General features: G+C 56.0%; 37 protein-coding genes, 5 tRNA genes and 1 pseudogene. 12 read left to right on the top strand and 31 right to left on the bottom strand.

Annotation, left to right across the window (positions count from 1 at the left end):
- Window positions 1–127: 127 nt before the first annotated feature.
- The 13 genes from ACYQ11_RS17150 to tssJ all read right to left on the bottom strand — a co-directional run bounded on the left by ACYQ11_RS17150 (window position 128) and on the right by tssJ (window position 14,989).
- Window positions 128–499: a GxxExxY protein gene (locus tag ACYQ11_RS17150; RefSeq protein ID WP_459925041.1), complete on the bottom strand. Its 372-nt coding sequence runs from the start codon at window positions 497–499 to the stop codon at window positions 128–130.
- Between the two features lie 50 nt (window positions 500–549).
- Window positions 550–1,560 (bottom strand): type VI secretion system baseplate subunit TssG, encoded by a 1,011-nt coding sequence (gene tssG / locus ACYQ11_RS17155; RefSeq protein WP_459925042.1) that lies wholly within the window; start codon window positions 1,558–1,560, stop codon window positions 550–552.
- Entirely contained in the window at window positions 1,524–3,254 is a 1,731-nt protein-coding gene (gene tssF, locus ACYQ11_RS17160; RefSeq protein ID WP_459925043.1) for a type VI secretion system baseplate subunit TssF, read from the bottom strand. Before tssF ends, tssG begins: the two co-directional genes overlap by 37 nt.
- 125 nt (window positions 3,255–3,379) lie before the next feature.
- Window positions 3,380–3,790, bottom strand: coding sequence for a type VI secretion system baseplate subunit TssE (gene tssE / locus ACYQ11_RS17165; protein ID WP_459925044.1), 411 nt, complete (start codon window positions 3,788–3,790; stop codon window positions 3,380–3,382).
- Window positions 3,791–3,813: 23 nt separating this feature from the next.
- Window positions 3,814–4,299 carry an Hcp family type VI secretion system effector gene (locus tag ACYQ11_RS17170; RefSeq protein WP_459925045.1) on the bottom strand — a complete coding sequence of 162 codons (486 nt, stop codon included), beginning with the start codon at window positions 4,297–4,299 and terminating at the stop codon, window positions 3,814–3,816.
- 56 nt (window positions 4,300–4,355) lie between these two features.
- Window positions 4,356–5,846: a type VI secretion system contractile sheath large subunit gene (gene tssC / locus ACYQ11_RS17175; protein ID WP_459925046.1), complete on the bottom strand. Its 1,491-nt coding sequence runs from the start codon at window positions 5,844–5,846 to the stop codon at window positions 4,356–4,358.
- A gap of 18 nt (window positions 5,847–5,864) precedes the next feature.
- Complete coding sequence (tssB, locus tag ACYQ11_RS17180) at window positions 5,865–6,353, bottom strand: type VI secretion system contractile sheath small subunit (RefSeq protein ID WP_459925047.1); 489 nt, start codon at window positions 6,351–6,353, stop codon at window positions 5,865–5,867.
- A 315-nt stretch (window positions 6,354–6,668) separates the two neighbouring features.
- A complete protein-coding gene (gene tssA / locus ACYQ11_RS17185; protein ID WP_459925048.1) occupies window positions 6,669–8,195 on the bottom strand; it encodes a type VI secretion system protein TssA in 1,527 nt (508 codons plus the stop codon).
- The gene (locus ACYQ11_RS17190) at window positions 8,192–8,968 is read right to left on the bottom strand and encodes a TagF domain-containing protein (RefSeq protein ID WP_459925049.1); all 777 of its coding nucleotides are present in this window, start codon (window positions 8,966–8,968) and stop codon (window positions 8,192–8,194) included. The genes tssA and ACYQ11_RS17190 overlap by 4 nt, the downstream gene beginning before the upstream one ends.
- Window positions 8,956–12,399, bottom strand: a complete 3,444-nt coding sequence (locus ACYQ11_RS17195) for a type VI secretion protein IcmF/TssM N-terminal domain-containing protein (RefSeq protein WP_459925050.1) — start codon at window positions 12,397–12,399, stop codon at window positions 8,956–8,958. Before ACYQ11_RS17195 ends, ACYQ11_RS17190 begins: the two co-directional genes overlap by 13 nt.
- Entirely contained in the window at window positions 12,396–13,079 is a 684-nt protein-coding gene (locus tag ACYQ11_RS17200; protein ID WP_459925051.1) for a DotU family type IV/VI secretion system protein, read from the bottom strand. Before ACYQ11_RS17200 ends, ACYQ11_RS17195 begins: the two co-directional genes overlap by 4 nt.
- 1 nt (window position 13,080) lies before the next feature.
- Window positions 13,081–14,451: a type VI secretion system baseplate subunit TssK gene (gene tssK, locus ACYQ11_RS17205; protein WP_459925052.1), complete on the bottom strand. Its 1,371-nt coding sequence runs from the start codon at window positions 14,449–14,451 to the stop codon at window positions 13,081–13,083.
- Between the two features lies 1 nt (window position 14,452).
- Window positions 14,453–14,989 (bottom strand): type VI secretion system lipoprotein TssJ, encoded by a 537-nt coding sequence (gene tssJ, locus ACYQ11_RS17210; RefSeq protein ID WP_459925053.1) that lies wholly within the window; start codon window positions 14,987–14,989, stop codon window positions 14,453–14,455.
- A gap of 519 nt (window positions 14,990–15,508) precedes the next feature.
- Between tssJ and ACYQ11_RS17215 the strand changes: the two genes are divergently transcribed.
- A complete protein-coding gene (locus ACYQ11_RS17215; protein ID WP_459925054.1) occupies window positions 15,509–16,003 on the top strand; it encodes a YkgJ family cysteine cluster protein in 495 nt (164 codons plus the stop codon).
- 90 nt (window positions 16,004–16,093) lie between these two features.
- On the opposite strand, the gene ACYQ11_RS17220 is transcribed toward ACYQ11_RS17215, so the two are convergent.
- The gene (locus ACYQ11_RS17220) at window positions 16,094–17,362 is read right to left on the bottom strand and encodes a 4Fe-4S dicluster domain-containing protein (protein WP_459925055.1); all 1,269 of its coding nucleotides are present in this window, start codon (window positions 17,360–17,362) and stop codon (window positions 16,094–16,096) included.
- A 1,000-nt stretch (window positions 17,363–18,362) separates the two neighbouring features.
- On the opposite strand from ACYQ11_RS17220, the gene ACYQ11_RS17225 reads away from it, so the two are divergent.
- Window positions 18,363–19,682, top strand: coding sequence for a DUF362 domain-containing protein (locus tag ACYQ11_RS17225; protein WP_459925056.1), 1,320 nt, complete (start codon window positions 18,363–18,365; stop codon window positions 19,680–19,682).
- A 311-nt stretch (window positions 19,683–19,993) separates the two neighbouring features.
- Window positions 19,994–21,244, top strand: coding sequence for a hemolysin family protein (locus tag ACYQ11_RS17230; RefSeq protein WP_459925057.1), 1,251 nt, complete (start codon window positions 19,994–19,996; stop codon window positions 21,242–21,244).
- Window positions 21,245–21,289: 45 nt separating this feature from the next.
- On the opposite strand, the gene ACYQ11_RS17235 is transcribed toward ACYQ11_RS17230, so the two are convergent.
- Both ACYQ11_RS17235 and ACYQ11_RS17240 read right to left on the bottom strand, forming a co-directional pair.
- Window positions 21,290–22,360, bottom strand: a complete 1,071-nt coding sequence (locus tag ACYQ11_RS17235) for a 4Fe-4S dicluster domain-containing protein (RefSeq protein ID WP_459925058.1) — start codon at window positions 22,358–22,360, stop codon at window positions 21,290–21,292.
- A gap of 64 nt (window positions 22,361–22,424) precedes the next feature.
- On the bottom strand, window positions 22,425–23,066 hold the full coding sequence (locus tag ACYQ11_RS17240; RefSeq protein WP_459925059.1) for a TetR/AcrR family transcriptional regulator: 642 nt from the start codon (window positions 23,064–23,066) through the stop codon (window positions 22,425–22,427).
- Between the two features lie 148 nt (window positions 23,067–23,214).
- Between ACYQ11_RS17240 and ACYQ11_RS17245 the strand changes: the two genes are divergently transcribed.
- Complete coding sequence (locus ACYQ11_RS17245; RefSeq protein ID WP_459925060.1) at window positions 23,215–23,946, top strand: hypothetical protein; 732 nt, start codon at window positions 23,215–23,217, stop codon at window positions 23,944–23,946.
- 27 nt (window positions 23,947–23,973) lie between these two features.
- On the opposite strand, the gene ACYQ11_RS17250 is transcribed toward ACYQ11_RS17245, so the two are convergent.
- Both ACYQ11_RS17250 and ACYQ11_RS17255 read right to left on the bottom strand, forming a co-directional pair.
- Entirely contained in the window at window positions 23,974–27,123 is a 3,150-nt protein-coding gene (locus ACYQ11_RS17250; RefSeq protein ID WP_459925061.1) for an Ig domain-containing protein, read from the bottom strand.
- Window positions 27,120–28,781 carry a tetratricopeptide repeat protein gene (locus tag ACYQ11_RS17255; RefSeq protein ID WP_459925062.1) on the bottom strand — a complete coding sequence of 554 codons (1,662 nt, stop codon included), beginning with the start codon at window positions 28,779–28,781 and terminating at the stop codon, window positions 27,120–27,122. The genes ACYQ11_RS17250 and ACYQ11_RS17255 overlap by 4 nt, the downstream gene beginning before the upstream one ends.
- Before the next feature lie 225 nt (window positions 28,782–29,006).
- Here ACYQ11_RS17255 and ACYQ11_RS17260 point away from each other — a divergent pair, with 225 nt between their 5' ends.
- Both ACYQ11_RS17260 and ACYQ11_RS17265 read left to right on the top strand, forming a co-directional pair.
- Window positions 29,007–31,391: a response regulator gene (locus ACYQ11_RS17260; protein WP_459925063.1), complete on the top strand. Its 2,385-nt coding sequence runs from the start codon at window positions 29,007–29,009 to the stop codon at window positions 31,389–31,391.
- Between the two features lie 290 nt (window positions 31,392–31,681).
- On the top strand, window positions 31,682–33,565 hold the full coding sequence (locus ACYQ11_RS17265; RefSeq protein WP_459925064.1) for a GGDEF domain-containing protein: 1,884 nt from the start codon (window positions 31,682–31,684) through the stop codon (window positions 33,563–33,565).
- 18 nt (window positions 33,566–33,583) lie between these two features.
- Here the strand turns inward: ACYQ11_RS17265 and ACYQ11_RS17270 are convergent, their stop codons facing one another.
- The 11 genes and pseudogenes from ACYQ11_RS17270 to ACYQ11_RS17320 form a co-directional block, all read right to left on the bottom strand.
- Window positions 33,584–34,837 carry an FAD-dependent oxidoreductase gene (locus ACYQ11_RS17270; RefSeq protein ID WP_459925065.1) on the bottom strand — a complete coding sequence of 418 codons (1,254 nt, stop codon included), beginning with the start codon at window positions 34,835–34,837 and terminating at the stop codon, window positions 33,584–33,586.
- A gap of 20 nt (window positions 34,838–34,857) precedes the next feature.
- Window positions 34,858–35,673 (bottom strand): SDR family NAD(P)-dependent oxidoreductase, encoded by an 816-nt coding sequence (locus ACYQ11_RS17275; protein ID WP_459925066.1) that lies wholly within the window; start codon window positions 35,671–35,673, stop codon window positions 34,858–34,860.
- A gap of 8 nt (window positions 35,674–35,681) precedes the next feature.
- A complete protein-coding gene (locus ACYQ11_RS17280; RefSeq protein ID WP_459925067.1) occupies window positions 35,682–36,929 on the bottom strand; it encodes a thiolase family protein in 1,248 nt (415 codons plus the stop codon).
- 27 nt (window positions 36,930–36,956) lie between these two features.
- A complete protein-coding gene (locus ACYQ11_RS17285; protein ID WP_459925068.1) occupies window positions 36,957–37,286 on the bottom strand; it encodes an ATP-binding protein in 330 nt (109 codons plus the stop codon).
- A 14-nt stretch (window positions 37,287–37,300) separates the two neighbouring features.
- Window positions 37,301–38,032 carry a nitroreductase family protein gene (locus ACYQ11_RS17290; RefSeq protein WP_459925069.1) on the bottom strand — a complete coding sequence of 244 codons (732 nt, stop codon included), beginning with the start codon at window positions 38,030–38,032 and terminating at the stop codon, window positions 37,301–37,303.
- Window positions 38,033–38,068: 36 nt separating this feature from the next.
- Complete coding sequence (locus tag ACYQ11_RS17295; RefSeq protein WP_459925070.1) at window positions 38,069–39,787, bottom strand: AMP-binding protein; 1,719 nt, start codon at window positions 39,785–39,787, stop codon at window positions 38,069–38,071.
- A gap of 561 nt (window positions 39,788–40,348) precedes the next feature.
- Window positions 40,349–41,374, bottom strand: coding sequence for a helix-turn-helix domain-containing protein (locus tag ACYQ11_RS17300; RefSeq protein WP_459925071.1), 1,026 nt, complete (start codon window positions 41,372–41,374; stop codon window positions 40,349–40,351).
- A gap of 435 nt (window positions 41,375–41,809) precedes the next feature.
- The gene (locus tag ACYQ11_RS17305) at window positions 41,810–43,012 is read right to left on the bottom strand and encodes a phosphorylase family protein (protein WP_459925072.1); all 1,203 of its coding nucleotides are present in this window, start codon (window positions 43,010–43,012) and stop codon (window positions 41,810–41,812) included.
- Window positions 42,981–43,460, bottom strand: coding sequence for a response regulator (locus tag ACYQ11_RS17310; RefSeq protein ID WP_459925073.1), 480 nt, complete (start codon window positions 43,458–43,460; stop codon window positions 42,981–42,983). The genes ACYQ11_RS17305 and ACYQ11_RS17310 overlap by 32 nt, the downstream gene beginning before the upstream one ends.
- Window positions 43,429–46,965 carry a hypothetical protein gene (locus ACYQ11_RS17315; RefSeq protein ID WP_459925074.1) on the bottom strand — a complete coding sequence of 1,179 codons (3,537 nt, stop codon included), beginning with the start codon at window positions 46,963–46,965 and terminating at the stop codon, window positions 43,429–43,431. The genes ACYQ11_RS17310 and ACYQ11_RS17315 overlap by 32 nt, the downstream gene beginning before the upstream one ends.
- A gap of 214 nt (window positions 46,966–47,179) precedes the next feature.
- Window positions 47,180–48,309 (bottom strand): annotated as a pseudogene (locus ACYQ11_RS17320) (IS3 family transposase).
- 334 nt (window positions 48,310–48,643) lie between these two features.
- Between ACYQ11_RS17320 and ACYQ11_RS17325 the strand changes: the two are divergent.
- Together ACYQ11_RS17325 and ACYQ11_RS17330 are read left to right on the top strand one after the other, a co-directional pair.
- Entirely contained in the window at window positions 48,644–49,168 is a 525-nt protein-coding gene (locus tag ACYQ11_RS17325) for a hypothetical protein (RefSeq protein WP_459925075.1), read from the top strand.
- 191 nt (window positions 49,169–49,359) lie between these two features.
- Window positions 49,360–50,016 (top strand): hypothetical protein, encoded by a 657-nt coding sequence (locus ACYQ11_RS17330; RefSeq protein WP_459925076.1) that lies wholly within the window; start codon window positions 49,360–49,362, stop codon window positions 50,014–50,016.
- An 80-nt stretch (window positions 50,017–50,096) separates the two neighbouring features.
- Here the strand turns inward: ACYQ11_RS17330 and ACYQ11_RS17335 are convergent.
- Both ACYQ11_RS17335 and ACYQ11_RS17340 read right to left on the bottom strand, forming a co-directional pair.
- Window positions 50,097–50,172: transfer RNA gene (locus ACYQ11_RS17335), tRNA-Arg, on the bottom strand.
- Between the two features lie 13 nt (window positions 50,173–50,185).
- Window positions 50,186–51,955, bottom strand: a complete 1,770-nt coding sequence (locus ACYQ11_RS17340) for a lytic transglycosylase domain-containing protein (RefSeq protein ID WP_459925077.1) — start codon at window positions 51,953–51,955, stop codon at window positions 50,186–50,188.
- Window positions 51,956–52,359: 404 nt separating this feature from the next.
- Between ACYQ11_RS17340 and ACYQ11_RS17345 the strand changes: the two genes are divergently transcribed.
- The 4 genes from ACYQ11_RS17345 (at window position 52,360) to ACYQ11_RS17360 (ending at window position 52,857) form a co-directional block, all read left to right on the top strand.
- Window positions 52,360–52,435, top strand: a tRNA-Thr gene (locus tag ACYQ11_RS17345).
- Between the two features lie 10 nt (window positions 52,436–52,445).
- Window positions 52,446–52,530 (top strand) — tRNA-Tyr (locus ACYQ11_RS17350).
- Window positions 52,531–52,648: 118 nt separating this feature from the next.
- Window positions 52,649–52,724, top strand: a tRNA-Gly gene (locus ACYQ11_RS17355).
- A 56-nt stretch (window positions 52,725–52,780) separates the two neighbouring features.
- A tRNA-Thr gene (locus ACYQ11_RS17360) sits at window positions 52,781–52,857 on the top strand.
- Window positions 52,858–53,013 lie beyond the last annotated feature (156 nt).

The following is a 53,013-nucleotide window of genomic DNA, read 5'->3' on the forward strand; positions in this document are numbered from 1 at the left end:
AGATGCCTTACCAGCCATGGTTTTAATTTTGCGGTAATGCACCGTGTTTATTTGACCACCCGTTCGCTACGCTCACTGAAGAGCGCGAAGGGTCACGAAGAAAAAAACAATGTTTTTTCCCTTCGTTTCATAAAACCATTCGTTTGATTCCGTCTCTAATTCTCAATACGTTGAAATTGATCAGCAAACCGACTTTCGCTTTGGCTAATTTCATGTAAGTCAATAATTGGGCCTGGTGGATTTTTTGCAGTTTGTCCACGCTTTTCAACTCAATGATAAGAGAATCGTTAACCATCACATCGACCCTGTAGCCACAGTCAAGATGGATATCCTTGTAAGATACTGGCATTGGATGCTGACGTTTGAAATTGAAGCCTTTCACAGATAATTCGTAAGTAAGGCATTGTTCGTAAGCAGACTCCAGTAATCCAGGGCCTAAAACGCGGTGCACATCAATCGCACATCCGATAACAATATTTGATAAAAGGTCAAATTTCATAATGTTACTTTTTCGTGGTCTCCGTGGTGAATATTAGCATCACGCTTCATTTACGCCGCCTTTCCGGTTGGGGTGAAGCGGGTGCGGAATTCGTCGGGGCCGGTTTCGGAGAAGAGCCAGGTGTCCAGGCCCAGACGGGAGCAGGTGTCGCCGCCCAGACAGAGGGTCGTGGGGGCGGAGACGGCGTTCCGGATCAGTTCCAGGTCCCAGGAGAGGGGCTGGTTCAGATAGAGGGTGATCAGGGCCGAGAGAATATCGTGGTCCGTGCCGCCTGGGATCAGGCGGTGGTAGTCCCGGTCGGACAGGGGGCCGAGCTCGATGCGGATCGCTCCGTTCCGGCTGGTGACGGTGCGGCCCAGGGTCGAGGTCCGGCCGAGTTTCAGGGTTTCCCCTAAGCGGGCCAGCTGGTCGTCGGGAATCCGGCCCTCCTGCTCGATCCCCTGGATGACCCGGACGGGGATGCCGCCGAGGGCGTCTCCGATCAGGGCTTCCAGGCCTGCGGCCGATCGGGTTTTCATGGCCAGCAGGCCCGTGTACCGCAGCAGTGCCTCCGGCTGGGGAAAGACGGCGCCAAGGGTTTCCGGGGTCATGCCGATCAGGCTGAAAAACCGGTCCATGGCCGAGCGGTCCCGGTTTTCGATGAGGGTCAGCATGCTGCGGTATTTGGTCCAGGCGTCGAACAGAAGTTCGTAGATCCGGTGGTTGATCACATCGAACAGGTCCCGGAGGGTGCGGCCGCCGTCTGAGGCCTCGTCGAGCAGGTCTTCGCTGTAGAAGGTGGGCAGGGGAGAGGCGCTGCCGTAGAGGCCCATCAGGTTGGGGCTGACCGTGAAACACCCCGGCTCCGATTCGGTGATCGAGGCAATGCCGGCGGCGGGAAAACCCAGGGACAGATGGGGCCGTATCCGCACATGGTCGGCGCGAAGGCCCGGGACTTCTCCGTCATCGTCGGCGGTTAGCCGTCTCAGCAGGCGCAGCGCCTGGAAAAAGGAAAAGGAGGGCCCCCGTTCCAGAAGTTCGGTTTTCAGATCAGGGGCTGGTCGCCCATACGTTCCGGCCATGTAAAGGCTTCTCCGGTGTCATTGTCGGTTACGGTCAGTCGGGTGAAGGTGTTGATCGGGGCGTACATGCCGAAAAAACGATCGAGCAGGGTTCCGAACAGCCAGACGTCGCCCAGTCCGGCGAAGTGACTGAGGCTGACGGTCAGGCGGATGTCGACGCCCCGGAACATGGCCCCTCGGATCAGGCGTTCTCCCGGTGTGGCGGTCAGGCCCCGGATCCCGTCGATGCGCCGCTGGTTGATGCGGCGGCTGGTCCGGTCCCGCCTTCCTTCGGCGACGAACAGCCGGAGCAGGGCCTTGAGATGATCCGGATGACCCAGGCTCAGATGATTGAGGGTCAGAAGGGAGGTCAGCGTCCACAGGCTCTCGTTGCCCAGGGCCGGAAGGGCGGCTGTCGTGGGCTTTCGGATGTTTCGGGCGGTGACGAACTCCGGGGTGCTTGGAGAGGGGGCGCAGATGTCCCCGTCGCCCAGGGCTTCGGGAAGGGTGCCGTTGGTGCAGAGGATGTCAAAGGACAGGCTTTTCAGGCGGCTGAGGTCCAGGTCCGGGGCATAGGCCAGGGTCACGGACACGTCCATGGCGTCCCGCACCGGATTCTTTTTCAGGTTTTCGTGATACACACAGGCCCCGTTTCCGGCCGAAAAGCTGTGAAAGGGCGTGAAGGTGACGGGCTTTGCCGTGCCGTGCATGGCCCCGGACACCGATTCGATGCTGAACACCTGATAATGCCCGGACGGTTCGCCGCTGGGCCGGACCGGATAGTCGCTTTTTCTGTGATCGGCCAGAACGGGGTCCGCATGCCGGGCAAAGAGATTGACGGCCGGAACCACCCCCAGCACAAAACTGCCCGGATCCGACGGAATAAAGGCGCCGTCCGGTTTGTCGATCACGAATTCCAGATGGAAATCCCCACCGGTCTGGGATGTGGTCCAGGCGTCCCAGCCGGTGATGTCCACGCACAGGAATTTTTCGGGCATCAGAAAAAATTCCTGAATCAGGCGGTAGCCGTCAAAGGCGTTCGACGGCCGGGGCAAAAGGGCCTCGCGTGGGGAAAACCCGCCGGGTGTCAGGCATTCGGGCCCCAGGACGCAGGCCGCAGTATCGCCCTTGGCCCGGAGGCGGATATGGTTGAGGTTCCGGGTCAGCAGGCGATAAAGGTCGGCGGCTTCGGCGTAGCGGCCGCCTAAGTGAAGGCGAAGCCGTGACGGCCGGAACCGGGACACGGGCCGGTTGTGGAGCCGGAAGGAAATCCGGATCAGGGGCCGTCCGCCCGGCGGATCTTCGGCGGTGACCATCCGGATGCTTAAGGGGTGGAGATCCAGGGCCTGGCAGGTTCGAAAGGGGCAGGCCGTTCCCGAGACAGGCAGGGAGTTGATCTGGATGCCCGCCTCGATCCGGCAGGTCTCACTGAGCTGTTTTTCCGGGCTGAAGGCGATGAGGGTGGCCGAAGGCAGGGGTCTCAGGGCCTGGGGCCAGACCTGGCGCAGCAGGTCGTGGATGACTTCGGGAATCTCGTCATCGAGCTTCTGGCGGATGGCGCCGGTCAGAAAGGCCACCCCTTCGAGAAGCCGCTCCACGTCCGGGTCGGACGAGGGCTCTTCGAGCATGGGGGCGATGGCCGGGTTCTCCTTTGAAAAGGCCCGGGCAATGTCCCGGAGGTGCCGGAGTTCCTGGAGATAATAGGGGTTTAGCATCGTCGTTTCCTTTCCATGTTCATGGTCCGATCCGTCGGGCCGGACCATGAAGATGAAAAGAGAATATGTGCGCCAACACATATTCTCTTGGACAGCCCTGCGGTTGTGCAGGTCTGAGGTACAGCTCAGTGGCGGACAATCATGCGTCCGCTGGGGGAAAGAGCGCTTTCCAGATGGATGGGCCGTGACGTCCCGTCGGACCGGAGCAGGGCGCGGATGTGAAAGTACAGGGTCATCCGTTCGTCCTGTTCGATGAAGCGGACCTCCACCCGGGCCAGTCTGGGTTCGTACTGTTCGATGGTCAGCGACAGGGTGCGTTCGATGTCCCGGACCGAATCCGGAAAGGTGGCCCGAAGATCGGTGATGTCGGGCATGCCGAAGCCCGGGTCCATCAGGGTGGTCCCCTGTCTGGCGTTCAAGAGCTTCTTCAGGTGATCGATCACCGAGGCGATGCGGTCACCGGTGCGTTCGGCATCGTGTTTCCCAGGGCCGATGCTGCCGGTCCGGAGCCGTTCGAACAGACGTTTTTCTCTCATCCCTCAATCCCCCGGGCTCGGCATCAGGCCGGAATCTTCCATGAATCTTCGGACTCCTTGCTGTCCACCTCGTGTTTCCACTTGATTTTGGAATAGGTGAACGACACCTTTTCCATGTGGCGGTAAGGTTCGTTTTCAGACAGGAAGGCCAGGGGCATGTAGGGGGACACTTCCACGATGATGGCGTCTTCGAGGGTGATGGTGAAGTAGTGTTCCTCGGCGCCGGTGGGGTCGATCCGGTACTGCTTGATGGTCACGTCGCTCAGCTGCTCACCGGTGCACAACGCCTGATACAGCATGGGGGAGGCCTTGTCGATTTCCTTGTCGATGGTCAGGGGGCCGTGGATGCGCTTGCCGCTGGGCAGACCGGACTGGGGATCACGGGGGATATGGATCTTGTGGTCGAGGGCATAGACGAGGATGGTGTTTTCCCGTCCGTCCATGTCGCAGGACCCGTCGATCTTGCCCTGGTTCTTGCCGGTGATTTCCATGTGTGAGGTCATTGGCATGGTGACTGTTTCTCCTTTTCGGTTAAATGGTTGTTCTTTGATGTCTTACGAAGCCGTCATTCTTTATCGAGCTTGCCGACCAGTGAGAGCGTGAAGGATGCTCCCATGTATTTGAAGTGGGGCTGAACCTTCAGGCCCACTCTATACCAACCGGGTTCGCCGGGCACGTCGTCCACGGTCACGTCCGCCTTGCGCAGGGGACGTCTGCTCCGGACGCCGGGAAGGGGGTTGTCCATGTCCACCACGTACTGGCGGATCCATTCGGAAAGTTCGCGCTGGAGATCCACTTTTTCCTTCCAGGTGCCGATGTTTTCGCGCTGAATCACCTTCAGGTAATGGGCCAGGCGGTTGATGACGAACATGTAGGGCAGCTGGGTGCCCAGCCGGTAATTGGTTTCCGCCTGTTTCCCCTCCTCGGTGGCGGGGAAGACCTTGGGTTTCTGGATGGAGTTGGCCGAGAAAAAGGCGGCGTTGTCGCTGCCTTTGCGCATGGTCAGGCCGATGAACCCCTCTTCGGCCAGTTCGTATTCCTTGCGTTCGGAGAGAAGCACTTCCGTGGGGATCTTGCTCTGGATGGCGCCCATGTCCTCGAATCGGTGCAGGGGCAGGTCCTCGACGGCGCCGCCGCCCCGGGGGCCGATGATGTTGCTGCACCAGCGGTAGTTGGCGAAACTCTCGTAGATATTGGCCGCGAAGGCGAAGCTGACATTGCCCCAGAGGTAGTGGGCGCTGTCCGTGCCGACATCCTCGGTGTAGTCGAAGGCCTTGACCGGTTCCGTGTCTTTGCCGTAGGGCAGCCGGAGCAGGAAGCGGGGCAGGGTGAGGCCGATGTAGCGTGCGTCTTCCGATTCCCGCAAGGATCGCCATTTGGCGTACTGGGGCCCTTCGAAAATGGATTTCAGATCCTTGAGCCGGGCAAGGCCCTCATAGGAGTCCAGGCCGAACATGGACGGGGCCGCCGCGCCGATAAACGGGGCGTGGGCCATGGAGGCCACGCTGCCCAGGTAGCCCAGAAGTTTGATGTCCCGGGGGGAGGCGCCGAAGGCGTAGTTGCCGACGATGGCGCCGTAGGGTTCCCCGCCGAACTGGCCGAATTCCTTGGTGTACACCAGTTTGTACAAACCGGATTTGGTCACGTCGGGGGCGTCTTCGAAATCGTCCAGCAGATCGTCCTTGCTGACGTTTAAGATTTCGAGCCGGTTGTTTTCCCGGAAGTCGGTGCGGTCCACGAGAAATTTCAGGCTGCGCCACAACGATTCCACGGCCTGCACGTCGGGGTGGTGGAGGATGACGTCGAGCTGGCGGCTGATCTGGCGGTCGATTTCGGCGATCATGCCGTCGACCACGGCCTTGGTGACTTTCTCTCCCGCGGCGTCGCTGGACGCCATCTGGGAAATCAGGGCCTCAAGACCCTTTCGGGTCAGGTGGTAGGCATCGTCTTCGGGCGTCATCTGGGTGGATTCGATGATCTCATCCAGAAGTGGCGAGGGCGCGAAGACCGTGTCCGGCCGGTCCGGAGCGAGGGCTGTTTCCTGTACGTCAGACATAATGGATTCTCCTTGGGATTACTTGGTTGACAGACCCAGCTCCGACAGGAGTTTTTCCCGCTGGGCGACGTCGTCGATGAGGGTCTGGATTTTCTTTCGGAATTCGGGGATGTTGCTCAAGGGGCCCTTGAGGGCCATCAGGGCCTCCCGGAGCTGGAGGATTTTTTTCAGCTCGGGAACGCTTTGGGCCACCGCTTCGGGGCCGAAGTCGCTCATGGCGCTGAAATTCAGCGACAGCTTCAGTTCGGCCCCGTCCTCGCCGGACAGGGTGTCGGGCACGGTCACGTCGACCCGGACCTTCTGGGCCTTGAGAACCTCGTTGAAATTGTCCTTGTCGATGCTGACGGTGCTGCGGTTTTCAAGGGGTGTTGTTTCCTCCCGGTTGGAAAAATTGCCTAGAACAAGCTGCTTGAGCGGGAGCTCTACCGATTCCTCGGTGTTTCCGGAAGCCGGTCGGTAGACGATGTTCACTCTTTCCTTTGGTGCGACGGAAGCGTCTTTGGCCATGATGGTCCCTTTCCTGTGGTGTGCATGATGATGGTTCTCGTCAGTCGAACCCCATCATGGGGTTATTGGTCACGTCGAAACGTGTGAATCCGAATGGGTCATTGGTTTAGAGACAATGACGGAGGTCGTGTCTGGAACACGGTGAGAGGATGCCGGCAAGCCGCCTGGAACGGCATGAGATGGAAACAAAGCGGGTTCCTCTGTAACACACTTTTAGAAAAAGATGCTTATAATTCGATTCAGTTTTGAGGTCAATCTTTTTCTTTTATTTTTTTAACGTGTCAAGGCTGATCAGTCGATTGGTGTACTGAACGGTTACAGGGCCAGAATCCGGCCGGGGTCGAGGGCGGCGATGCGCACCAGGACATCGGCGGCTTTGTCCCGGTAGCGGGTCTCGGGAAGACGCCGGAATACCTTGGCCGAAAGGGTCAGAATCGCCAGGGACAGGGCCGGATCCCAGGCGGAAAGGCCGTGCCGGTCCAGGTCGTCCATCATCGATTCCAGCAGGGCCGCAGCGGTGAGGTCCTGCTTTTCCGACGCCAGCAGGCGGGCCAGCTCCAGCCTTACGGGCAGGGCGTCCTTTTTAGCCGGACACCGGCCTGCCAGCGCCTGGAAGGCGGCGACGGCCCGGGGAAGATCCCGATGATCGTTCACGTGTTCCCGAATGGTCTTTATTTCATCTCTCAATGCGTCCACTGTCGTGTCAGATGAAGCATCAGATAGATTGTCCGACTGGTTCAACGAGTAATCAACGGTTTTCAGCCATTCTGATGTTTTCTCGTTGATCAGAGGTGTTCCGTCTGAAAACAGCAATTGCTCCAGGCCTTTCAGGCGCTCGATGAACAGGGCGGTGTCCGTCAGGACCGTCCGGGCCGCAGCCTGATGGGAGGGGCCCAGGCCATCGAGCGCCTGAAAGGTGAACAGGTTCAGTTCCAGGAAAAAAAGGTTTTTGGGATTGGCCAGGGCCGATTCGGCGGCCTGGATCAGGGCCGGGTAGTCCCGCTGGTCGGCCAGATGGTTCAGCCGGCTGACGGTCTGGCTCTGGGGCGGCGGTATGCGCGTGATGGTGTTGGTCGACGGCGGCAGGGCCCGCAGGGGTTCCCAGATCGCGAAACGGAGCCAGTGATAGGCCTGGGGGTTCCGGTCGTTTTCCAGCCGAAGCAGTTTGGCGGTCTGCTTGATATTCTGGAACAGGGGAATCAGTTGTTTGACGGCCTCCTCGGGCTGGTCGGCCATGGGGACGACGGACGGGGCGGCGGGCACCGGCGGCGGGGGAGGCGACGGCGCGTTGGGGCCCGGCGTTTTGGTTTCCGCGCCGATGCGGCCTTCGATGGCCCGGATCAGCGGCCCAAGACCGGGGGCTCCGGGCAAATGCTCTGCAAGGAAACGGTCCGCGTCGCCGAGACGGTGGGTGACGGCCCGGATCCGATCCTCGGGAAGCCGTATGTCCGGGTTGGCGGCCAGGGCCTCGCCCGTCCGCTCGGCCCACCAGGAAAGGGCGGCGATGCGGCCCTGCCGTCGTTTGGGGGCCGGATACAGGGTGTCCCAGAAATGCTCGATCAGGTCCGCGATCAGGATCGAGGCCGCCTCGAGCCCCTCGCCGCCCTTCAGGTGCAGCAGGGCCACGGCCAGATACCCGGCCACCAGAAGATCCTTGGCCTGATGTGTGAGAATTTCGGTTGAAAGATCGAGGACCGTCTGCCAGGAAAATCCGTCACGGTCCGTGGGTGAGGTTCGTTTGCTCATTTCCGCATCCAGGGCCAGAAACAGATCGTGGTAGCGGACATCCTCGCCCTGGGGGCAGGCTTCGGAGATGGGCCGTCGGCCCAGATCGATCATCATGACGGGTCCTCCACGGCTCCGGTTTCCCAGAGCCCTTTGAAATCCCGGGGGGTCAGGGACCGTTTCATGACCGTCAGGCGACGGTCCCCCGGCCGTTCCCCGATGAACACCGTGGCAGGCTCGATTTTCGAGCGGGTTTTGAGCAGCGTAAGGAGTTTAATGACCGGGATCAGCACGTCCCCTTGCCCTCCCACGTCGATGCGGACGCTGAAATGGGACCGTCGCGAAAGGCCGTCGATATTGTTCATCTTGTTCATGAAATCCGAACGCGGTGCCGGACGGTTTACGGACATGCCCTGCCCGCGGGTCGCCTCCCACGTGTTGCGATAGGTTTCCCAGCGGGGCGCCGGCCCGTCGATGGACAGCAGCCGCCGCGTCAGATGGACGATGGACGGGCTTTCTTCCTCGCCGAGGGTCGAAAGGGCCTGCCAGGTGGACTCACAGGCGACGGGCATCAGATCCCAGTCCCTGCCCGTGTCCGGAAGGCGGCCTTCACCGGCCATCATCAGGGGGTAGGCCCTGCCGTGGCAGTCCCGGCTGGTTTTCACAATGCCGCAGATCAGCTTGCCGTTGGGCCCCTTGGCCCAGAACCGCCAGCAGCCCTGGCCTTTTCGGGCCTCGGGTCGGACCGTCTCGTAGCCCGCGTCCATCCATGCGGAAAATCCCTTGAGCAGGGGGGTCACCCGGCCCAGGGACAGATAGTCCCCGGCGACGGGGTGTTTACCGAAGATGGCCAGGCTCCATTCGGGGGGCTTGCCGATCAGTTTGAACACGAGACGATTTCTCCGGGCGGCTTTCCCGCTTCCATGTTCAGCAGCGTCATGACCGGCCCCCCGCCGGAGATTCTGTATTTGACCTTGATGAACTTGATGTTCATCCGTTTGAGTTCCGGCCCCTGATCCGGAAAATCCATGCGGTAGAAGGTGTGCCCGCCCTTGTCGAAATCCTTGAGAAATCGGGCGAAGGGCCGGAAACCCGTGTAGGTTTTTTTGAGGGAAAGGGGCCCGATGAGAATGGACAGGCTCACATCCCCGCATTCGTCGGGCGACCATTCGAAGGTATGGCTGACCGGGTAGTTGTAGTTGTCCAGGCTCTGGGCGCCTGTGGCGCATTGCAGTTCCAGTTTGGTCACATGGGGCATCATCGCCGCGTCGGCGTTGGCGTCCGTGGGCAGGCCGTCGATCTTGACCTTGTAGAGGCTCTGCGCGGAACGGGCCGACCAGGCCCCCCGGGTCAGGAAGGACAGAAACTCCGGGCGGAAGGGCATGGTTTCTCCGTCGACTTTTTTCGCGAAATACCCCCGGCGGCTGTCCCGGCCGATGAAGGACGCACCGGGGCCTGCGGTGAAGGCTTTGACCAGGCCGTCCTTGCCCAGAAGCATGTCGGCCGTCTGTTTGGGATCATGGACGCCCTGGATCTCGGCCAGCACCGTTTCGTCCCAGATGGCCTGGATGCGGCAGGCGGCCCCGCGCACGGAACGGCTCCACAGATAGTCGACGGGGCCGTCGAGCAGGCGAACGAACACGCCCCGCTCGTCCTGATGGGCGGACAGGGCCGCCTTGAGATCCTCGGACGCCCGCCGTGCGGCAAAATGGCTGGACTGCCCGCCTGTCGGGTCTTCTGCGAACACCTGGGACGCCAGATGAAAGGCTGAGGCATCGGACCCGCAGGCCCGGGCCATGGCGGCCATGGCGTCACGGTAGCGTTTGAAGGGCTCGGCGTGAACCATCAGGTCCGGTGCGGGGGCGGATGCCGTCGCCAGACGTCCGGCCCGGCCCAGCAGGCGCGCCCCCTTTTTGGCCAGGGTGGCGGCCGCGCCCGATGACTCTGCCTCACCTTCCCGTGCTTCGTAATGGCGGATGCCTGTGAGGGACAGGGCCAGATCCACCCAGGACGGCGGGGGTTCCCCGTCGGTCAGGCCGGGACTGATTTCGTCGGAAAGACGATCGAGAAAGACGAAATAGGGGTTGGACGGACCGGCCATGGCCCGGACGGCTGCCTGGTGCTGCTCCCGGCCGGTCAGGGTGAAGGCCCCTTCGGGAAACTGCCGGGCGAACCGCCCCCAGGTGTCCAGGTAGTTCCGGCGGTAGGTGTCCAGAAAGGCCGTTTTCCGGGTTTCCAGCAGAAGGGGTTGGTCAAGGGCCCCCTCGAGTTCGTCCAGAAATCCGGCGACGGCCCCAAAGCCGTCCACGGTGTAAGCCGGAGGAATGGTCCGTTCGTCCTTGAGCCTATTGCCGCCCTTCCAGAAATCCTCAAGGGTGATGGACGCGCCCCTGGTGTTGGCCCAGGTGACGAGAAAATCAAGGGGCAGGTTCCGGTCGATCAGAAGATGCTTGAACCGGTCTTTCATGGCCGCCAGGGCCCTGCGTCGGTTGTCGGGCGTTTCCCAGGCCAGGGCGTGGCGGTACTGGCGGTCCAGAAGAGTAAGAACCTCGGGAATCACGGCGGCGTTGGGGTCAAACGAAAGGGGGCGGAAATCCGGTCCGGGAAGTTCCGCCGCTTCGTCTATGGAGTGGCCGGCCTCAAACCCTTCCATCAGACCGATGCGCCGGGCATACAGGGACAGGGCCGTGCCGATGCGATCACCCGGCGTTTTCGCGTCAAACGAAAGTACGGTCTGGTTCCAGTCACGATCCCGGGGGCCCAGAAAATCCGTGAAAAAGCTGCGGCAGTAAAGGGCTTTCATGTCCTTTTCCGCGGCATCCCCGTGCCGGAGTCCGAAGCGGGGCAGCCACCGGGAGCGGTTTCTTCTTTCGATGGTCAAAACCATCTGCCGCATGGTTTCAAGGGTGTTGAGGTCGACGATCACATCGCCGGAAAGGGTCGGGGGACCGGCAAAATCCCGGTGGACCTGCTTGACCGTGGACAGGGTCAGGGCGAAGGAAAAACTCAGAAGGCCGCAGAGCAAGGCCACACAGAGGGCAAACGCCGCAAGGCCCGTGATTCGGGTTTTCCGGCGCACGTCCTTCGTTCGCTGGGTGGGCCGGCCCAGGGATCGGTCCCCGGGCAGAACCAGGCTGAAAAAATCGTGAAGGAAATAGCTTTTGTCCGACGGGGTTAGGTCGCTGTCCCGGGGGGACAGGTTCAAGGATTGCATGAAATGGGACAGGGGCTTGCCGGACTGGCGGCCGCTGGTGAAATACATGCCCCGGAGCAGAGGCGCCTCCTGAAAGGTGCTTTGGCCGAAGGCCGCCGCGACAAAGGGGGTGAGGCCCTCTTTCAGACGATGAAACTCCTCGGGAAACAGGAGCAGATCCGGGTTGACCTTCTCCCTGCCCGGGGCGTGGGCCAGGCGAAGCCGGATACGGCGGATGCGTTTGCCCAGCGCGTCAAAGGCCCGATCGAGAAAACCGTTCCGGTCCTGATCCGGCAGGAGATCCAGAAATCCGAAGGCCTGATCATGGGCCGGGGCTGGCAGGACATCGCAGAATTCGCGCATGCCGTGGATCAGATCGCATTTGGTCATAAGGAGGTAAACGGGAAAGGAGGCGCCCAGGCACTGCATCAGTTCCTGGATGCGCAGGCGGATTTTTTGCCCTTCCTCCGCAAGGTCGAAGGCGGCAGCGGTCAGAATGCGGTCGGCGGACACGGTGACCACCAGGCCGTTTAGGGGCTCTTTTTTCCGGTAGCGGGCCAGCTGGGACAAAAACAGGCGCCATTCGGCGCTGTCAGAGGTTTCATCGGGCTGGACGGCGTAGCGGCCGGCGGTGTCGATGATGATGGCCTGGTCGAAAAACCACCAGTCGCAGTTTTTGGTGCCCGACACGCCGGCGGCCCTGGGCAGGGTGGTGTATCCGGCCGAAAGCCTCGAATTTGTGATGGCCGTGGTTTTTCCCGACCCGCTTTCGCCGATCAGCATGAACCAGGGCAGCACGTACAGGGGATTGCCCCGGCTTTTGAGCCGCGATGTTTTCAGCTCGCCGACCACCTGTTTAAAGCGCCGGGCAAGTTCATTGGACAGCTGTTTGTCTGAGCCGCTTCGGCCTGGGTCCGGATGCTCCAGGATGCCGTCGATGAATTTTTTTTCCCGGTGTCTCAACCAGAGCGCCCGGAAAAAAAGAACCATGAGGGTCAGACTGACGATGCCCAGGGAAACCAGGAGGCCCGGAAAGGGGCCCCGGTCGAGCCGGACGGACAGGAGGATGGGGATGATCAGAACGATCAGAGTCATCAGCAGGAAAAAAAGACGCAAAAGCATGTTCATGATCCGTTCACCAGGTTGACCGCCGTTTCATTGTCCAGGATGAAGCGGTACAACGCGAAAAGAAAAACAAAGACGCCGACGGGAATAAGGGCCAGGCCGATGAGGGGCAGACGGCGTCGTCGGGACGGTTTGGCCGGGCCGTCGGGCATCTCCCCGGCGCCGTAGGCTTCGGGGAAAAGCCGTTCCCCGAGGTCGTCGCCGGTCAGGCCGTCCGATGATCCGGTCAGCCTTCGAAGGTGCCGAAGCCTCAGGGTGTCGCGGGTCAGCCGGTCCTGCTCCCGGTGGCCGTAGCGTCCGCAGTAGCCCAGGGCCAGACAGAGCAGGAAGACCTCTCGGACGGGGTCCTGGTCGGCGGTCAGGTTGTCCAGGGTGCTGTAAAAAACGAACCCCCCGTCGGTGGTTTTGCAGTAGGTCCGCTGGAGCAGGTGCCGGGGCCAGGCGGCTTTATCGGGATAGGCGGAGGTCATGATGGTTTCATCGATCCAGACCACCACGGCAAGCCGGGCCGGGTCGAAATCCTCCCGGGAAAAACCGCCGTCGATTCGCCTGTCCTCACAGCGGTCGATCAGGGTGCCGAATCGTTGTGCCAGATCCGCAGCGGAGGCGGGAAGGCGTTCGGGTGTCCGGACGCCGTAGGACGCATAGGCGATCAGGTCCGCAAAACAGTCGCTGAGCCGCATGTCATTTTCTCCTGACGATCAAAAGTTCCATGGTCATGTCGCCGGGGGGGCTGTTCCAGTGGACCCCCAGGGACCGGTCCTTTTCGATCCGGGACCAGGGATCGCCGTGCTGATCGATGAGGAAATAGGAGGCATTCCGGTGCCGGGGCAGTTCCTGGGGCGGTACGGGCAGGTGCTCGAGCCGCGCGCCGGGAAGGGCCCTTTCGATGTGCAGGGGCAGAACTTTGAGCGAGCAGACCTTGACGTCGATGTCCACCGCGTCCAGAACCTCGCCGATGTCCGATTCGGTGCGGACCACCAGGTAAAAGCGGTTGTCGCCCGAAAGATGGTCGCCGGACAGGGTGCAGGAAAAGCGGTGGTCCTCGCAGGTAAGGGGCAGGATGTGTTCGGGCCCGGCGGTGATCTGGTCAAGCAGGGCGGAGGCCAGCACCCCCGCCCTGGAAAAGCAGGCCCAGAGGTTCCGGTGGTCGTAGGCGGGCATGCCCCCCTTTCCGTTGTCGTCCCGGCCCAGCACGTCCAGGGTGTCGGAAAAAGACGACAGCTCGCCGATCATCTGCCGAATCAGGGTGTAAAGATCGTAGGGGTGGACCGTCGTGTCCTCGTTCAGCCTTTGAAACCAGGGGATGTACCGGTTGAAGGACCGGAGGGCCAGAAGGTAGACCATGTCCCGGGGGCCGAATTCGGCGTTGTGGATGCCGCGCTTCTTTTTGTGGGACTCCAGTTCCCGTCCCCGGAAGGCCAGTTTCTCGGCGATATCCCGGACCAGGCCGGCCAGAACCGGGGAGGCGGTGACCGCCACGCAGGGCGGCACATACTCCCGATCCAGGCGGACCTCGTCGCCCTGTCGGACGATCCGGGCCACGGGGATCAGGTCGTAGGCGCCCAGGCGGTCGATTTCCGTTTCGAAGAAAAGGTGAAGGGCGTAGTCCAGGCGTTTGACCGGGGCCGTGTGGCCACCCTGGTGGAGATCCGGAATGTGTTCCGGATTCGGGCTGCCCGAATAACGGGTCGGCCGGCTCGGGTCGGCCTCGCTGACGTTGACGCCTCTGGGATCGTTTTTACGAAGTCCCAGGTAGACGGTCAGGGGTTTGTCCCCGTCCTGCCAGTCGTCCTTGAAATAGCGGGGCTCGATCACGGCGTTCTCCCACAGAACCACATAGGTTTTATCCGGAAACCAGAAGGACCCGCCATCGATCTGAAAGGAAAAATTGGACAGGGCCGACTCCCGGATGGACAGGGACGCAACGCCGCTTAGAAAGGGCTTGATCCACTGATGATAGGGGGTGAACAAAGACTGCTGGTGCAGATCGTTGAGCTGCAGATGCTGGGGCTGAAGAAACAGACCCTGGTGCCAGAACAGGGATTTTTCCATCTTATTTTTCTTCCTTGGTATCGTCGATCTGCTGGGGTCCGAGGGTGAGATTGATTTCCAGCTTTGAGGGAACAAGCTTGCGTGATAGGTTCAGGATATTGGTGAATTTAACGTCAACCGGGATGTGGAAAAGACGGGCCATCCGTTCCTTGGCCATGACATGATAGCCGGCCACGATGCCCACGTACATCGCACCTTCGGCCCGGTCCATCCGATAGGTCACGTCGCTCCCGGGATAGAGGATCATACTTTTCACCGAGGCCACGCTTGCGTCGAAGATCCTGCTTTCCAGCAGCCGGGTCAGGCCGTCCTGGTCGTCGATCATCCGGTTGAAGGTGTTGGGGTTGATCAGCTGGTACACGACCACGTACAGGGTGTAGGCCGTGCCCTTGGATTCGTTCAGCCGCCGGTCGGCCTTCAGATTGAGGACGATGCCCTCTTTCTGCATCTGCCAGTCGGGGGGCGCGGCCGGGGGGAGCATGCAGGCGGACAGCAGCATCAGAAGGACCGACAGGGCGATGGGGATGGTTCGTTTCACAAAAAGGCTCCTTGATACAGAATCGTGCAATGATGTGGTGATTGGGGAAACAAATCATCTGAACGATAATCAGAATGACGGTGATGACGAAAAGAGGGTCCAGATGAATATTTACCGTATCAATCACGCCGATAAACACCGGGGTTGCCGCGGAATGACGTTATGCCTTATATAACGAGGGCCGATACCGAGGCTGGGTCATGGGGGTCTATATTATATTTTTTGCCTGTTGACAACACTCTGTGATGATTTTTTTGGAAGCCGAAGACGTTCAAAACTTTACCTTAAAGGTAAGTTTGGGTCTTTTTCGGTTAAAATGATTGAAAATAGTGATGTCTGGAGTATCCTTCATCCGGGCCGGTGGCCACCGGTTTTTTTTGTCCGCCCCATTCGTCCTCTTGATTATTTGAAAGAGCGGGCGTATAGATTGAGATGTTCGGTTCGAACATGCACCCGCCAACGTCTGCATGAGAGAAAAAAATATCCAAATTGCCCCCATATTCAAGGAGTTTGTACGAAATGGTATTCATACCCTGTTGTGAATGCGCAAAGGCTGGAAACGTCTGCTGTGTGAATCGTCAGATCGTTATCACGGACAAGGACATCGACCGGGTGGCCGCCCATGTCGGACACAGGGATTTCTATGTGTTCGAGTATCCCGAGCCCTGGTACCTGGAGCCCTTTTACGATCCGGACTGGGTGCCCCTGGTGCTCCAGCCCGACGGACGGCTGAAAATTTTTAAACGCAAGGAAGACCGCAGCTGCATGTACCTTGGCGACCAGGGCTGCGTCCTGCCCTTTGAGGTCCGGCCCCGACTCTGCCAGCTTCATCCTTACATGTTCACGGCCGAAGGGATCATCGGACTCGATATGACCTGCCTGATCTCCCAGCAGCCCGACGCCTACGCCTGGCTGGCCGAGCATGACATGCCCATGGATAAAGCCGTGGCCTGGCAGCAGGAACTGTACGCCGAGCTGAAGCGCGAAAAAGCACAGGCCGGTCAGGGTCGCTGATCGACGTTATAAAGGATAAAAGACAGGCGGGCGCATCGGACACGGTTCGGTGCGCCCGCCTTTTTTTGTGACGGGTTAGGCCGTCGCCGTCTAAGCCAGGCGGTCGATGAGGGCGTTGACGTAGCGGGACTGGAGCAGATGGGCGGCCAGCGCCCGTTTGACGGGGGGCAGTTTGAGGATCACCCCCAGAACCGCCGCCAGGGCGCGGTGACTCACAAGCACCTGGTTGTCGACGATCAGATGCTGGAGCGTGCCCCGCTCGACGGCCATGATCACGGCTCGGCGGGTGGTGTCCAGAGGGGTCAGTACCCGGTTCGGCCGGCTTTGCATGACGACGGCTTCCGTGGGGCAGTGGCGCACGCAGACTCCGCAGCCCAGGCAGAGGGACGGATCCACATGGGCTTTCCCCGCTCGGCCGCCTGGGGCCGGGGTGAAGGTGACGGCGTCCACGGGACAGGCGGCGGCGCAGCGGCCGCATCCCACGCAGGCGCTGTCGCGGATCTCGGCGATAAAGTTGGAATGAACCGGCCGGACCAGACCGAACCGCCGGATGGCCAGAAGGGCCTCGCAGCAGCAGCCGCAGCAGTTGCAGATGAAATTTACCCGCCGTTTGACGTTTTCGCCGAACTGGACCAGATCGGCCTCCTTGGCCCGGGCCAGAAGGTCCAGGCATTCGGCCGCGTCCGCCTTCCGGGCGTGGCCGTGTTTGACCAGGGAGGCGGCGGAGGTGTTGAAGGTCATGCAGATTTCCTGGGGAGCCCCGCAGGCCCGGCCCAGATGGCTCATCTTGTGGCGGCAGTAGCACAGGCCGATGCCGATGTGGGAGGCGGTGCGGATCACCTCGCTCGCCCGTTCGTGATCCATCACCTGGAGGGACGCGTCTTCGGTCAGGGTTTCTTCCCGGACGAAAATCCGGCCCAGGGGCGTTTCCCCCTCGACGAAAAGCTCCCGGATAAAGTCCTCTTCCATGTTCAGATACTGGTAAAACAGTTCGGAGAGGGCCTTCTGGTCGAGGTCGTTCCTTACCCGCATCAGGGAAAATTCGAAAAACCCGGCCATGGGCGGGGGAAGGCAGTAGCGCAGTTCGCCGCCGTGGGGGATATCCACCAGAATGGCCCGGGACGCCAGCGTGTCCAGAACCTTCCGGGCCTCGCTTACGCCCATGCCCCAGGCCGTTGCGGCATCCTTTGGCGTGAACGGCCGGATGGGCAGTCGGGCCATCAGCCCCGCCTCTTTTTCACTGACCAGCATCTTCAAAATGGCAAACAGCAGCTCGGACGGCGGTGAGCCCTGGGGGAACCGGTTGAGCCGCTCCGCAAGCCGGGCATACACATGGGACGGCCGGGTATGATGGGCCATGGGTCGATCCTCCTGATCACGGGATGATGCGATGGGGCGGGCGTGGTGCTCAGACGCTTATTGACCATCCATACGCCCTTTGATGTCTTCCGTCAACCATGGGCTGTTCCCGGTCCGGTGCAATCGCATGTCTATCCCGCACGACCCGTGGGTCATGCTCTGTGGGGAGCGATTCATGAAATGCCGTGTATCGGGGATTGACACCTCCCATTTCCTTCGCGCTCTTCAGGGCGCGCAGCGACCGGGTGGTTGAATGCTTTGACCATGACGAAAACGAGCCGGGGCTCTTTCCCGTCACGGCATGGGATGCCCACAGGGCCGTTGCCGTGCGACATGCCCCGGCATGTCCGGCGTTCTCTGTGTCTCCGTGACTCTGTGAGAACGATTAAACCGGCATCTCCGAAGGGGACGGTCTAAGTGATTTCTCACGGAGACACAAAGTCACAAAGAGGGTGTCGTGTGCTCACGCGGTGTCTTTCCTGCCGGCACGGATGACGTGTTTAAGTTCACAGGAGTGATCTGAGATCAATCCACTGAGATTCTCACGAAGGTCGTTTTTTACTTTTCTTGAAGGATATGAAACATGCGATTGCTCTGGTTCTCGGTCCGGGGCAATCGCATGTCTGTTCATAAAAACACATGGGCTTCATGGATTCATGCCGTTCACGTTTACTGTCACGAGCACGTTCACGATGGCGGTGGCGGGCTGTGACAAACCATGCTTCCTTCTTGTCCTTCAGGGAGCGCAGCGACCGGGTGATTGAATGGATCGACTCCGGTATTTTCGATTGTCCTCGGCTTCGGATAAAACGTTTTCGCCATATTTGACGGGCGGTTCGTCGCATATGATGAAACCCGCCGTCGGGGACGGGCCAGGGCTCTGATCCTTCGGGGGCTTGTGGGCCGGCATGCATCGTGATACATCGTTGGGGTCGGGCCGCGGGTCCGGCGTGGAGCCGGGTGACGGCCGGACATTCATCCATGCAAACGGGGAGACATCATGAACAAGGTCAGCATCGTCCGATATGAAAAACCGGGAGAATCGGTCGCAAGAGCCATCGAACTTGCCGGGGTCCTCGACCGGTTGAAACCGGGGGACACGGTCTTTATCAAACCCAACATCGTGTTCTGGTCCAGTGTGGTGGATATGCCGCCCTGGGGCGTGATCACCACCACCCGGGTCCTGGAGGACGTGGTCCGGCAGCTGAGGGATCGCGGGGCGGGAAAGATTATCGTGAGTGAAGGCACGGTGACCACCGACCCCAAAGACACCACCACCGGGCGTCACGCCTTCGAAACCCTGGGCTATAACACCCTGGCGAAAAAGTACGATCTGGTGATCAAGGACATCTTCGACGGGCCCTTCCGATCCGTGGACCTGGGAGACGGGGTGGAACTGGGATTTTCCGAGGATCTTCTGAACGCCGATCTGGTGGTGGACCTGCCCGTTCTGAAAACCCACGCCCAGACCAAGGTGTCGCTGGCGCTCAAGAACCTCAAGGGCTGCATCGACAAAAAAAGCCGCAAACGCTGCCATTCGCCAAGCATGATCATGGACCTGGACGCCCATGTGGCCAAGCTGTCCGCGGTGGTGGACAATGTGGTGACCGTCATCGACGGGATCTACACCCTGGAAAAGGGCCCCGGATTCACCGGGAACGCCCGACGAAGCGATATTCTCATCGCCTCGTCGGACATCGTTTCCGCCGACATCGTGGGGGCGGCGGCCCTGGGTTTCGATCCGGCCGAGATCCGTCATCTGGCCATCCGCTGCCGGGAGAGGGGCATGGAACCGTCGGTCTCGTCCGTCGAACTGGTGGGGGAGCCCCTGGAAAACGTGGCAAGCCCCCATGCCTGGGACTATCCCTACAATCCGGAAAACACCCTGCCCGCCAACATGATCAAACGGGGGGTGACGGGCCTTTCCTTTCCCAAATACGACCACAGCCTGTGTACCTACTGTTCGGCCGTCGTGGGCATCCTGCAGGTGGCCATCGGCAGCGCTTACCAGGGCACGCCCTTTGACAAGGTCCAGGTGTTGACCGGCAAGATGATGATGCCCGACCCTGCGATGAATCACACCATCCTCATGGGCAAATGCCAGGTGACCCTGAACCGGAAGAACCCGGACATCAAGGACCCGATCCTGGTCCCCGGCTGTCCGCCGGACATGGACAAGCTGATCGAGGGCGTGAAAAAGGCGGGCATTCCCATCGACGAGAATATGTTCAAGGCCTTCGACTTCGCCCCGGCCCTGTTCATGGCCAAGTACGCGAACAACCCGGCGTTTACCCAGGAGTTCTATCGGGTAGGCGAGTGAGGCTCCGGGCCTGAAAATCCGGGACGGCCGGTGCCATGCTGCGGGGAAGGGTCCAGAGTCATGTGAAATCCCGATCGGAGTCGCGATCGTCTGACGGGCATGAGCCGGTCCCACGGAAGGAGATACGAACATGCGATTGACCTGAAGGATTCCGCGATGGTCGTTTACAAGTGACTCCGGGGATGGTAAGTATGGCCTGTTTCATGGCTCGGGTCGTATGGGATCCGTATGCCCATGGGTCAATCAGGGCGGCGTCCTGCGGACAGGCTGCTTTTTTACGGGACCATCAATCAGGAGAATCAAATCGTTTGATGAACGCATCGTCTCCGAAATCACGTTGGATCATGGGCGCGGCGGCGGTCGGTCTGGCTGCGGCGACCGAGGCCCTGGCCCTTGACGGAACGTCCGGCGGGCCGGGGGACATCCATGTGGTCCTGCTGGTCGCCTACATGCTTCTGGCCCTTTTTTTTTCCTTTCTGTGTTCGGTGGCCGAAGCGGTGCTTCTGAGCGTCACGCCCCTTTACATCGAAGGGGAGATGGACAAGCGGCCCAAACGGGCCCTCCGTTTGAAACAGCTTAAACAGGACAACGTGGACCGGTCCCTGGCCGCCATTTTGACCCTGAACACCATCGCCCACACCGTGGGTGCCATCGGGGCCGGGGCACAGGCCAACCTGGTGTTCGGCAGTGCCTGGTTCGGCCTGTTTTCCGCGGCCATGACCCTGATGATCCTGTTTTTCTCGGAAATCATTCCCAAAACCATCGGCGCGATTTACTGGAACCGGCTGGTGGGCCCCACGGTGTTTTTCGTGCGGATGCTGATCGTGATCCTTTTCCCCATCGTCTGGCTGTCGGAAAAGCTGACCGCCGTCATTTCAAGGGGCCAGGACATCCGGGTGTTCAGCCGGGACGAATTCATGGCCATGGCCCGGGTGGGGGCCGAGACCGGCGACATCAAGGATAACGAATCCCGGATCATCCGGAATCTGATGCAGCTCAGGTCCCTGAGGGTGTCCGATGTGATGACCCCCAGCACCGTGATTTCGGCCCTGTCCGAAGATCTGACCGTCACCGAGGCCCTTCAGCAGATCGCCGTGTCTCCGTTTTCCCGGTTGCCGGTGTACAAGACCGACATCGACGACATCACCGGCTTTGTCCTGCGTGACGATGTGCTTCTGAAAAAAGCCCGGGGCAAAGGCGACGGAACCCTGGGGGCCCTGAAACGCGATATTTTTCTGGTCCCGGAAACGGTTTCCGTTTCCGTTCTTCTCGAACGTTTCCTGAAAAACCGCCAGCACATCGCCCTGGTGGTCGATGACCACGGAGCCACCCGGGGGCTGGTGACCCTGGAGGATCTGATCGAAACCCTGATCGGCGTGGAGATTATCGATGAAATCGACAAGATCGAAGACATGCGGGCCTTTGCCCGGAAGTTGTGGATCGATCGGGCCAAAGCCCTGGGTATCGAAAACGATATCATGGACTGGACCCACGCCGATTCGAATCCGCTGCCGGACGATGACTCGGGCGACGAGACCGTGACCAAATCCCTTCCCGAATGAGGCTTCCGGGGTCACCGGAAGCCTTCTCAACCCTTTCACCCCGATTTAAAAACGGATTCCCCGCCGGCTCGCCAGGGCCATCATCTGCTCGGCACTGGTGGCCGGGGGCACTTTCAGGCGATCGGCCGTTTTGGCCGTCAGGCGGATTGCCTCGGACGGACAGGTGGTCACGCAGAGGCCGCAACCGATACAGCGGTCCAGGTTGACCACGGCCCTGCTGTCCCGGTCCATGGCAAGGGCCGCCATCTGGCAGCGGTCCAGGCAGGCTTCACAGCCTACACAGGCTTCGGCGTCGATGGTCGCGTAGTGATTGGAAAAGACCATCTCGGCGGGTTTGGGCATCAGGTTCAGGGACTTGAGCACGCCGCAGCAGTCGCCGCAGCAGTTGCACATGCCCCCGGGGTTCTGGGCCGTGGCGGGCTGGGTGACCAGACCGGCCTCATGGGACGCGGTGAGGATGCCGACGGCCTCGTCGACGTCGACCTGCCGGCCCATGTCGTGGTCGAGGTAATACTGGGCCATGGACCCGAACATGAAACAGGTCTCAAGGGGTTTTCCGCATCCCGACCCGGTGGTCTCGCGCAGTTTCCGGCAGATGCAGTCGGTGACCACGATCAGCTTCTGGCGTTGCAGGATCTCACAGGCGTCCTCATAGGCCGCCACGTTCTGGCTGACATCGATGGACTGCTGGATGGGAATGGTCCGCAGGAATCCCCCGGCGTTTTCCGCCATGGCTTTGAAAAAATCCTGATCGAAATACGTCTCGACCAGCCGGGCGAAATCCCGGTCCAGCCGCTTGACCTGGAACTCGAACAGACCGTGGACAAAGGGAATGGCGCCGTATTTGACCGAATCGTTTTTTTTCACCCGAAACAAAAGGCCCCGCTGGGACATGTCTTCAAGATGCTCGGCGGTGTCCGCCGGCGATCGGCCGATGCGGGCGGCGACGGCCTCCGGCGTTTCCAGAATCGGGGACAGGCTGAGAAACAGGGCGGCGTCCTCTTCGGAAAACATGGCCTTGAGAATGGTGATTTCGATGCCGGATTCGGTGGCGGGAAAACCCACCGAGTACATGTCCAGGCGTTGTTGAAGCAGGCGGTAGATGTCGTGTGTCATGATCGTTTCCTTATTGATGGTGATGGGGTGAACGGTTGGAACCGGGTGGATGCGAACACATCTTTCATGGTGTGTTTCCTTTTTCAGTGAAAGGTTCACGTCGGGTCCGGGCGGAATGAATCAGGGCGTCGATCCGGCTGAGGGCGGTGAGGATGTATCGGGCCTCTCCGGTCAGCTTGGACAGGAACAGGCCGCCTTCGACCAGGGTGATCACGGTATCCGCCATATCCGCAGGGTCCGTCTTTTCACGAAGTTCCCCGCTGTTTATCCCGGCATGGATCAGGTCAAGGATCTGCTGCCGGATGGTGTCGATGGTCTCGACGGCCTTTCGTCGCAGGGCCTCGTGGGTGTCGTCGGCCTCGGTGGCCGTGTTGAGGATAGGACAGCCGCCGTGGGCAAGGATCCGGGGGTAGAGACGGCGGTAGGCTTCGGGGATGGCCAGAAGTTTGCCGACCGCGGTGGCCTCCCGGTCCACGGCCTTTGTGAGAAACGACGACAGGGCTTTGCAGTGGTACTCGAACACGTGGAGGGCCACATCGTCCTTGTCTTTGAAGTTGCCGTAAATGCTCCCTTTGGTCAGGCCGGTGGCGCAGGTGAGATCGGACAGCGTGGTGCCGGCAAGGCCCTTCCGGTTGAAGACCGGTGCCGCTTTTTCGATGATCAGTGCCCGGGTGCGATCCGTTTTTTTCAGTGTTCTGTCCGTCATGGTCGTAAAATATACTGTTCGGTATATTTTAAGTCAACCCCGTTTTTCCGTTTCAAACGGCGGGACCCCCGGCATGAATCCATTGATTAAAGGACGGCCCGGGGGTATACTGGCAGGACCATTTCAAAGAGAACGGGGAGGGCGTTTCATGAAACAGCGTGCGATTCTTTGGGTGGCGGTCTGTGTCGTGCCGGTGTTGATCTGGGGCGGGGCGGCCGGAGCCGAGCCCATCCGTATCATCACCTTTGCCTATCCCCCCTACATGGTCGGCGACGGAAGCGGGCTCTTCGAAAAGGCCTTCGATCACATGGCTCGGGAAACCGGGACGGCCGTGATCTTTGAGGTCTATCCGAGGAAACGGGCACTGTCGACCTTCGCCATGCCTGAGAACGGCTTGATGTTTCTGGGCGAGCGGGAGTATTTTCCCGATTTGGAACCCGAGATGGCCTTTCTGAAACTGCTCGATATCCACACGGTTTTCGTCTATCTCAAGGATCGTTTCCCGGATATGACCTACCGGGATTACCGGGACCTTTCCGGCAAACGGGTGGGCATTTCCATGGGCAGCATCTATACGTCCGCCTTCAAAGCCGCCGGGCTTGTGGTCGATGAGGCCAAGCTGCCCAACAACCTTCTCAAACTGAAAAATCACCGCATCGATTTCTGGCATACGGTGGATTCCGCCGCCACCCTGTTGATCGCCCGGATGGACCCCGGCTTTGGCCGGCACTATGCCTTTCTTCCCGATCAAACCCACATGGTGGAACTGATGGTCAAGAAAAACAGTCCGGCACGCGGGGATTTCGAGACCCTGGTCCGGGGCTTCCGGATCATCACAGACAACGGCACCTTCCAGACCCTGATTGAGTCGATTCAATAATACCGAAACATCGGTCCGCCCGTTGGGTCAATAGGACAGACAACGGGCCGGGATCTCGTAATGAAACACCATCCGGTTGTTGGTGTGGATGCTGTCCCACACCTCCACCGTCACATCCAGATCACGGGGCGTGTAACGACTGCAGGCCACGGGGCCGGGTTCGGTGAGCGTCAGATCGCCGGTCTTTTCGTCGAAAAAAAACGTGAAACGATCCGTCGGCACCGTGTGGTCGACGATCCGGTAGCGTAAATTGCCCGGCGTTCCTCCGCGAAGGGTTCCGGGAAAGGCGCGGGTGGTGGTTGTTTCGGCGGTCAGGCTGAAGGTGCCGGTCTGGTAGTGGGGAAAGACGAAGCGTGTTTTCCCGGTCAGTTTTTGTCCCATGAAGGCGTCCAGGGTGAAGGTGCCTGTGGTGCGGTTCTCGGCGAACAGGCGGTCTTCGACCCCCAGGGTGACCGTGAAACGGCCCCAGTGGGTGTTGCGGCCCGAGATAAGGCCGGTGGTTTCGTCCAGGGTCAGTCCCGGCGGAAGCGTGCCGCCTGCGATAAAAAAGCGGTAACGGCCGCAGCCGCCCCGGACGTCGAGAGCCTGGCGGTAGGGCCGGTCGCTTTCGGCATGGCTGAGGGACAAGGTGGCCAGGGAAAGGGGCCGGCCGCTGTTGAACACGCTCAGGTCATAGTCGCCGATGCGTTGGTGTCGTTCACGGATTTCCAGATGATAGGCGGCCGGCAGGGCGCAGTCAAAGACCAGGGTCGATCCGGAAGAATCCCCGGATCCGGTTGAAACGACGTTCCGGCCGGTCATAAGGCGCAGGCTGGTCTGTGCGGGGTCGCTCCCCCCGGCGGTTTTGATGATGATCCGGTCCCCGGGGCCCACCGTTTCAAGATCCAGGCGCACCCAGTCGACATCCGCATCGTCATGAAAGCAATGGCGCTGGGCGGGGGACCCCGGCGAGATCGTGTTGGCCGAGTCCGGCCCGTTGTCGTTCAGCGCCTCGAAGGCGTCCGGGAAAAACCGAACCGCCGACAGGTCGAAATGCCGGGTGTCCGTGATGCCCTCGTGGACCAGATCCCGGACCCGCACGGTCAGGGGGTGGAGGCCCGGAGGGAGGGCCAGTGTCCCCCAAAGCCGTCCGTCGTGGTCGAGGGTGAGGCCCTGCGGCAGGGTCTCGCCCTCAAAGACGAACGAACCGCTGCCGAAGGCGGTGGCGATACGGGCGGTGTAAGGCCCCCGGGTCAGGGCATCGGGCAGGCGTTCGGTGACGATGCGTATCCGGGGGCCCATGTCTTCGACCGTAAGGCCGAAGTCTCCGGTCTGACCGTCGGGATGTTCGACCGTCAGGTACAGCGGGGCGGGTCCCTTACTTTCCAGAAAATGATCATGCAGGCCCGGCGGTATCGGGTTTCTGTCCCTGAGGACCGTCTGCCCGTCCTTATCGACGATGGTGAGCCGAATCGGGGTGGGGCGGCTCCGGGGGAGCGTTTGGAATCGAAGCACATGCCCCGAAGGGACCATGGCCGTCTCCAGCCGTGCACAATCCCGGTCGCCGGGCTCGTGGAAGGTGTGCTCGCGGATTTTCCCGTCGGGGACGATGACGGTTTTTGCATTTCGGGGATCAGGGGCGTCGCCCGTTTCATAGGCGTCGGGGAAAAAATCCACCAGGGTCAGGGTGTAAGGCTTCGTGTCGCCCAGATCGGCCCACAGACGATCACGGACACGGACCGTAACCGGATAGACGCCGGCGGGAGCGGTGAGGTTCCCTTCGATGCGGCCGTCTTCGGTTATGTCAAGGCCGGGCGGAAGACCCTCTGCGTCAAAGACGAATGATCCGCTGCCCCCTTTCGTGGCGACGGTCAGGTCAACCGGTCCCGGTGTCTGGAGGTCCGGCAGGGCCGCGGCGGTCAGCCGGACCCTCTGACCCGGCACCGAGATCGAAAGGCCGTAGTCGCCGGTATTCCCGGACGCTTCGGTGAGGGCCGCAAGGAAAAGTCCCGGTGTTTCGCAGACAAACATCCCGTCCGGGTATCCGGCCGGATCGGTCTGTCCGAAGGGCAGGATCAGGCCCGAGGGGTCCATGAGCGTCACGACGGGCCGGGTGGGCCGGGTGCGGGGCAGGGTCCGGATCCGGACCACGGCCAGGGGGGGCAGGTCGGTCAGGTCAAGGATCATCTCATCCCGGTCGCCGGGCTGATGGAAGGTGTGCTCCCGTATGGCCGGGCCGGGGACCACCCGGTTGCCGCCGATCCGGGTTTCCAGACGTTCCTGGTCGTCGGGATAAAAATCGACCAGGGTCAGCGTCAGGGCCTCGTCCGCCTTGGCGTCGACCTGCTGATCCCTTATTTCGACCCGGCCGGGGTATACGCCCCGCGGGGCCCGGGCAACGCCGGACAGCAGGCCGGATACGGGGTCCAGCGTCAGACCCGGGGGCAGATCCCGTACGCTGAATTCATACCGGCCGCTGCCGCCCCGGGCCTCAATGCGAAAGGCAAGGGCCTCGCCGACCCGGATCGGGGGGGGAGACCCCGAGGTCACGGTCAGGGGGCCGTACACGGTGAGGCGGAGGGTTCGGGAGGTCCGGTGGCCGGGGAAGTCCGGATCCTCTACCGTCACCTGAAGCGGCAGGCGAAACGGCCCCGCTTCGGGTGTTCCGGTGATCAGGCCATCGGGGCCGGCGTCCAGTCCGGGCGGCAGGCCGGTGATCCGGACCCGGCGCGCAGAAGAGCCCCCCCGGATTTGGATTTCGTGGCGGTAAGGCGCCCCGGCAACCGCCGGGGAAAGGGGGGTGTCAGGCACGGAAAGGGGCTCATGGACCGTCAGGGTCAAAACGGTTTCGTCGAATCGGTCCGGGTCGTCGGGATCCACGGCGATCAGCCGCACCGGATAATCCCCGGGATGACCGCCGAGTCTGCCGGAGATGACGCCGGATCGGTTCATGGAGAGCCCGTCGGGCAATCCCGCCGCCATGAAGAAAACCCCGTCTTGGTTTTGGCGGATCCGGATCATTGTTGAATACTCGTCACCCCGATAGCCCGACGGCAGGGCGGATGTTGTTATTTCGACAGGTGGTGACGGTTCGGGCCGGGCGGCCTCATCGGCACGGGCCGGCCTGCCGGTGCAGAGTACGGCCACAAGGGTCAACAGGATTGCCGGGCGTCGAAGGGCGAAAACGGTTAATTTCATCGAGGACCTCGGGGTGCGGACTGGTCGGCGATCCATTGCCGCGCGCGGGTGATCTGATCGGGGGTCATCAGGGCTTCCAGGTCGGCCAGATCCTTATCCGCGGAGGCGGCTCCGGACTTTCGGGCCAATGACAGAAAGACGTGGGCCTGGACCAGGTCCGCCTCTACGCCCCGGCCGTTTCGGTAAATGTCTGAAAGACGAAGCTGGGAGCGGACCAGGCCCTGGTCGGCCGCCTTTCGGAACCAGCCCAGGGCGTGAAGAAGATCCGGCTCGGTGCCGAGGCCCGAGGCGTAAAGGTGACCCAGACGATCCTGGGCCTCGGCCAGACCCTGTCCGGCGGCTTTTTCATACCAGAAACGTGCCTTTGCCGGGTCCGGCTCAAGGCCCAGGCCCAGTTCCAGGCAGCGGCCCAGTGCCAGTTGGGCGTCGGCCAGATTCTGATCGGCCGCCTGACGGTAACGGATCGCGGCCTTTGCCGGGTCGCGGGCCAGTCCCCGTCCTTCTTCCAGCAGGCGTCCCAGCTCGAACCGGGCCTGCGGATCACCCTGGTCGGCGGCTTTCTCGAAGGCCCTGGCTGCGGAAGCGGGATCGTTGTGGTCGCTATGAAGGCGGGCCAGATCATACCAGGCCTGGGGATGGCCGTTTTCGGCGGCCATCTTCAGGTAGCGGGCCGCCGCCGTCACATTCCGGTCGCCGCCCCGGCCGTCGACCATCATCCGGGCCAGACGAAAGGCCGCCTCCCGGTGAGTTCCGCCCGCGGCCCGGGTGTACCAGGCTCTTGCCCGGACCGGATCGGACGGCATGTCCGGATGATCCTCATAAAGGGCTCCCAGGTTGAAACAGGCCTCGGTGGAGCCCTTTTCGGCCGCCCGGGCAAAAAACCGGACCGCGATGGCGGCATCTGCCGGGACGCCCCGGCCGTCCCGGTAGATCTGCCCCAGCTGGTCGAGGGCTTCGGCATGATCCTGGTCGGCGGCTTTTTTGAACAGCAGATAGGAAAGGGCCGGGTCGGGCGGGACGCCCTCGCCGCGGGCGTACATCAGGCCCAGGTGGTAACGGGCTCCGGCATGGCCGTTGATATCGGCCAGGCGAAGGACCTTCAGGGCCATGGCGCTGTTTTGGAGAATGCCCTCGCCCTTCCGGTACATGCAGCCCAGCCGGAACTGGGCGTGGACCTTTCCCTGCTCCGCGGCTTTTTTGTACCAGGACGCCGCTTCCATGGGGTCGTCGCTGCGGCCCAGACCCCGTTCACAGATTTGGCCTGCAAGGTCCTGGGCGTCTGCGTTCCCGTCTTCGGCCAGGGGGAACGCCAGGGCGGCGGCCGCATCGATGTTGCCGGCGTTGAACGCCCGGCTCGCCCGTTCGGTGATTTTTGCAAGATAGGCCTCGGCCCCGGGGTAACCGTGTTTTTTGAGCGGCAGGAACACCGAAAGGGCCCGGGCGGTGTCGCCGCGTTCGAACAGTAGGACGCCCTGATCGAACACGCGGTCCACCTGGCGGGCCGCGTCGGGAACCTCGAGAAAGGCCAAGGGCATGAACACGGAAAGGGCATCGGCGTAGCGCCCTTCCTCGAATGCCTCGATGCCTTTCTCCAGGGACGCGTCGGCACGGACGGTCAGAACCAGAGCAAGGATGATGATGAACGTCAGATGTCGCATCGGATACCTTCAGGGTCAATGGGGTCATGCATGGTCATCGGTCATACCATACACGTTTTGTGCCAACAACCCTCAAGACCGGATCTTCGTTGATCCGGCGGTTTGACTTTGTCCTCTGATTCTGGGATACTGGGACACCTTCCGACATGACGGTGTGATGCGCATCGTCCGGTCTCCGCGGCCGGGCTGTTCATATATGATCATTATTCATGGGATCCTTTCCGTATGACGATGAACGTGCTTTCCATTCCTGCGCTGATCATGGCCGGCATCTGCCTGTTCGTGGCCAGTTATCATACTTGGGTCGCCGTCAAGGGGATCAACGCGCCCGTGAATCTGACCTTTGCCGGGACCTGCGTGGGGCTGAGCTTTTACGATGTGTTCAGCGCCATGCTTTACAACGCCCAATCTCTGGAGCAGGGCATGTTCTGGCAGGCCTGTCAGCTTCAGACCTCGATGATCGTGTTTGTTCTGTTCTCCTGGTTCATCTATCATCTCATCCGCCTCCGCATCCGGAAGACCCTGATCGCCCTGACGGTCTTGATGCTTATCGTCTTTGTCCTTGTTCCGGTCTTAGACGAGTCCTGGAGCCTGTCCCCCGACCAGCCGTCGATCAAGTCCTTTTCGGCCTTCGGCCTGTTTCCCATAACGTATTACGAAGCCCGGCTCGGCCCCCTGTTCCGCCTGACGGTTTTTTTCCAGCAGCCGGTTCTGGTTCTGCTGCTGCTGGTTACCCTGCGCTACGCCCTGGCCCACAAACTCAAGGGGACGGCCCTTCTTGGCGCGTCCATGGGCTTTCTCGTTTTGTCGGCCATCAACGACGGATTGATCGCCGCCAATGTGTTCACCTCCGTCTATCTGATGGAATACTCGTATCTGGTGGTGATTCTTTATATGACCTATCTGCTGATCAATCAGTTCGTCACGTCGCACACCAACTTCCGGAACCTGTCGATTGATCTGGATCAGCGGGTCCGCGACCGAACCCGTGAGCTTGAAACCGCCCTGGACGAGGTGCGTCTTCTGGCGGACAAGGCTGAAAGTTCGAGCATTGCCAAAAGCCTTTTCCTGGCCAACATGAGTCACGAGATCCGGACGCCGATGAACGGTCTGATCGGGTTTACCGACCTCCTGGCCTCAACCGGTCTCGACGAACACCAGAAGGACTATGTCAAAATCATCAAGCAGAGCAGCGAATCCCTTCTGGCCCTGCTCAACGATATTCTGGATTTTTCCAAAATCGAGGCCGGGGAACTGACCCTGGAGCAGATCGACTTCGATCTGGAGCTGCTCTGCTACGATGTGTGCGATCTGATCCGGCCCCGGATCGGGTCCAAGCCCGTAACCCTATTGTGCCGCATCGACGAGGCTCTTCCGGCCCGGGTGGTGGGGGACCCCAACCGCCTGCGACAGGTGCTCAACAACCTGATGGGCAATGCGTCCAAATTTACCGAAACCGGTGAAATCGAACTGCACCTGTTCATGGAGAAGGATGAGGGGAACAGCCTTCTGGTCCACGGTTGTGTGCGGGACACGGGGCCGGGGATTCCTCCGGACAAGACGGACCTTATTTTCGAAGCCTTTCACCAGGTCGACGGATCGGATACGCGGCGGTACGGCGGAACAGGTCTGGGGTTGTCCATCTGCCGTCAGATCGTTTCGTTGATGGATGGGCGGCTGTGGGTCGACAGCCGCGTCGATGTCGGCAGCACCTTTCATTTCACAATCCGGCTCGGCAAATCCTCCCGGCCCACGGGCCGGCCCCTGCCGTCCTTGTCCCTTGCAGGAAAAAACGTGCTGGTGCTGGACAGCAACGCGGCAGGCCTCGGTATTCTGACGGCCATGCTGAACCATGCCGGTCTGAATACCGCCGGCCTGGGACGGTACGAGGAGGCGGCGGCGTGTCTGGATCAGGCGGCCCGGGAGGGGAAGCCCTTTGATCTTCTGATTGTCAGCCTTCGCCCGCCGGTGGAACCGGGGCTGGCCCTGGTGTCGCAGATCCGGTCGTCGGAGGGCCCCCTGGTTCCGCTGCCTGTGATCGCCCTGTCCTCCATGGCGGATCTGGAGTCCAAACGCTGTGAAGCCGCCGGGTTCCAGGCCTTTCTCCCTCTGCCGGTCCGGCGGGAGAGGCTGTATCGGGTCCTTTCCCGGCTGCTGCTGCCCGGGACCGAGGACCGGCCTCCGGACCCGGCGCCTGACTCTGAGATAATCACCCGGCATACGATCCGGGAAGACCTGAAGCGGGTGACCATTCTTCTGGCCGAAGACAATCCCGTCAACCGGAAACTGGCCTGCCTTGTCCTCACCCGGGCCGGCTACCATGTGGACGTGGCCGAAAACGGCCGGGAACTCATCGAGAAATACAAGGCCCGGCCCGAGGCCTATCACCTGATCCTGATGGATGTCCACATGCCCGAAATCGACGGACTGAAGGCCACCCGGATCCTGCGCTCCGAAGGGTACACCGACATCCCCATCATCGCCATGACGGCCCACGCCCTCAAAGGGTTTCGTGAAACCTGTCTGGCATCGGGCATGAACGATTACATCAGCAAGCCCATTCAGCGCGAAACGGTGTTTAAAATCATCAGCCAATGGGTTTCCGTCTGATGGGGTCGTTTTTTCGACGCCGCTACGGTTGACTTTTCAGGTGGACCCGCCTATGACAGAGGGGCGCTCCCGGTGGTGGAACGCCTGCCCATGCAAGATTTCAGTCAATTATGACGGCGTCGTAAAACGTCCGATTTTAAGCGTTGCGATTCATCCCCCGTCACTGCGGCGTCCCCAAAGTACGCCCCATTCCTTAAGGATTCGCGACGCCGTATGCTCGAACGTTTTTCTTTGCCGTCATGTGATGAATTTTTACGAGTTCAACAATTTTGATTACAAGGTGGACGTCTGTGTCGCTTCGAGTCTTCATATGCTGCCTGGTCATGCTCACCCTGGCGATGGCCGGGTGTACGGATCGTGCCTCGATTAATGGGCCGCCCGGCTTCAGCGTCGATCTCTCGGGGACCTGGCAGGTCCGGCTGGGCGACAACCCGGCTTGGGCCGGAAGAACGCTGGATGATCCGGCGGAATGGGATAGGCTCGACCTTCCCGGCAGCCTGGCCCGGTATGCCCTCGATCAATCGGGATCGGCCATCGGAACGCTCTGGCTTCGAAAAACGGTGATCGTTCCACCGGAGGCCGGTGACCGGGATACGGGGCTGATCCTGGGCCGGATTTCCCATGCCGACGAGGTGTATGTCAACGGTGTCCTGGTCGGGAAAGGGGGTGCGATGCCGCCCCGCGACATGTCCATGTGGAATATCTCCCGCCATTATAAAGTCCCGGCACACCTGATCCGTCCCGGAGAGGACAATGTGATCGCCGTGAAGGTCTGGTTTCATACCTACGGTGATGTGGCGGGGCGTCTTGCCCTTTCCGATGAGCCGGCCTTCGAGCGCAGCCGGGTCCGGGATCTGTTTGTCCGGGTCATCCTCAATTACGTGTTTATCGCCATGGGCATTCCCCTTTTTCTTCTGTTTCTTCTGTTTTACATTCAGAGACCCTCGTCCACGGAATACCTGTATTACAGCCTGCAACTGCTCTGCGGTTTTTTCATTGTGTTAGACCTGTGCAGCCTCTGGCGTTTTCCCGGCGGTATCGAGGGACGGTTCAAGATCGTGGCTTTTTCATGGGTCGCCATCAATGTGGTCCATCCGATTTTTCTTCACAGGTTTTACGGCCTGGTGCGGAAGAAAATCGAATGGGGGCTGGTCGCCTACCTTCTGCTGGTCCTGCCCTTGCTGTTTTTTGTGGATAAAACACAGTTTCGTGCCTGGGGACTTATCGTGGTGTTTGTTTCGAGCAGCATCGGGTTTTACAATCTATCCTGTCATGTGTCGGCCCTCGTGCTGGACCGGCCCTATTCCCGTCTTTTTTTTCTGTTCGGCTTCATCGTGGTGCTCGGGGCCATCCATGACGGGTTGATTTACGGGTCCAAGCTGGCTTATTTTCCCCTGGCTTTCTGGGGCTACACCTTCGACAACATGCTCTTTCCTTACGGTTCCGCGGCGCTGTACACGGGAACGGCCGCCGTTCTGGTGTACCGCTTCATCGATTTGCTGAAGCAAAACGAGGATCTGAACGAAAACCTGGAAAGCAAGGTGGCCGAGCGAACGCGGGCCCTCATTCTTTTGACCGAAGAGCTGGAGCACAAAAACATCACCCTCGGGGAAATGGCCATCCGGGACAGTCTGACCGGACTGTACAATCATGCGGCATTTTATGAGCGGCTGGACGAGATTTTTATGACATCCCGGGACAACCGGGCGCCCATGGCCGTCGCCATGATTGACGTGGATGATTTCAAGGGGATAAACGACACTTACGGGCATCAGGTGGGGGACCGGGTGCTGCTGGCTATGGCCGATATTCTGAAAACCGGCATCCGGGAATACGATTTTTCGGGGAAATTCCAGGGCCATCGCATGGCCGACAATCGAAACTACGATCTGGTCGGGCGCTGTGGCGGCGATGAATTCTCGATGGTGCTGCCCCAGTGTGACCGGACCAGTGCCACCGCCGTCACCCGGCGCGTCTGCGACCGGATCGATAAGATACGCATTGACAATCATCCCGACCTTCGGGTCAGCGCCAGTTTCGGCGTGGCCGTCCTCGATCCGGACGCCCGCTGCCCCGACAGTGAAACCCTGGTCGCTTTGGCCGATCTGGCCCTTTACAAATCCAAGGCCATGGGCAAGAATCGGATCTGTTGCAAGGTCTACGAACAGCGATGATCCCGGGCCCAACGCGGATCAGGGCCATGCGGCCCCCAGCCGCCGGCTCACGTCGACGGCGGAGGTGACGGCATCTTCGTGGAGGCCGTAGCCGAAGTGTGATCCGCAATAATAGGTGTGGTTCTTTCCGTTGAGAGAGGGCAGGTCTTTGATCGTCAGGGATGATTTTTTGTCGTAGACCGGCGTTCGGAAGACTTTCTTGAACTCGATCTTGGCCGGATCGATGGGGATGTTGGGATGCTGGCAGCCAATGTAGTCGCTGTCGTCGGGCACCCCGTTCTGGAACCGGTAGTGCGCGTTGATGGAGGTGTTGATTCTGCCGTTGTCATCCGTATACAGATAGCTGTACATGGCCCAGAGGTCTTCGGGCGGGTAGTTCGAACGGTCCGTATGAACGATCACGAGCCCGTCGTTGTAGCGCCAGGGCGACAGCAGGCGGATCTCGTCGTCGGTCGGGTCGGCCAGAAGGCCCAGGGCCGTATCGGCCGGGCAGGCGAAGATGACCTTATCGAAGGTCTGCTTTGAACGGTCAGCCATGGTCAGGGTCACGCCCCGGCCGTTTCGGGAAACCGACCGGATCGCGGAACGGGTGATGATCCGGTCCTTGAACGGTGCGGCGAGTTTTTCGACATACACGCGCGTTTTGCAGGGATAAAGACGCCATGAGGCGAATTTGAGGGGGGACCCGATCTGCTTTTCAATTTTTGCCACGGCGAACTCGGACGGAGCGTCCATCAGTTCGTCCCAGAGCATGGAGGTCATGATGCAGATGGGAAAAATGGCCAGCTTAAGCAGGTCGCCCGTCAACGCCGGGCAGGATGTCAGGGCCTGCCGGAGGGTGAGACCGGCAAGCCGTCCCTTTCGGTATTGGCGGACCAGTTTGATGTAGTTCCACAGGACAATGGCCTGGTGCATCGACGATTTGAGATTTTTCCCGCTGAATGTCGATCGCGGCTTGGTCAGATCGCAGCTCAGGTAATAATTCCTCCGGGTGTTCATGTTGCGAAACGACTGGCTGAGTCCTTCCATGGGCCGGGTGCCGAGTCTGATGCCAAGCTTTTTCAATAGTGTGGCGAAATTGGGATAGAGACGCGGCGACCAGAAAAATACGCTGATATCGATGTCCTCACCGGTTTTTGTTCTGAGTGTATAGACGTTGCCCCCCAGCCTGTCTTCCCTTTCAAACAGGGTCACATCGTGAAGGCCGTGAAGCAGGTAGCCCGCGGTGAGACCTGCCACGCCGCCGCCGATAATCGCAATGTTGTCCGCCATCGATCTCTCCTTGTTGAGGGTTATACCCGGGAACTGATCCATCGTATGATCATGCCGTGCCCCACGGGAAACAGCCGGACCAGAAGATCCCCCGAGCGGGCATCCGGTCCGATCAGAACCCGCCGTTTGTTTTTCCTGATGCCCCGGACAATGGCCCTTGCCGTGGATTCCGGGGTGGACATGGAGAATTTTTCAAAAAGGGTGTTGAATTCCTGGTGCGTTTTTTTTTGGGGGGTTGACCCGAAGCGTGCCCGTTTGGCGAAATCCGTTTTCACGCCGCCGGGGTATACGGTCATGACGCGGATCGGCGTGTGGTAAAGTTCATGGGAAAGGGCTTCGGAAAATCCCCGGACGGCGAATTTGGCCGCGTTGTACGACGAGAGATGGGGCATGGGAACCATGCCGAACACGCTCGATATGTTGACGATGAGGGCTTCGGGCGACCGCAGCAGATAGGGAATGAAAAATTTGCTTCCGTAAAGCACTCCCCAGAAGTTGATTCCCATCAGCCATTCATAATCGTCGATGCTGTGGTCTTCGACCGAGGACACGGCCGCCACCCCGGCGTTGTTGATGACGATGTCCACCCCGCCTAAGGCATCGACCACCTCCTCCGGATACGCTTCCATGCGTAATCGATCCGAGACGTCGAGGACGGTGCTGTGGACCTTCGCGCCCCGGTCGGCCACACGGCGTCTTGTTTCGTCAAGGGTTTCGGCGTTGATGTCCGAAATGGCCAGGGCGCAACCTTCGTTTGCCAGGTCCAGGGCCAGGGCCCGGCCGATGCCTCCGCCCGCGCCGGTGATTACGACGGTTTTACTGCACAGTGTTTTCATGCGTCCTCTCAGGAAAAAGGGGTGACCCGTTCAAGGATGTGAATGGCCATGGACGCTTCTCCCATGCCGATAAATCCCCCGCCGTTTTCGGCAAGGGCGAGAAAGGGGTTTTCGACCTGCCTTTTCCCCGCCTCTCCCCGAAGCTGGGTCACCAGTTCATGGATCTGCGCGAGGCCGGATGCGCCGATGGGATGCCCCCGGGAAATCAGCCCGCCGCTGGGGTTCAGGGGCAGGCGGCCGCCCAGGGCCGAGTGCCCCGCCTCTGCAAACACCCCGCCTTCGCCTTCCGGACAGAAGCCCAGCTGCTCCGTCTGATAGACCTCGCCAAACACCGTGGCGTCGTGAATCTCGGCCACGTCGATATCGCCGGGCCCGATTCCGGCTGTTTCATAGGCCTTTTGCGAGGTTCGCCGGGAAATATCGTTTTCGCCGTAAAGCCTGCCGGACTGCATGACCGAGGCCCTGATCCGGACGGCCCGCCGGGTGGGGTGCTTTTTCAAAAAACCCTCGGAGCAGACAATCGTCGCTGCGGCGCCGTCACCGATCGGTGCGCACATGGCCCGCGTGAGGGGGTAGGACACGGGGCGGTCGGCCAGCACCTCGTCGACGGTCATGGGAAAGGTGTACTGGGCCAGGGGGTTCAGGGACGAGTTGGTATGGGATTTGGCGGCCACGGCGGCCAGCTGACGGGGGGTCAGGCCGTATTTTTCCATATGCATCCGCGCACCGGCGGCATAAAGGTCCATGAATGAGGAATGCCCCCCCTTTTTTTTCTGTGACGATGTGTCCGCCTCTTTGTGTTCGGCCTTTTTTTGATCGTTCAGGGCCTTCACGAACGCGTCGATGATCTCGATATCCGCCCCGGAGGCGAAGGCGGACATCACTTTCACCCGGTCCTCGTCGTAGACTTTTTCAGCCCCGATGGCGAGCGCGCACTCCATCACGCCCGCCCGGACGGCCGTCACGGCGCCATGGAGGGCGGTGCTTCCGCCGGCGCAGCCGTTTTCCACATTGATGACGGGAAGGGCATCGAGCCCGTTGGCCGACAGGGCCACCTGGCCGCGAATGCAGTGCTGGCCCGAGAACAGGCCCCACAGGGAATTGGAAAACCAGGCCCCCCCGATGTGGGTTTTTTCGATGGCTCCGTCCCTGAGGGCCAGGTCCAGGGCTTCTCCGGCAAGGCTTTTGATCGAGCGGTCGAGGTACCGGTCAAATTTGATCATTCCGGTTCCGATGATGTACACATTGTCAGACATGCTTTTTCCTTCGTGTAAACGGTACGGTTAAAAACGCCTGGGGGGGCAGGGGGTGTCCCGGTCCAGCCATTTGAAGTAGCGGTAGAACTCGATGAATTCGGAAATTTCGATGGCGCCCTCGGGGCAGATCGCCGTGCAGGCGCCGCAGGAAACGCACAACGATTCAACGCCTTGTATCATCGTCGGGCGCTTGTCGCCTGTTCCGACGATGGCCCCGGTAAAGCAGGCTTTTTCGCAGAGGCCGCAGCCGATACATTTGGATTGGTCAAAAACCACGGCGCCGTGTTTCAGGTGCCTGCCGATCCGGTTGAGCTTTTCCACACAAAAGAACTCACGCCATGTCAACGATTCAGGCATCCGTGCCTCCTTTTTCAGGATTCGATGCGGAATCTGCCGTCCGCACCGAACCAGTCCGTTTTTTTTGTTTCCCGAACCACATACCCGTCGGGCGTTCCCATCGGATGGCCGATGACGATGGACGTGACAAGGCTGTAGGGGTAGCGGATATCCAGCCGCTTTTTCCATTTGCGTCGGTGGGAGCCCCGAAACAGCAGTTTGGAAAAACTGATCCAGCAGGTTCCGAGCCCGTAACTGTGCGCCACCAGATCGATAATCTGTCCGGTGATGCCCACCTCGATGGCCGAATCTCCGGGGGCCCGTTTGTCGGCGAGCATGAGAATTACCGTCGGGGCGCCGTGAAAGATGCCGGCCTTTCCTTCGGCGATCAGGTGCGAGGCGATAAAGGGGATGGGATGGGTGTTGCTCGGGTCCAGTCTCTGAAAGAATCGGGCCGCCAGTGATTTGACGGCGCTGTTGTCGAGCAGATAGTAAAACCATCGTGAAATGGTTCGGCAGGCCTTGAGGATGTCGGCCTCCATTTCCCGGATCATGTCCCGGTCCTGGACGACAATGAACTTCCAGGTCTGGCCGTTCCCTGCCGACGGGGCGAACCGTGCGGCCTCGAGGAGGCGTTTGACAAGATATTCATCCACCTGTTTCTTTTTGTAGGCGCGGACACTGCGCCGACGGTAAACCACCTCTTCCACCGTATTGAACGGCGCGCCGCTCTCGGGGAGGGTGCAGGTCTCATCGGGTGTTTTCATGGGGTCGTTTCCTTTTTTTCGTATCGTTCGTGACGGTCAGGATGCCGACAGGGTATCGACGGTATCGTCGGTGATGCCTTCCTTTTCGAGAACCGATTTGATGATCCGGTGTGAATTGGTTTTGGGAAATTCATCCACAAACCGCACGTATCGGGGAATGGCATACCTGGCGAGTTTGTCCGAAAGAAACCGCCTCAGCTCCTGGGCCGTGAGGTCGGCCTTCTCGGCCGGCTTGATCGCGGCCATGATGTCGTCCTCGGCCAGGTCCGAGGGCACGGCATAGACGGCGACATCCTCCACCGCCGGGTGCTCCATGATCACGTGTTCGACCTCGTAGGCCGAGACGTTCTCACCGCCCTTGCGCATGGACTCGGTGTTTCGGCCGACAAAATACAGAAATCCCTTCTCATCCTGACGGACCAGATCGCCGGTGTGAAGCCAGCCGGTCCCCGATTTTTTGTCGGAAGCTTCCGGGTTTTTGTAATATTCCACGCGGCCTTTGCCGCCCGTCACTCTGAACAGAAGCTCGCCGGGGGTGTTCACCGGAACGGGCCGGCCGTTTTCATCCACGATCCGGACATCCGCCGGCCGGGGCGGTTTGCCCAACGATCCCACAGGAGCGGTGCCAAGGTTCATGACGGCTTTTCCCCCGCTGTCAACGGCACTGTAGATTTCGTAGAGGGTGGTGCCGAAGCGGATTTCGAACGCTTCCCACATGTCGGCGGGGCAGGCGGCGGAAATGACGAAACGGACGCGGTTGTCGCGGTCCGACGGCCGCTCCGGCTGTTTCATTAGAATGGGGATGATGGAGCCGATGGTGTTAAACACCGTGGCCTGATACTGATTCACGCGGTCCCAGAACCGGCCGGCTGAAAATTTCCGCGACAGGGCGACGGTGGCTTTCCGCGCCAGAGCGAAGGTCGTGGTGACAAACAGGGCGTTGCCGTGACACAGGGCCAGGTAGGTGTAATAGACGTCATCCTCTTTCAGAAGGACGTTGGCGATCAGGGACAGCAGCCGCACATTGGTTTTTTTGTAACGGTACACCACCCCTTTGGGCGGACCCGTGGTGCCGGAGGTGTACATGATCAGGCAGATGTCGTCCGGACGGTGGCCCACGCCCGGAGGAGCGACGGGGCCGGCATAGGCGCTGCTGAGCCGGATGTAGGTGTCCGGGATCTGAAACGCCTCGGCTTCGGGTTCGATGTCGTTGACGATCAGGCGGTCAAGGGTCGTCAGTTGACTGGACACGGCGTCGATGGACCCCATCAGTTCGGCATCCGTGACAAGGGCGCGGATATCGCTGTGGTTGATCAGGTAGGCCAGCCCGTCCCCCTTGAGTTCCGGATTGACGGGCACCAGGTACATGCCGATTTTCTGGGCGCCAAAAAACAGGTCCAGAAACCGGGGGGAATTGCGCATGAAGATCCCGAGGCCCTGCCCGGGGCCGAATCCCTGCCCGCGCAGGAAATGGGCGATCTGGTTGGCGTGCTCATTCATCCGGCGGTAGGTAATGGTTTCGTTCCGGTACAGCAGAAAGGGCTTGTCCGGAACCTGGCCGGCCCGCTTTTCCAGGAGCTGGGCCCAGGACAGATCCTGGGGCTCCCCCCGGCGTTTCGCCCGGATAACGCTTAAAAGGCGGCCGTCGCGGCAGTCTTCGCAGCCGACCCTGAGGACGGCCGCCGCGATTGATGTCATCAGCCGGAGTTTTTGGAGGGTTCGCGCCCCGGGGCGCCTGGTCGGTCGGGTCTTCATCGGTCTGCCTTTCGCATGCACATCCGGCGGTTTTCCCGGTGTGCGGGTCGGATTTCACCATCATGAGACGAGGATCTGGGCTTCGTGTCCAATGGCTCACACAGTAGACATTTTCGCGGGATTTGTTGATGATCGTTGCGGAGGAAGTCTTGATAGTTTCGGCAACGTGGCCGGAGGCGTCGGCACCGTTTATCGCGCAGCTGCGGGTTTAATGCCCCGCCCCTTGGGGCGCAAAAAAGCGCCGCAGGCAATGGGCTGAATTTTTTCAAAGGAGTCCCAATATCCATCCAATCGCATGTATGATCGAGAAAACACATGGGCCTCTTCCTGCGGGACAGATTCATGCCGTTTACGTTTACGGTCACGAGCACGAGCACGTTCACGATGGCGGCCGACGACAGGTTTACCGCCGCTGCCAGAGGGTGCAACCGGCGTGGGACGACACGGTCGAGCCGGTTTCGGTCTCCCGTGCTCGTGCGCGTGCACGTGAACATGCACGTGAACGAATGCGACATGCGGTTGCTCTTGTCCCAATACCCCGCCCACTTGCGTCGGCGCCGTTTATTTCATGATGAGGGTTTTGCGGTAGCGTCCGGGAGACAGGCCCGTGATTTTTTCGAAGGCGCGGCTGAAGGCGCAGGTTTCGCTGTAGCCCAAGGTGTCTGCGATGGTTTCGATGCTGAGGTCGGGGTTGCTCAGCAGATTCAGGGACTGCTGGAACACATACCGGTTTCTGATTTGCCGGTAGCTGCTGCCCTCCTTGGCCAGCTTGTCCCTCAAGGTGCGCTCACTCATGTTCAGTTTTCGGGCAATGTCCTGAAACGAGGCCTGTCCCCTGCCAATCTGGAAGTGAAGGGTGACGGTATCGGTCAGCGGCAGCCGGGTCTGGTTCCGCAGGCTGTATTCCGCCTGGCACTGCTGCCGGAACAGCTCGAATTTGTGGGGATCGGCATCGGGCAGGGGGACACTGAGCGTTTTTTTTTCGATCTCGACATAGTTGTGGGGCCGGTTGAACCGGATGTCGTCGAGAAAGTTGGCCCGGTAGGCGGCCCGATCCGTCCGGGGGCTGTGGGCCAGGGAGATGGCCGTGGCATAGGTCTGGAACGTTCCCGGGAGCCGGTGGTCGATGGCGGTTTTCCCGGCGATGATGTCCCGCTCAAGAAGCGCCGGGAAAAGATCGTCCGGAAGGTTGAACCGGTTTTCAGCGTACAGGCGGATTTTGTCGCCCACCGTCTGAAGGTTGATGCGGAAATAGACGTGCAGCAGAACGGCATATTCGATCCAGCAGGCAAACACGTCCCCCACCGTCGGGGCCGTTTCCATCATGCCGCCCAGGACGCCGTGGGCCCTCGAATAGAAATAGCGGCCCAGATCCCATGCCGTTTCCGGGCGGGGAAGCGCCGTGATCAGGTTTCTTACGATCGACAGCTCCCGGTTCAGCGAAATGTCGTTCCGGGGATCGAAAAAATCGCTCTCCTTAAGGTCCGTCCCCTTGAGAAGGATCTCGGTGGCCACCCCGTTGTCCAGGGCAAACCGCAGATAGGGAAAAACTCCGGTGATCGGACGTCTGATGTTCCAGTCCTGCATGATGTCCCTTTGACGTGACGGCTTTTACGGACCCATGGCCCGATGAAAAAAGGCTAAGACCCTGTTTTCCCTAAGACGATATGCCTGGCCCCCAAGGCGTGTCAACCCCTTTCTCGCACTCCCGCTCCCGGCGCGTCCGTCCGGGACCGCCGGACCGGTTTTTTGGCCCATCAAACAAAAAAGGCACGCCGGGAAGCCCTCGACGTGCCTGATTGATATGAAGGTGCCCCCGACAAGAATCGAACTTGTGGCACATGGATTAGGAAATTTTTGGCAAGAAATTATATAATCCTATAAAATAATATAATATACTGATATTATGGATTGAAATTTGTTGTGTTTTGATGCCCTCCAATAGACTGCTTTTCCATATTGTCTTGTATTTTCTTTGCCCAGAGTTTGCCCAGAGGATTTTATAAAGTGTACAGTGCATTTTCAGAATAGTTCATTGACAATAATTTTAAAAGCCATTTGGGTACTTGTATAAGCAGCATATGCATGCCAATTATCGTTTTTATTTGGATCTGCAAAATCACATACAGATTTAATTATTATAGTTTTTGGGGGTGTTGAACTTGATAAACTTGTTGCAAGAGCTAATCCATACGCTTCCATTTCAATACCAATTAATTCACGATGATGCGATTTGATTATTTCAATTATTTCTGGATCTTCTAACACCACAGCACCAGTTGCTATAGGACCTAAATGCGCATTTAATGAATGATTAGGTCGATTTGAGGATGGCCAATTATTATAAATATCATCTATGTATTTCCTTGACACAGTAATGGATTTTAATTTTCCTTTTATAACTGGATCAAGTGGGAGTTGACTTGGAGACGGCAAAAATATTGGCTGGCCTTTTTTGACTGTTTGTTTTCCGCTACCCCAATCCCAGCATGGATCAGCGATTAATATATCACCTAATTGAACTTTATCTTTAATACCAGCAGCTATTCCGGTCATAAAGACATATTTAGGTTTATACTTTAAACAGGTTTTCATTCCGATAGCTGAAGCATGCGCAATTCCCATGCCATGGCAAGATGTGGCAATGAGTGATAATTTTGTCCCGGCAGAACTGTTAATAGTACCTGAATAATAAATGTTGCAATCTGTTGCGTCCTTGAGAGGTATCCAGTCGCACGGTATTTTTAATACAGCTTCGAGTTCAGTATGCTCAAGAGCAGTTACAATTGCAATGTCATATGATTTTGGAGGTGATATAACGTGCTTAGCTTTCGCACAAATTATTTTTTTTATAGATTCAATGTCATCAAAATTACATGATAAAGACCAACCCATAGAGGTAAATGAATCAATGCAGTCATTATATGAATCTTTGTGTGATGTTATCCCTAATATATGTGTTGGTTTGATTAATTCTTCGTTTAAATAAATATAATCTAATAAATCTTTACCGCCATAAGGATTAATATCTCCGCCTAATTCATCAGGGATCTGGATATCAATAATCAATATATCATATAATTGCCCTTTGATTTTTTTCAGGGCATCTCTTGAATTAGTAGCATGTTCAAAATTTGCATCTATCTCATTATTTATGGTTTTAATAATTTTCTGAACATGATCATAATTGTCATCAATGATTAGAATCTGTACTTGGCCACTCATCAGAACCTCTTAATAAATTTAATAAATCCTCTTTCCAAGTGTCTACAGCAGAATTAAAATAGACTGACCCTAAATAAAAATCCCCATAATCATTTGAAAATTCTTCTGTAAGCTTTTTTAAGGTAATAGTGCCACCTTCGAAAGAAGAGTATTGTGTGATCACTATTACAGGTATATGTATGTTTCGTAATTTCATTTGGGCTAAAAACTCTTTACCTGCAAAGCTTTCAGGAGAACAGTCTACAGGATTATCGACTGAAATATCGAAGTTCGGCATACTCATATCTAATAAAATCATATCATAATTGGTATTCTTAACAATTTCTTTCAAACCTCCACGTAAGGACTCTTTATCGATTATTGTTATGTTGTTGTTTGATTTATATTTCAAAAAATCTTTAATTTGTTCTCTTTTTTCAGACTGATCCTCTACTAATAGTATTTTCATGGGATAAGACTCCATTTGGATCTTGCATTAGAATTTTTACTTCAAAAGAAGAATTTGATTTATAGCCAAATTCAATTTTATTTTTTATTTCAATGTCTCTTGATAAAATTTTACCAATTTTAAAAATACCCGTTCCCCCTTCTTGCTGGACAACTATATTTAATAAATCGTCATTCCCATAATGCTTTCGATAATAGTCGAGTTGCTCGTTGCTGAAGACTATATCGCTGATATGTTGGCAATTATTAATAACCGTAAGCGTAATTATATCGTTTTGGCCTACTGTTAAGGAAACATCTACTTTTAATTCATCTCTTTGTAAATTTGATTTGGTTGCGGCATTGTCGAATAAAATATACAAAATATCAACGAAGCTGTTTAAATGTTTTCCCTTAAAAAGTAAGCCATCTGGCAAATTATTGTGATTTACTATAATATTAGCGGGTCTTTGTGCAATTTCTATTGCTGTGCTTAACTCAAATTCCTTAATGGCATCGGTTTTTGAGATTGTAAACCACGAAGCTACAATATTTAGTGCAGTAAATAATGAATCTTTAGAACGACTTATGGCATCATGCAGAGGTGCAATGGTCTCCTGATTAGTTACGGCTTTATTAATTCTTTCCGATAGAGATGTAAAACACTCTGAGAAGCTATTTTTTGCGGATAATTTAATTTTACTTTTAACGGCATCTAAATTCGTTTCTGTTTTTTTCCAAAGCCATTGAGAGATAATTCGAATGAAGTTTTCATAATCTTCGTCTTTTATAAGCTTTTGCAAAGCGTATGATTCTACATTAGATATTGAATAGTTAAATAGCGCTTTTATTTTTGAACCGCCTCTTTTTAAATTTTCGATGTCTTGATCTAATGAAACAATTTGCAACCACTCATCATTTATTTCAGTTATAATTTTATCAAAGTCACTTGTAAATTTTTTTAGAGCTTTATCTATTTCAGAGCATTCTTTTGAAGGGAGAAATCCTAATCTGTTTATCCAATAAATATTGCTTTTAGGGATATTTTTAATTGTGTCTATTGGCGTAACTAAATTTTCTTTGGAGACACAAGTCCTTATATTGTTAGGTAATACCCCATGTCTGATTCTTGTACTTAAATAATTATTTAACCCTTTCTGACCAAATGTAAACTCATCCCTGAGCATTTTAATTAAGTTGTGAAACTTTAGATTTTTTTCATTTAATGGCATATTTAAAAGCATAACTGATGAAGTATTGCTTGGGATTTCATTTAAACTATTTAAAGCACTATAAATTTGCTTAAGACTTATCTCATCTTCAAAAGTTGAATAATCCTTTTTATTTAATTCAACATAATAATTAAAACCATCTCTAAATGCTTGTGATCTGCTATCTCGAAATCCACTTAGGTCAGCATGTATACGGCTTTGATCAACATGTGTTACAGCCTTTTTAATTAATTGTTCTTTAGTAATTTCTTTTACTTCATTTACGAGGGTGCTTTTTGAAATATTTTTTTCTATCAAATGTGTGCAAACGGCAATTCTACAATCTTCAATTTCTGTTTTATTATCAAATAAGAATGAGAGCTTCATTACATTTTGAGTGCATACATGCTCAAAAAAATAATTTAATTGTATATCTTTAATATTTGGGCATTTATCTATAATTTCTAATGGGTGGTTAGCACCGGTATTGTTTAAAAATTTTTCAAAACTATAACGTAATACCGAGTCATATGTTGAATCCACATACATTGAGTGAAGTGAGAGCGCTATAGGGACACATATTGATTTTGAACTGTTTACATTTTTTTCTGCCACATCACAAATTCGAAATGTGTTAAATCTACGGATAAGGTTTATATTTTCTAAAGATGTATTTACAAATAATTCAATGGCTTTTTCATCTTGGTTAAAGTCTATATATGAATCAACAAGAAGTTGGATCGCATCATTTGAAACAATACTATCAGTGCTAAGCGAAAGTTCTTCTAACAATGGTATTGCCTCTTCAATTATGCCATTTTTTAATAGTAGCTTAGCTTTATATTTTAAGAACCTATTGTATTCTAAGTTTTTCAGTGAAATATCGTTAAAGCATTCAATATTTCCTTCTTTCATTATCTCATATAATTTTATAGATACAGAACTGTTAATTTTATCATTACAGGATTCTAAATAGGCCTCTTGAAATTCTATGGGTAATGTAATTGCTTTTCTCGGAGAATTTACACGTGAAAAGGCTGAACTTAGAGTGATTAAATGTGTATTAGTACTATCATCAATATAATGGGATTCTCTTTGAATCAGATAAAGCAACTCTTGAAACCATGGTAAATCAGGGAATGCATAGCACATAGTCTGTAAATATGAGAGAGATTTTTGATAATTATCTTGTTTTATAAAGATATTAATTAAGTTTGATACAATATCTTTTTTTAACCCATTATAAGGGTTTTGTGAAGTTCTGGCAGCTGATCGAGCAATCAATTCAAAAACAGTAAAATTGTCAAACTCAGATGGATTTTGTTTTGCCATGGAACATACTTCTTTGTAATTACCGATGCTATATGCGTCGATTAAATCATAGTAGTTTTTGTTATGTTCCCATTTTGGATTTACTCCGTAGTATGTAGATAAATTTTCAAGAATATAATATGAAAAATGCTGTGATAGGTTAACTGCTGCAATTTTGGCGCATTCAATATCATTTGGGTTATTTGAATTGAGTGTGTCTGCTAAAAAATTAATAATCGCCTTGAATAAATCAATTAGCGATGCGTTTTTTTCATAATTAAAAACATCCGTATAATTTATTTTGTATTCAACTGAAAAATCTTTAGGTATAATTTTATAAATTAAAAAAGTCTGAAAATTACCTTTGTAATTTCGCATAATTTGTTTTTTTAATGATGTTGTACTAGATAAAATCATTGTACTATCATCGTATCTGTTAATCATTGAATTACAAATGTATTTGAAAAGGTCATTTTCATCACACTTTTCAAATATTTTTTTGAGAAAATCTTGTGAGTCGTTATGTTGATCCGCAATTTTTAAAATTGTACCTCTAATCGCAATAGACCATGTCGAAAGGCCACATATTTCATCCAATTCGTTTAAAAGTGATATCGCTTGTTCGTACTGACCGTCTAATATCGATTTAGTTAATTGATCTTCAATAATGATAAATTTTCTTATTAGATTTTTATGATAAATAATTAAACCTATGGACCAATTTAAAACCTTTATAAGCTCGGTATCCGGGGTTAATGCTCCATAAATATATTTATAGTTATCATAAATGGTTAGGCATATTGCAGATTTAAAAAATGGGTAATTGGCAATTCGACTAACATTATTACGGATTTCATTCGGTGATAAATCTCTGAAATATGAACGCTTTACAGTCCATTCATTTTTTGAAGTGTTTAAAACTTTAGATAAATTTGATTGTTTTTTTTGACGCTTTTTTATTGAGACGTTGCGCTTATTTGCATTTTTTTTGTTTTTTTTCGACATAGATAGTTTCTCACTAAAGAAATCTTTATGTGTTGCTAATGAAAATTTGTATTATAAGAAATATGCTGTGGACCCCATCGTTTAGACAGCTTTAAGTGCAAAATAAGCTCTGAGCCGGTTAATAATGATTTCAACCTGCTTCAGCGTTTCGTCTTTCAGCCGTGCCAACGGAAGGAGCCCGGAGGGCGACTGGAGTTGGCACGGCTGGGGCTCGTCAGGCCGCCAGTTCTTTCTGATCTTTGAAATAAAATTCATCCGGGGTCATGCCATCCAGTGACTGATGCGTTCTCTCACGGTTATAGTATTTGAACCAGGTTCTCAAGCCTTTTCTCATTTCAAGAGCGTTTTCAAATGCATGCAGGTTGAGATAATGTTATTTTACGGTCCACCAGAGTCGTTCAATGAAAATATTGTCAAGGTAACGACCACGGCCATCCATGCTGATTTTGATGCCGTTTGTTTTTAAAACATTTGTGAATGCTCCGCTTGTAAATTGGCTACCTTGATCCGTATTGAATATTTTCGGGCATCCGTATCGTGCAATCGCATCCTCCAGGGCACTTATACAAAAATCAGAATCCAGTGTATTGGAAAGCCGAAAGGACAACACTTTCCGGCTATGCCAATCCATAATGGCAACCAGATACATAAACCCACACCGCATCGGAATGTAAGTGATATCAGACGCCCAAACCTTGTCCGGTCGATTGATATCAAGCCCTCTCAATAGATATGGGTAAATCCGATGTTCCGGATGGGGTGTGCTTGTCCTGGGTTTCGGGTAGATCGCTTCAATACCCATTATCCGCATAAGTCGCCTTACCCGTTTCCGATTGATTTCATAACCCTGTCTTTTCAAATAATCACGCATGGTTCGACTGCCGCTTGTCGGATGATTCATATACTGGTCATCGATTTTTTTCATCAATTCAAGATCCTCTTCCTTGATTGGCCGAGCTTTGTAATAGACCGATGAACGATTGATGTCCAAAAGACGGCATTGGCATGTCAGGCTGATTTTTTGATTTTCGGGCTCGATCATCTTTTTTTTCTGCTGAAAGTTCAGAGATCGAGCCCTTTGGACAAAAAATCGTTTTCAACCTCCAGTTGCCCGATTTTTCGGTACAACTTATCAAGTGTGGCCTCATGGTTTTTCTTGGATTTTTGACCTTTATCGAACAGGTCGGAAGCACCTTCAAGCAGGGCTTTCTTCCAGTTATTGATCATGGTGGGGTGAACTTGATATTTGGCCGAAAGCTCTGCGATGGTCTCTTCGTTTTTAATGGCAGCTACCGCTACTTTTGCTTTAAATTCCGGGCTGTACTGTTTTCGTTTCCTGCTCATGGTCATCTGCTTTTAGATGGTGACTCAGAGCTTAGCACATTGTCCAGTTTTTGGGGACCACCGCAGTGCTGGAGAACGTTGCCGTGAAATCCGGAACTGAGAATCAGAACGAAAATATCGTGGACTGTGACGAAGACGAGGAAGAGGACGAAGAGCAAGAACCCCAAACCCGAAAAAAGTGGTTTAACATATTTAAATAATAATCCCTATACAAAAAATCGACTTTAAGGAACAGCTCAACCGACTGGCGGCCAATCAGAAGCAGGAATAGAAAAAATTTGGGTTTGCAAACAACATGCTTGCGCTATTCGCGAATCGCGAATATAGAATGCATATGATTCTTAAACCACAAGACATCGTGATTGCATTAAAAATTCTTGCTTGTGAACAGACCGGGGCAGGGCAATGGTCTTATTCCCAGCTTGCGGCCCAGTTGTTTATGAGTCCCTCGGAGGTGCATTCCGGTGTGAAACGGGCCATTCAATCGAGACTCCTTGATATCAACAGAAAACCGGTTCGACGTGCCTTGGGGGAATTATTGATTCACGGTGTAAAATATGTTTTTCCTGCGGATTATGGCGGCATTGTACGCGGTATGCCGACAAGTTATGCAGCACCGCCGATCAATAAACACATTCTGTCGACAGATACAGCCGTTCCTGTCTGGCCGCACCCGGATGGAAATACCCAGGGCATGGCATTGTTTCCTATATATAAATCTGTGCCGGATTCAAGTATGATTGATTCGGTTCTTTATGAATATCTGGTCATAACGGATGCGCTACGGGGAGGGAAAGCCAGGGAAAGGCAAATTGCCGAAGATGAGCTTCAAAAGAGGTTGAATAATGATCAACTCTGAACATCCCAACATTGAAATGATTAAGCTTGATGATCTCGTAAAAAGTAAGTTTTTGGACGGCTTCGTAAAATGTTCGAGATCAAGGCTTGCGAATCCCGAGGAATGAGGCGTACTTAGGGTACGCCGCAGTGACGAGGGATGACGCGTAACGCAGATATCGGACTTTTTACGAAGCCGTCAAGCTTGTCTCCTTGAAATTGGGTGATCTGGTCAATGACGTCGCTTTTTTAGGCGGAGCCGCCGTCGGGCTGTTGATAACGGACCCTGGAATGCAGGATATCAGGTCGACCAAAGATGTGGATGTTATTGTTGAAGTTGCTTCCCGCCTGGAATACCGACACCTTGAAACAAGGTTGCGGCAACTGGGTTTCAAAAACAGCATGCTGCCTGACAGTCCGATCTGTCGTTGGGAAGTGGATGATCTTTTGGTCGATATCATGCCGACGGATGAAACGATTCTCGGATTTTCAAACAGATGGTATTTGGATGCATTGAGATCGGCGGTTGATAAATGCATCGATAATTTAAGCATCAGAATCGTGACAGCCCCATATTTTTGTGCAACGAAAATTGAAGCGTTCCATGGTCGCGGGAAAAACGATTTTTTAGGAAGTCATGACATTGAAGACATAATCAATCTGGTCGATGGACGGAAGGAACTCGTCACCGAGATAGATCAGGCTGAAGATGCACTCAAAGCATTTGTAGCGACCAATTTCAAAGTATTTCTATCACAGAGGAACTTCATCGAATCAATTTATGCCCAGTTCAATCCGGACCCGGTAAGCCAGCAGCGGTCTGATGTGATCCTAAAAAGGATGTCAAAAATTTCAAGTATAATCAGTTAATTAAAATGATAATGTTGCCCCATTGTTTGCCCTGAAATAAAAAAGGCACTCAGAGAATTTCTAAGTGCCTGATTTTATTTTGGTGCCCCCGACAAGAATCGAACTTGTGGCACATGGATTAGGAATCCATTGCTCTATCCACTGAGCTACGGGGGCGGGTTGGCGCCGATTACTCGATGTACAGCTCCTGTCCGGGGTAGATCTTGCTGTTGGCCGTCAGCTGGTTCAGGCGGAGCAGGCGGCTGACGGGCATGTTGTGCTGCATGGCGATGGTGAACGGACTGTCGCCGCGTTTGACATGATACACGCCGGCCGCTGATTTTTCCGTGCTTGCAACGGGTCCGGAGCGATCGGGGAGTTGCAGGACCTGCCCGATACTCAGGGTGTTGCCGGAAAGATGGTTGAGCGCCATAATTTTGCGCACCGTCGTATCATATTTCCGTGCAATATTCCAGAGAGAATCGCCTCGCTTGACAACATGGCGCGAGGTGGATCTGTCCGGCGTAAATGAGGGGCGTTCATAGGAGGACCATTGGCTGAGAGACTGACCGCCCTGGGGAATTTTCAGGATTTTTCCGGCCACAATGAAATTTTTTCTGGAAATGTTGTTGGCCCGGGCAATGGCCACGGTGGACGTGCGGTAGCGCCGGGCGATGGTGGACAGGGTCTCTCCGAACACCACGCGGTGATAGACAAAGGCCTTTTGAGGCGGTACGGAGACCGTCAGCGCATCGATGCCCGCAAGGAGGGTTTCCTTTTTACCCGGAGGAATGTTCAGGGCGTAGTCGTCCTTGGGCAGGATTCCGTAACGGAGTTCGGGGTTGAGGGCCTTGAGCGTCTGTTCGGAAACGTCGAGCGTTTGGGCAACGTCTTTCAGTTTGACCTGTTTTTTGACGTGAACGGTTTCAAATTCAAGGGGCGAATCCGGAACGATGTCGCTGAAACCGTAGGTCTCTAAGTTGTTGACAATGTGAAGGGTGGCCAGGAACCGGGGCAGGTAACGGGCCGTTTCCGACGGCAGGCGGCCGTAGAGATCCCAGAAATTGTCCAGGTAATTGACATTCTGGCTGCGAATGATACGAAGTACCCGGCCCTCGCCGCAGTTGTAGGCGGCAAGAACGGTGGACCAGTCACCGAAAATGCCGTGCATGTTTTTCAGATATTCGGCGGCGGCCTGGGTGGCTTTCTCGGGGTCAAGCCGTTCATCGATAAACAGATCCCGTTTGAGGCCGTACATGTAGCCGGTGGAGGGAATGAACTGCCACAGCCCGAGGGCCCGGGCCTTGGACAGGGCATTGACCTTGAAGCCGCTTTCGACCAGCGGAAGCCAGGACAGTTCGGGCGGCAGACCGGCCTCCTTGAGCTTTGAAAGAATCATCGGCCGGTAACGTCCCGAACGTTTGAGGGATTCTGCAAAAAAACGACGCTCCCGCTTGGTAAAGCAGTCGATTTCTTTCTGAACTTCCTTATTAATAATGATGGGAATGGCGTTGTGGCTTCCATTGACCACGGTGTTCCGGGACGCATAGATTTCGAGAATCCGTCGTGAAATCATGTAGCGCAGATCTTCTTTCTGCTGAATCAGTTTGGGGCTGTCGAGAATGTCGATGTTCAGAATCAGTGAATAGGCCTGGTCGAGACTCTGAAGGGCGTTGTCGAGTTCGCCTTTCTGCCAGAAGTCCTGGGAGGCGTTGCAGAAATCCAGCGCCTGATCGAACAGATCCTGGGTGGACTGCTCCGCATCGTGCTCATCGGCGTCGAAGTTATTGACGTTTTCGGAAAAAAGGACGGACGCAGGAACGGATTCCGTGGTCGCATCTTCGGAAAGAACGGGATCGAGATCGGCCGTAAGGTCCGGGGTCGGTGCCGGTTGAAGCGTCGCGCAACCCGACGTCATCAGAATAAGGGCGGCAATCGGAATAAAAATGAACGTTTTCATAACCCTCGCAGTCGCAAATAATTGATTGGCAGAATGGTTCATCTGTTTTTGATTCGCTTTATGCTATGAGGTATTAAGGATGTCAGGCCTTAATGTCAAGCTTAATGTCCCTGAGCACCTTAATTTTATCGTCATTCGCCTGAATAAAATAAAGCCGTTATTCGAGAAAATCGTGCGCTTCGATAGCGGCACGGGCATCATTTTCAGTTGAAAAATTAAAAATCGATGATTTTAGATGAAAATTGTAGATTAATGCCTTGATAGAAAAATAATTCATGATAATCGGTCACAATGAATAAAATTAAATGGAATCGATTGCATTTTTCAGTTGATATAATTAACGAGGCCTGTTAAGTAGAGGAGTTTTTTGAATCCGGGAATTCCGGCGCAATTAAAAACGATCGGCCGGTATAGCTCAGTAGGTAGAGCATCTCACTTGTAATGAGAATGTCCTCCGTTCGATTCGGGGTACCGGCTCCAGAAAACATGAGGTGGGGTTCCCGAGCGGCCAAAGGGATCAGACTGTAAATCTGACGGCGGAGCCTTCGGAGGTTCGAATCCTCCCCCCACCACCATTCAAAGCAAGTCTTATGTAGGAGGCTTCGACGGGAGCTGCTTGACTACATGGATCCCTGCATAACCTTGCTTCATTGTGTCGTCCGGTCCTGTCGGAAGCCGGGCGAAGCATGATGAGCGGGAGTAGCTCAGTTGGTAGAGCTTCAGCCTTCCAAGCTGAACGTCGCGAGTTCGAGCCTCGTCTCCCGCTCCACATTCTGGTCGTCTTAACAGTTGCGTTTTGACTGTTACATAAATGCCTGTTCTTGGGCCCATGTAGCTCAGTCGGTAGAGCGCTTCCTTGGTAAGGAAGAGGTTCACCAGTTCGATTCTGGTCATGGGCTCCATCAGGTATTTTGTGTTTTGAACTGCATCGACTGTCATGTTTGAAAATCGAGATGCATGGATTATCAATCGTATAAGAAAGTTCCTGACTCAATTCGTTAAGGAAAGAATAACCACAGGAGGAAGCTGACATGGCAAAGGAAAAATTTGAGAGGACG

The sequence above is a fragment of the Desulfatiferula olefinivorans genome (assembly GCF_054657895.1).

Coding starts and splice junctions, on each gene's coding strand:
- ACYQ11_RS17150 (WP_459925041.1), bottom strand. CDS start 499: ATGAAATTTGACCTTTTATCAAATATTGTTATCGGATGTGCGATTGAT.
- tssG (WP_459925042.1), bottom strand. CDS start 1,560: ATGGCCGGAACGTATGGGCGACCAGCCCCTGATCTGAAAACCGAACTT.
- tssF (WP_459925043.1), bottom strand. CDS start 3,254: ATGCTAAACCCCTATTATCTCCAGGAACTCCGGCACCTCCGGGACATT.
- tssE (WP_459925044.1), bottom strand. CDS start 3,790: ATGAGAGAAAAACGTCTGTTCGAACGGCTCCGGACCGGCAGCATCGGC.
- ACYQ11_RS17170 (WP_459925045.1), bottom strand. CDS start 4,299: ATGCCAATGACCTCACACATGGAAATCACCGGCAAGAACCAGGGCAAG.
- tssC (WP_459925046.1), bottom strand. CDS start 5,846: ATGTCTGACGTACAGGAAACAGCCCTCGCTCCGGACCGGCCGGACACG.
- tssB (WP_459925047.1), bottom strand. CDS start 6,353: ATGGCCAAAGACGCTTCCGTCGCACCAAAGGAAAGAGTGAACATCGTC.
- tssA (WP_459925048.1), bottom strand. CDS start 8,195: ATGATGATCGATCTGGGCCGACGGCCCATCTCCGAAGCCTGCCCCCAG.
- ACYQ11_RS17195 (WP_459925050.1), bottom strand. CDS start 12,399: ATGAACATGCTTTTGCGTCTTTTTTTCCTGCTGATGACTCTGATCGTT.
- ACYQ11_RS17200 (WP_459925051.1), bottom strand. CDS start 13,079: ATGCGGCTCAGCGACTGTTTTGCGGACCTGATCGCCTATGCGTCCTAC.
- tssK (WP_459925052.1), bottom strand. CDS start 14,451: ATGGAAAAATCCCTGTTCTGGCACCAGGGTCTGTTTCTTCAGCCCCAG.
- ACYQ11_RS17215 (WP_459925054.1), top strand. CDS start 15,509: ATGGTATTCATACCCTGTTGTGAATGCGCAAAGGCTGGAAACGTCTGC.
- ACYQ11_RS17220 (WP_459925055.1), bottom strand. CDS start 17,362: ATGGCCCATCATACCCGGCCGTCCCATGTGTATGCCCGGCTTGCGGAG.
- ACYQ11_RS17225 (WP_459925056.1), top strand. CDS start 18,363: ATGAACAAGGTCAGCATCGTCCGATATGAAAAACCGGGAGAATCGGTC.
- ACYQ11_RS17230 (WP_459925057.1), top strand. CDS start 19,994: ATGAACGCATCGTCTCCGAAATCACGTTGGATCATGGGCGCGGCGGCG.
- ACYQ11_RS17235 (WP_459925058.1), bottom strand. CDS start 22,360: ATGACACACGACATCTACCGCCTGCTTCAACAACGCCTGGACATGTAC.
- ACYQ11_RS17240 (WP_459925059.1), bottom strand. CDS start 23,066: ATGACGGACAGAACACTGAAAAAAACGGATCGCACCCGGGCACTGATC.
- ACYQ11_RS17245 (WP_459925060.1), top strand. CDS start 23,215: ATGAAACAGCGTGCGATTCTTTGGGTGGCGGTCTGTGTCGTGCCGGTG.
- ACYQ11_RS17250 (WP_459925061.1), bottom strand. CDS start 27,123: ATGAAATTAACCGTTTTCGCCCTTCGACGCCCGGCAATCCTGTTGACC.
- ACYQ11_RS17255 (WP_459925062.1), bottom strand. CDS start 28,781: ATGCGACATCTGACGTTCATCATCATCCTTGCTCTGGTTCTGACCGTC.
- ACYQ11_RS17260 (WP_459925063.1), top strand. CDS start 29,007: ATGACGATGAACGTGCTTTCCATTCCTGCGCTGATCATGGCCGGCATC.
- ACYQ11_RS17270 (WP_459925065.1), bottom strand. CDS start 34,837: ATGGCGGACAACATTGCGATTATCGGCGGCGGCGTGGCAGGTCTCACC.
- ACYQ11_RS17275 (WP_459925066.1), bottom strand. CDS start 35,673: ATGAAAACACTGTGCAGTAAAACCGTCGTAATCACCGGCGCGGGCGGA.
- ACYQ11_RS17280 (WP_459925067.1), bottom strand. CDS start 36,929: ATGTCTGACAATGTGTACATCATCGGAACCGGAATGATCAAATTTGAC.
- ACYQ11_RS17285 (WP_459925068.1), bottom strand. CDS start 37,286: ATGCCTGAATCGTTGACATGGCGTGAGTTCTTTTGTGTGGAAAAGCTC.
- ACYQ11_RS17290 (WP_459925069.1), bottom strand. CDS start 38,032: ATGAAAACACCCGATGAGACCTGCACCCTCCCCGAGAGCGGCGCGCCG.
- ACYQ11_RS17295 (WP_459925070.1), bottom strand. CDS start 39,787: ATGAAGACCCGACCGACCAGGCGCCCCGGGGCGCGAACCCTCCAAAAA.
- ACYQ11_RS17300 (WP_459925071.1), bottom strand. CDS start 41,374: ATGCAGGACTGGAACATCAGACGTCCGATCACCGGAGTTTTTCCCTAT.
- ACYQ11_RS17305 (WP_459925072.1), bottom strand. CDS start 43,012: ATGAGTGGCCAAGTACAGATTCTAATCATTGATGACAATTATGATCAT.
- ACYQ11_RS17310 (WP_459925073.1), bottom strand. CDS start 43,460: ATGAAAATACTATTAGTAGAGGATCAGTCTGAAAAAAGAGAACAAATT.
- ACYQ11_RS17315 (WP_459925074.1), bottom strand. CDS start 46,965: ATGTCGAAAAAAAACAAAAAAAATGCAAATAAGCGCAACGTCTCAATA.
- ACYQ11_RS17325 (WP_459925075.1), top strand. CDS start 48,644: ATGATTCTTAAACCACAAGACATCGTGATTGCATTAAAAATTCTTGCT.
- ACYQ11_RS17340 (WP_459925077.1), bottom strand. CDS start 51,955: ATGAAAACGTTCATTTTTATTCCGATTGCCGCCCTTATTCTGATGACG.